General features: G+C 61.1%; 54 protein-coding genes and 1 pseudogene (1 of these 55 running past the window's edge). 32 read left to right on the top strand and 23 right to left on the bottom strand.

Going from position 1 to position 56,465, the window contains the following annotated elements; genetic code table 11:
• Positions 1-29: 29 nt before the first annotated feature.
• Together BFP95_RS00835 and BFP95_RS00840 are read right to left on the bottom strand one after the other, a co-directional pair.
• Positions 30-728 (bottom strand): PspA/IM30 family protein, encoded by a 699-nt coding sequence (locus BFP95_RS00835; RefSeq protein WP_065881133.1) that lies wholly within the window; start codon positions 726-728, stop codon positions 30-32.
• Positions 729-745: 17 nt separating this feature from the next.
• A complete protein-coding gene (locus BFP95_RS00840; protein ID WP_082224410.1) occupies positions 746-1,435 on the bottom strand; it encodes a YjfI family protein in 690 nt (229 codons plus the stop codon).
• Between the two features lie 507 nt (positions 1,436-1,942).
• On the opposite strand from BFP95_RS00840, the gene BFP95_RS00845 reads away from it, so the two are divergent.
• The 9 genes from BFP95_RS00845 to BFP95_RS00885 all read left to right on the top strand — a co-directional run bounded on the left by BFP95_RS00845 (position 1,943) and on the right by BFP95_RS00885 (position 10,935).
• Positions 1,943-3,274, top strand: a complete 1,332-nt coding sequence (locus tag BFP95_RS00845) for an amino acid permease (protein WP_256534074.1) — start codon at positions 1,943-1,945, stop codon at positions 3,272-3,274.
• A complete protein-coding gene (locus tag BFP95_RS00850) occupies positions 3,258-4,529 on the top strand; it encodes an aspartate aminotransferase family protein (protein WP_065881132.1) in 1,272 nt (423 codons plus the stop codon). Before BFP95_RS00845 ends, BFP95_RS00850 begins: the two co-directional genes overlap by 17 nt.
• 75 nt (positions 4,530-4,604) lie before the next feature.
• Positions 4,605-5,336 carry a TetR/AcrR family transcriptional regulator C-terminal domain-containing protein gene (locus BFP95_RS00855; protein WP_065873705.1) on the top strand — a complete coding sequence of 244 codons (732 nt, stop codon included), beginning with the start codon at positions 4,605-4,607 and terminating at the stop codon, positions 5,334-5,336.
• Between the two features lie 119 nt (positions 5,337-5,455).
• Positions 5,456-7,447 carry an acetoacetate--CoA ligase gene (locus BFP95_RS00860; protein WP_065881130.1) on the top strand — a complete coding sequence of 664 codons (1,992 nt, stop codon included), beginning with the start codon at positions 5,456-5,458 and terminating at the stop codon, positions 7,445-7,447.
• Between the two features lie 2 nt (positions 7,448-7,449).
• Positions 7,450-8,628, top strand: a complete 1,179-nt coding sequence (locus tag BFP95_RS00865; RefSeq protein ID WP_065908976.1) for a thiolase domain-containing protein — start codon at positions 7,450-7,452, stop codon at positions 8,626-8,628.
• A 1-nt stretch (position 8,629) separates the two neighbouring features.
• A complete protein-coding gene (locus BFP95_RS00870) occupies positions 8,630-9,016 on the top strand; it encodes a Zn-ribbon domain-containing OB-fold protein (RefSeq protein WP_065908978.1) in 387 nt (128 codons plus the stop codon).
• Between the two features lie 104 nt (positions 9,017-9,120).
• The gene (ycaC, locus tag BFP95_RS00875; RefSeq protein WP_049711340.1) at positions 9,121-9,753 is read left to right on the top strand and encodes an isochorismate family cysteine hydrolase YcaC; all 633 of its coding nucleotides are present in this window, start codon (positions 9,121-9,123) and stop codon (positions 9,751-9,753) included.
• 151 nt (positions 9,754-9,904) lie between these two features.
• Entirely contained in the window at positions 9,905-10,471 is a 567-nt protein-coding gene (locus BFP95_RS00880) for a hypothetical protein (protein ID WP_065873709.1), read from the top strand.
• A gap of 29 nt (positions 10,472-10,500) precedes the next feature.
• Positions 10,501-10,935 (top strand): hypothetical protein, encoded by a 435-nt coding sequence (locus BFP95_RS00885; protein WP_065873710.1) that lies wholly within the window; start codon positions 10,501-10,503, stop codon positions 10,933-10,935.
• Between the two features lie 21 nt (positions 10,936-10,956).
• Here BFP95_RS00885 and BFP95_RS00890 read toward each other — a convergent pair whose 3' ends face one another.
• Positions 10,957-11,988, bottom strand: a complete 1,032-nt coding sequence (locus BFP95_RS00890; RefSeq protein ID WP_065908980.1) for a PDDEXK nuclease domain-containing protein — start codon at positions 11,986-11,988, stop codon at positions 10,957-10,959.
• A 202-nt stretch (positions 11,989-12,190) separates the two neighbouring features.
• Here BFP95_RS00890 and BFP95_RS00895 point away from each other — a divergent pair, with 202 nt between their 5' ends.
• The 7 genes and pseudogenes from BFP95_RS00895 to BFP95_RS00925 all read left to right on the top strand — a co-directional run bounded on the left by BFP95_RS00895 (position 12,191) and on the right by BFP95_RS00925 (position 19,622).
• A complete protein-coding gene (locus tag BFP95_RS00895) occupies positions 12,191-12,835 on the top strand; it encodes an NAD(P)H-dependent oxidoreductase (protein ID WP_065908983.1) in 645 nt (214 codons plus the stop codon).
• The gene (locus BFP95_RS00900; RefSeq protein WP_065908986.1) at positions 12,774-13,154 is read left to right on the top strand and encodes a MerR family transcriptional regulator; all 381 of its coding nucleotides are present in this window, start codon (positions 12,774-12,776) and stop codon (positions 13,152-13,154) included. Before BFP95_RS00895 ends, BFP95_RS00900 begins: the two co-directional genes overlap by 62 nt.
• 90 nt (positions 13,155-13,244) lie before the next feature.
• Positions 13,245-14,380, top strand: a pseudogene (locus BFP95_RS00905) (Fic family protein).
• Positions 14,381-14,455: 75 nt separating this feature from the next.
• Entirely contained in the window at positions 14,456-14,698 is a 243-nt protein-coding gene (locus BFP95_RS00910; protein WP_003176346.1) for an exodeoxyribonuclease VII small subunit, read from the top strand.
• Positions 14,695-15,582: a (2E,6E)-farnesyl diphosphate synthase gene (gene ispA, locus BFP95_RS00915; protein ID WP_065908988.1), complete on the top strand. Its 888-nt coding sequence runs from the start codon at positions 14,695-14,697 to the stop codon at positions 15,580-15,582. Before BFP95_RS00910 ends, ispA begins: the two co-directional genes overlap by 4 nt.
• A 110-nt stretch (positions 15,583-15,692) precedes the next feature.
• Complete coding sequence (gene dxs, locus BFP95_RS00920; RefSeq protein ID WP_065908990.1) at positions 15,693-17,591, top strand: 1-deoxy-D-xylulose-5-phosphate synthase; 1,899 nt, start codon at positions 15,693-15,695, stop codon at positions 17,589-17,591.
• Positions 17,592-17,726: 135 nt separating this feature from the next.
• The gene (locus BFP95_RS00925) at positions 17,727-19,622 is read left to right on the top strand and encodes a TonB-dependent receptor domain-containing protein (RefSeq protein WP_065908993.1); all 1,896 of its coding nucleotides are present in this window, start codon (positions 17,727-17,729) and stop codon (positions 19,620-19,622) included.
• Between the two features lie 90 nt (positions 19,623-19,712).
• Here the strand turns inward: BFP95_RS00925 and BFP95_RS00930 are convergent, their stop codons facing one another.
• The 10 genes from BFP95_RS00930 to nrdR form a co-directional block, all read right to left on the bottom strand.
• The gene (locus BFP95_RS00930) at positions 19,713-20,501 is read right to left on the bottom strand and encodes a cobalamin-binding protein (protein WP_065873717.1); all 789 of its coding nucleotides are present in this window, start codon (positions 20,499-20,501) and stop codon (positions 19,713-19,715) included.
• Positions 20,498-20,917, bottom strand: a complete 420-nt coding sequence (locus BFP95_RS00935; protein WP_065891191.1) for an MFS transporter — start codon at positions 20,915-20,917, stop codon at positions 20,498-20,500. The genes BFP95_RS00930 and BFP95_RS00935 overlap by 4 nt, the downstream gene beginning before the upstream one ends.
• Positions 20,914-21,531: a GTP cyclohydrolase II gene (gene ribA, locus BFP95_RS00940; protein WP_065873737.1), complete on the bottom strand. Its 618-nt coding sequence runs from the start codon at positions 21,529-21,531 to the stop codon at positions 20,914-20,916. Before ribA ends, BFP95_RS00935 begins: the two co-directional genes overlap by 4 nt.
• A 133-nt stretch (positions 21,532-21,664) precedes the next feature.
• The gene (gene thiL, locus BFP95_RS00945) at positions 21,665-22,633 is read right to left on the bottom strand and encodes a thiamine-phosphate kinase (RefSeq protein WP_065873719.1); all 969 of its coding nucleotides are present in this window, start codon (positions 22,631-22,633) and stop codon (positions 21,665-21,667) included.
• A 16-nt stretch (positions 22,634-22,649) separates the two neighbouring features.
• Entirely contained in the window at positions 22,650-23,150 is a 501-nt protein-coding gene (gene nusB / locus BFP95_RS00950) for a transcription antitermination factor NusB (RefSeq protein WP_065908995.1), read from the bottom strand.
• Positions 23,147-23,623 carry a 6,7-dimethyl-8-ribityllumazine synthase gene (gene ribE, locus BFP95_RS00955; protein WP_003194576.1) on the bottom strand — a complete coding sequence of 159 codons (477 nt, stop codon included), beginning with the start codon at positions 23,621-23,623 and terminating at the stop codon, positions 23,147-23,149. The genes nusB and ribE overlap by 4 nt, the downstream gene beginning before the upstream one ends.
• A 90-nt stretch (positions 23,624-23,713) precedes the next feature.
• Complete coding sequence (gene ribBA / locus BFP95_RS00960; RefSeq protein ID WP_065873721.1) at positions 23,714-24,805, bottom strand: bifunctional 3,4-dihydroxy-2-butanone-4-phosphate synthase/GTP cyclohydrolase II; 1,092 nt, start codon at positions 24,803-24,805, stop codon at positions 23,714-23,716.
• Positions 24,806-24,820: 15 nt separating this feature from the next.
• On the bottom strand, positions 24,821-25,483 hold the full coding sequence (locus tag BFP95_RS00965; RefSeq protein WP_065908997.1) for a riboflavin synthase: 663 nt from the start codon (positions 25,481-25,483) through the stop codon (positions 24,821-24,823).
• Positions 25,484-25,531: 48 nt separating this feature from the next.
• Positions 25,532-26,668, bottom strand: a complete 1,137-nt coding sequence (gene ribD / locus BFP95_RS00970; RefSeq protein WP_065873723.1) for a bifunctional diaminohydroxyphosphoribosylaminopyrimidine deaminase/5-amino-6-(5-phosphoribosylamino)uracil reductase RibD — start codon at positions 26,666-26,668, stop codon at positions 25,532-25,534.
• Complete coding sequence (gene nrdR / locus BFP95_RS00975; protein WP_049713467.1) at positions 26,665-27,135, bottom strand: transcriptional regulator NrdR; 471 nt, start codon at positions 27,133-27,135, stop codon at positions 26,665-26,667. The genes ribD and nrdR overlap by 4 nt, the downstream gene beginning before the upstream one ends.
• 140 nt (positions 27,136-27,275) lie before the next feature.
• On the opposite strand from nrdR, the gene BFP95_RS00980 reads away from it, so the two are divergent.
• Genes BFP95_RS00980 through trxA form a run of 3 tightly spaced genes read left to right on the top strand, consistent with a single transcriptional unit; the run spans position 27,276 to position 29,313 of the window.
• Positions 27,276-27,731, top strand: a complete 456-nt coding sequence (locus BFP95_RS00980; RefSeq protein WP_065873724.1) for a YbaY family lipoprotein — start codon at positions 27,276-27,278, stop codon at positions 27,729-27,731.
• On the top strand, positions 27,728-28,408 hold the full coding sequence (locus BFP95_RS00985) for a class I SAM-dependent methyltransferase (protein ID WP_065881119.1): 681 nt from the start codon (positions 27,728-27,730) through the stop codon (positions 28,406-28,408). Before BFP95_RS00980 ends, BFP95_RS00985 begins: the two co-directional genes overlap by 4 nt.
• A 32-nt stretch (positions 28,409-28,440) precedes the next feature.
• Positions 28,441-29,313, top strand: a complete 873-nt coding sequence (trxA, locus tag BFP95_RS00990) for a thioredoxin (protein ID WP_065873726.1) — start codon at positions 28,441-28,443, stop codon at positions 29,311-29,313.
• On the opposite strand, the gene BFP95_RS00995 is transcribed toward trxA, so the two are convergent.
• Positions 29,310-29,651 carry a hypothetical protein gene (locus tag BFP95_RS00995; RefSeq protein ID WP_065891194.1) on the bottom strand — a complete coding sequence of 114 codons (342 nt, stop codon included), beginning with the start codon at positions 29,649-29,651 and terminating at the stop codon, positions 29,310-29,312. The two genes, trxA and BFP95_RS00995, sit on opposite strands and share 4 nt — an antisense overlap.
• Positions 29,652-29,787: 136 nt before the next feature.
• Here BFP95_RS00995 and BFP95_RS01000 point away from each other — a divergent pair, with 136 nt between their 5' ends.
• From BFP95_RS01000 to BFP95_RS01020, 5 genes are all read left to right on the top strand, one after another.
• A complete protein-coding gene (locus BFP95_RS01000) occupies positions 29,788-30,375 on the top strand; it encodes a DUF2796 domain-containing protein (RefSeq protein WP_065873728.1) in 588 nt (195 codons plus the stop codon).
• Positions 30,376-30,524: 149 nt separating this feature from the next.
• A complete protein-coding gene (locus BFP95_RS01005; protein WP_065873729.1) occupies positions 30,525-31,235 on the top strand; it encodes an ABC transporter ATP-binding protein in 711 nt (236 codons plus the stop codon).
• A 1-nt stretch (position 31,236) separates the two neighbouring features.
• Positions 31,237-32,502: an ABC transporter permease gene (locus tag BFP95_RS01010; RefSeq protein WP_027605183.1), complete on the top strand. Its 1,266-nt coding sequence runs from the start codon at positions 31,237-31,239 to the stop codon at positions 32,500-32,502.
• An 11-nt stretch (positions 32,503-32,513) separates the two neighbouring features.
• On the top strand, positions 32,514-33,026 hold the full coding sequence (locus BFP95_RS01015) for a DUF3299 domain-containing protein (RefSeq protein ID WP_065873730.1): 513 nt from the start codon (positions 32,514-32,516) through the stop codon (positions 33,024-33,026).
• A gap of 94 nt (positions 33,027-33,120) precedes the next feature.
• Positions 33,121-33,819 carry an OmpW/AlkL family protein gene (locus BFP95_RS01020; protein ID WP_065873731.1) on the top strand — a complete coding sequence of 233 codons (699 nt, stop codon included), beginning with the start codon at positions 33,121-33,123 and terminating at the stop codon, positions 33,817-33,819.
• Positions 33,820-33,986: 167 nt separating this feature from the next.
• On the opposite strand, the gene BFP95_RS01025 is transcribed toward BFP95_RS01020, so the two are convergent.
• Entirely contained in the window at positions 33,987-34,871 is an 885-nt protein-coding gene (locus BFP95_RS01025; protein ID WP_083207053.1) for a sugar nucleotide-binding protein, read from the bottom strand.
• A 142-nt stretch (positions 34,872-35,013) separates the two neighbouring features.
• Between BFP95_RS01025 and BFP95_RS01030 the strand changes: the two genes are divergently transcribed.
• Complete coding sequence (locus BFP95_RS01030; RefSeq protein ID WP_065908999.1) at positions 35,014-39,264, top strand: DEAD/DEAH box helicase; 4,251 nt, start codon at positions 35,014-35,016, stop codon at positions 39,262-39,264.
• Between the two features lie 109 nt (positions 39,265-39,373).
• On the opposite strand, the gene BFP95_RS01035 is transcribed toward BFP95_RS01030, so the two are convergent.
• Positions 39,374-41,494 carry a mechanosensitive ion channel family protein gene (locus tag BFP95_RS01035; RefSeq protein ID WP_065909001.1) on the bottom strand — a complete coding sequence of 707 codons (2,121 nt, stop codon included), beginning with the start codon at positions 41,492-41,494 and terminating at the stop codon, positions 39,374-39,376.
• 177 nt (positions 41,495-41,671) lie between these two features.
• Between BFP95_RS01035 and BFP95_RS01040 the strand changes: the two genes are divergently transcribed.
• The 4 genes from BFP95_RS01040 to BFP95_RS01055 are packed head-to-tail and all read left to right on the top strand — an operon-like array spanning position 41,672 to position 45,576.
• Positions 41,672-42,598: a DUF72 domain-containing protein gene (locus BFP95_RS01040; RefSeq protein ID WP_065909003.1), complete on the top strand. Its 927-nt coding sequence runs from the start codon at positions 41,672-41,674 to the stop codon at positions 42,596-42,598.
• Positions 42,595-43,371 carry an endonuclease/exonuclease/phosphatase family protein gene (locus BFP95_RS01045; RefSeq protein ID WP_065909005.1) on the top strand — a complete coding sequence of 259 codons (777 nt, stop codon included), beginning with the start codon at positions 42,595-42,597 and terminating at the stop codon, positions 43,369-43,371. Before BFP95_RS01040 ends, BFP95_RS01045 begins: the two co-directional genes overlap by 4 nt.
• Complete coding sequence (gene clsB / locus BFP95_RS01050; protein ID WP_065891197.1) at positions 43,368-44,630, top strand: cardiolipin synthase ClsB; 1,263 nt, start codon at positions 43,368-43,370, stop codon at positions 44,628-44,630. Before BFP95_RS01045 ends, clsB begins: the two co-directional genes overlap by 4 nt.
• The gene (locus BFP95_RS01055; protein ID WP_065872580.1) at positions 44,620-45,576 is read left to right on the top strand and encodes a lysylphosphatidylglycerol synthase domain-containing protein; all 957 of its coding nucleotides are present in this window, start codon (positions 44,620-44,622) and stop codon (positions 45,574-45,576) included. Before clsB ends, BFP95_RS01055 begins: the two co-directional genes overlap by 11 nt.
• 127 nt (positions 45,577-45,703) lie before the next feature.
• Here BFP95_RS01055 and BFP95_RS01060 read toward each other — a convergent pair whose 3' ends face one another.
• The 3 genes from BFP95_RS01060 to BFP95_RS01070 all read right to left on the bottom strand — a co-directional run bounded on the left by BFP95_RS01060 (position 45,704) and on the right by BFP95_RS01070 (position 48,689).
• A complete protein-coding gene (locus BFP95_RS01060) occupies positions 45,704-46,459 on the bottom strand; it encodes an alpha/beta hydrolase family protein (protein WP_065891198.1) in 756 nt (251 codons plus the stop codon).
• Positions 46,449-47,558, bottom strand: a complete 1,110-nt coding sequence (locus BFP95_RS01065; protein ID WP_065872582.1) for a DUF3182 family protein — start codon at positions 47,556-47,558, stop codon at positions 46,449-46,451. The genes BFP95_RS01060 and BFP95_RS01065 overlap by 11 nt, the downstream gene beginning before the upstream one ends.
• Before the next feature lie 171 nt (positions 47,559-47,729).
• The gene (locus BFP95_RS01070; protein ID WP_065872583.1) at positions 47,730-48,689 is read right to left on the bottom strand and encodes a GlxA family transcriptional regulator; all 960 of its coding nucleotides are present in this window, start codon (positions 48,687-48,689) and stop codon (positions 47,730-47,732) included.
• A 96-nt stretch (positions 48,690-48,785) separates the two neighbouring features.
• On the opposite strand from BFP95_RS01070, the gene BFP95_RS01075 reads away from it, so the two are divergent.
• A complete protein-coding gene (locus BFP95_RS01075) occupies positions 48,786-49,349 on the top strand; it encodes a cysteine hydrolase family protein (RefSeq protein ID WP_065872584.1) in 564 nt (187 codons plus the stop codon).
• A 21-nt stretch (positions 49,350-49,370) separates the two neighbouring features.
• Here BFP95_RS01075 and tam read toward each other — a convergent pair whose 3' ends face one another.
• Entirely contained in the window at positions 49,371-50,132 is a 762-nt protein-coding gene (gene tam, locus BFP95_RS01080; protein WP_065872592.1) for a trans-aconitate 2-methyltransferase, read from the bottom strand.
• A gap of 100 nt (positions 50,133-50,232) precedes the next feature.
• On the opposite strand from tam, the gene BFP95_RS01085 reads away from it, so the two are divergent.
• A complete protein-coding gene (locus BFP95_RS01085) occupies positions 50,233-51,141 on the top strand; it encodes a LysR family transcriptional regulator (protein WP_065909007.1) in 909 nt (302 codons plus the stop codon).
• 148 nt (positions 51,142-51,289) lie between these two features.
• Here BFP95_RS01085 and BFP95_RS01090 read toward each other — a convergent pair whose 3' ends face one another.
• Both BFP95_RS01090 and BFP95_RS01095 read right to left on the bottom strand, forming a co-directional pair.
• On the bottom strand, positions 51,290-51,817 hold the full coding sequence (locus tag BFP95_RS01090; RefSeq protein ID WP_010467282.1) for a single-stranded DNA-binding protein: 528 nt from the start codon (positions 51,815-51,817) through the stop codon (positions 51,290-51,292).
• A 9-nt stretch (positions 51,818-51,826) separates the two neighbouring features.
• Positions 51,827-53,221, bottom strand: a complete 1,395-nt coding sequence (locus BFP95_RS01095) for an MFS transporter (protein WP_065909012.1) — start codon at positions 53,219-53,221, stop codon at positions 51,827-51,829.
• Between the two features lie 178 nt (positions 53,222-53,399).
• On the opposite strand from BFP95_RS01095, the gene uvrA reads away from it, so the two are divergent.
• Positions 53,400-56,234 carry an excinuclease ABC subunit UvrA gene (gene uvrA, locus BFP95_RS01100; RefSeq protein ID WP_065909015.1) on the top strand — a complete coding sequence of 945 codons (2,835 nt, stop codon included), beginning with the start codon at positions 53,400-53,402 and terminating at the stop codon, positions 56,232-56,234.
• 66 nt (positions 56,235-56,300) lie between these two features.
• Here the strand turns inward: uvrA and bfr are convergent, their stop codons facing one another.
• On the bottom strand, positions 56,301-56,465 hold the 3' end of the coding sequence (gene bfr / locus BFP95_RS01105) for a bacterioferritin (RefSeq protein ID WP_015886133.1). 300 nt of this gene lie beyond the right edge of the window; only the last 165 of its 465 coding nucleotides appear in the window; its start codon lies off the right edge, out of view; it ends in the stop codon at positions 56,301-56,303.

A 56,465-nucleotide genomic window follows, 5' to 3' on the forward strand; every position in this document is an offset into this window, starting at 1 on the left:
TCGCCACAGGTACAGTGTTCGCCCTTCGCTTACTCGGCCGACTTTTGCTTCAGACGTTCCAGAATCGCATTGGCGCTGCCTTCGTTCGGCGTGATGCCGGCGTCGCGCAACTTGCGCTCCAGGTCGGTACCCGTCGAGGCGTCAGCCAGTTCGTCCTGGGCTTGCAGTTCAGCGGCGCGTTGCTGCTGTTTGGCTTGCAAGCGATTCAACGTACCGACGGCGGTTTCCAGCTTGCCGTTGGCACCGCCACTGGCGATGGACGCGCTGACCTGGGCCTTCTGTACGCTGTCGCGCGCCTTGGCCATGTCCACTTGCTGACGCAGGCTTTTAATCCGGCTTTCGGCCTTGGTGATGTCCTTGCGCATGCTTTCAGCGTACCCACCGAACTCGGCGGCCTGCTTTTGCTCGACGTCCAATTCGTTGGTCAGGGTCGAAATGGCCTCGGCCACTTCCAGCGCCAGGTCTTCACGGTTGGCCTGGATAGCGGCCATCGCCTTGGACTCCAGGTCCTTGATCTTGGCGTTGTACTCGCCGACGCGATCATTCGCCAGTTTGTGCTTGGCCATGATGCTGACCAGCTCACGCTTGGCGTTGGCCAGCGCGCTGTCGGCATCGCGAATTTCCTGGTCGAGGATGCGCAGGGCTTGTTGGTCGACGATGGATTCGCCGACTTCGTTGGCACCGCCACGCAGCGCGGTGAACAATTTGCTCCAGATGGACTGAGTCATTGGATATTCCCTACTGATTAGTTGAAGAAGCGTTCAAAGGCTTCGCTGGCGCGCTGCACGTTATCGACGAGGGTTTTTACCTCGGTCACGATGTTCGTCAGGCTGGAGTCGGAGCTCAACGCGCCGAACATGTTGTAAACAACTTGCCCGTTCGGCATGGACTCGATGCCGATCGAAGACAGCGGGAACATTTCCCGGCTGCGCAACACGGCGTCATTGAAGGCAGGTACATCGTTGATGGACTCGACGTCGACCAGAACGGTGTCGACGATGATCTGCTCGCCGACCACCGCGATGTAAATCGGCAGGCCACCGAAGTCGTTCATTTCCAGCTTGATGCTGGACTCGGAGCCTTGAACCAGAGAAAGCGTAATGTCGTTGGAGACCACGTCGTCCAGGGCCTGAAGCGCACTGAAGAGGCGATCGATGTTCCAGTTGGTACCTGCGCTCATGTAATTCTCCGACATGAATGAGCCAGCCAGAATCGGCTGGCGAAGCTGTTTCTCCATCTGCTTGAGCAGGCTTCGGTTTTCGGGAAGCACCCAAGTCTCGTGTTTCACATAACCGGCGGCCGCCAGACCCGCGCGCATCTGCTTCATATAAAAGCTCGATGGCTTCTTTGCGGGCGATTTCAAGCGCTCTCCCTTGCGGCTTGCTGAATCTGTATCGGGCCCTGCTGGCGGGCTCGATGGAGAGCTGCTTTTCATGGTACTGACCTCGTTGTGAAAAACTCACGCGTGAGAAACACTACAGGCAATTTCGATCGTGCTCAATAGCTCACGCGTGAGATTTTTTCGGTGCGTTTTTCGGCCATCAAAAATAGCTGGGCAAGCGATAGGCGCTCCCTGGGAAACGCCCTGCAAGCAAAAAGGATCAGTCCTGCTGGCCTTTGAAAATCACACCCCACTCACTCCCGTGTTCCCCCCACCCACCTGTGTTCCCAGGTGACACCCCCCGACCTTACCCCCATCGCATAAACATCAAATGAAACGTCCTACACACATATCTAAACAAACCGTTTAAGCGCCAATTCCCCGACTCCCCTCTCCGCTGGCCCAAAACCTGCTTATTGCACACCGTACAATAAAACCGGCTCAAGCCGGGCTCACCCTCAACCACTGCTGCGTAATGCAGCCAGGGGAATGCTGATGTCTACAACACCGCTTCACTCTTCCAACCATGGCTTGGCGCGATCGCTCAAGGAGCGCCACGTCATGTTGATCGCTATCGGCGGCATTATCGGGGCCGGATTGTTTTTGGGGTCGGGCAAGGCGATTGCCACGGCGGGGCCGGCGCTGTTGCTGGCGTATGCATTGTGTGGAGGGATGGTTTATTTGATTGCGCGGGCGCTGGGAGAGTTGTCGTTGTATCGGCCCAGCAGTGGGTCGTTTGCGACGTATGCGGAGGAGTTTTTGGGGCCGCGGGTGGCATTTATCACGGGGTGGTCGTATTGGATGATCTGGATTCTGGTCGGGGTGCTGGAGGTGACCGGGATTGGCTTGCTAATGAAGTATTGGTACCCGGAGTTGCCGCAGTGGATTCCCGCGTTGGTCACTGTCGGCGTGTTGATGGTGATCAATCTGTTTGCGGTGAAGACGTTTGGTGAGGTGGAGTTCTGGCTGGCGTTGATCAAGGTGTTGACGATTGTCGGGCTGATTGGGGCGGGGTTGGTGATTTTGTTGTTTGGGCTGGAGACGTCTGCGCAGACGACACCCTCAGTCGCGAATCTCTGGCAGCACGGTGGTTTTTTTCCGAATGGCTGGAAGGGCTTCTGGTTCGCGGTGCCTGTCGCCGCGTTTACCTTTGCCGGGGTGGAGGTGATTGGTTTGGTGGCGGCGGAAACGGCCGAGCCGCAGCGCACCTTGCCACGAGCGATCAATAGCATCCTGTGGCGCATGGCGATTTTTTACCTGGGGTCGACCGCTGTGATCATGGCGCTGTACCCGTGGAACCAGATCGACACCGCGCAAAGCCCGTTTGTGATGGTGTTCGACAGTATTGGGCTGGGTGTGGCGGCCGGATTTATCAATTTCGTGGTGATCAGCGCGCTGGCGTCCTCGTGCAATACCGGACTGTTTGCCACCAGCCGCATGTTGTTTGCGCTGTCGCATATCCGGCAGGCGCCGCGTCAGCTGCAGGTGTTGAGCCCGCAACAGGTGCCGGCCCGTTGCTTGATGGTGTCGACCGCCATTTTGCTAGTGGGGGTGCTGCTGAATTATTTGATCCCGGAGAGCATTTTCAGCCTGTTGATCACGGGAATCCTGGGCCTGTTGATTTGGGTGTGGATGGTGATCATCACCGCGCATATGGCCTATCGCCGTAAGGTGCAGCGCAGCGAGCTGGCAGAAGTGGATTACCGCCTGCCCTGGCCCAAGGTCAGCAGTGTGCTCGTGCTGGGTTACCTGGGCGTGCTGACGGTGTTGGTGATCCGCGACCCGGAAACGCGCGCGGCGTTTTACGTGGCGGCGGCGTGGTTTGGCTTATTGATGCTGGTGTATCCGAAACGTGCTGCGTCGAAGGGGGTGAGTGATGCCTGGCAAGCTTGAGTTGGAGCGTTGCATTCAACGGTACATCCGGGCCAATCCCAAGAGTGCGCGCCAGTTGGAGTGGGCCGCGCAGGTGATGCCCGGCGGCAACACGCGCTCGGTGCTGTTTTATGAGCCGTTTCCGTTGGTGATGACAGGCGGCAGCGGGTGTTTTCTCGATGATCTGGATGGGCACCGCTACGTCGACTTCCTCGCGGAATACACGGCAGCGCTGTATGGACACTCCCATCCGGCGATTACCCATGCGCTGACAAAGGCGATGGCGAATGGGCTGAACCTGAGCGCCCATACGGAATGGGAGGCGCGGCTGGCAACACTGATTGTGGAGCGCTTCGGCTGTATCGAGCAGGTGCGGTTTACCAACTCCGGCACCGAGGCGAATCTGCTCGCGCTGGCGGCGGCGAAGGCCTACACCGGGCGCAGCGGAGTCATCGCGTTCAACGGCGGTTATCACGGCGGTGTGTTGAGTTTTGCCGGGGCAAGCACGGCGATGAATGTGCCGCATCGGGTCTACTTGGCCGACTACAACGACCTGGACAGCGTCGAGCGTTTGCTGCATGAGCATGTCGACATTGCGGCCATCCTGGTGGAGCCGATGCTGGGTGCGGGCGGGTGTATCTGTGCCGAGCCGGGTTTTCTCGAAGGGTTGCGCGAAAGGAGCCACGCCCATGGCACGCTGCTGATCTTCGATGAAGTAATGACCTCGCGCCTAGCCCCCGGCGGCCTGCAGGAAAAGCTCGGCATCACCCCGGACCTGATCACCCTGGGCAAATACCTCGGCGGTGGCATGCCGTGCGGCGTGCTCGGTGGGCGGCGGGACATCCTGGCGCAGTTTGACCCGCGCCATGGATGCCTGTCCCATGCGGGCACGTTCAATAACAATGTGCTGACCATGGCGGCGGGCATCGCCGGACTGGAGCAGGTGTACACCCGCGAAGCAGCGTTGGAACTCAATGCCCGTGGCGACAGGTTGCGCGGCCAGCTCAATGAGGTGCTGGCGCCCATGTCGATGCAATTTACCGGGCAAGGATCGGTGATGAATCTGCATCCCACGGGCTTACCGATTCGTCGTCCGTCAGATATCCCAACGGACCGAAACGACCTGCGCGACCTGTTCTTCTTTCACCTGCTCGAATGTGGGATCTACAGCGCGCGGCGCGGGTTGTTTGCGCTGAGTTTGCCGCTGACTGACCGCGAGCTGAGCCGACTGGTCACGGCCACGCAAGCGTTCGTCGAGCGCTACGGAGGGGGTTGACGGCTATTGCGCAAGAGCGACAGCGAATCGGTGAACCGCTATCCTTTCGCCGTCGCTCAACCGGAACCCACAATAATGACCAGCAAAACCGCAAACCCACGAGGCAGGCGTAAAAAAACCGCTGGCGAAGATGCAAAGAGCCCACTGAACAAAGACGCCATCATCACCGCCGCCCTGGCGTTGATCGATCGCGAAGGCCTGGACAAATGCAGCCTGCGCAACCTGGCCAGCAGCCTGGGTGTGTACCCGACGGCCATCTATTGGTACGTCTCATCACGCGAGTTGTTGTTGAGTGAAGTGCTGGCCAAAGTCCTGGAACACGTTGCGCCAGAGCCTCAGGAGCGGCGCTGGCAGGACTACCTGCGTGCGGCGATGGTCAACTGCCATGATGCCGTGCACCAGCATCCGAACATCGCGCCGTTGTTGGGTTCGCAATTGGTGTCCAACGCCAGCACCGACTTCACGTTGGTCGAGGGTGTGTTGGCAGCACTGCAACAAGCGGGTTTCAGCGGCCCTTCCCTGGCCGCCGCCTACAATACGTTTATCGCTGCTCTTACCGGTTTCACGACGCTGGAGTACGCGCCATTGCCGGATAATACCGAGGCATGGCAATGCCAAGTGCAGGAGAAGCTGCGGGCCATCGATGCAGAACAGCACCCCACGCTCGCGCAGAATATGGACCAACTGAGCAATCGCGGTTTCAGCCTGCGCTGGCAAAATGGCGTGCACGCGGCGCTGGATGAGAGCTTCACGTTCTACGTCGACACCCTCCTCTGCGGCCTGGAAACCCTGGCTGCCCGCCGCTGAAAATTCGCACAGCAAAACCAGACACACCACCAATTGTACGTCGTACAATTTGTCGCTACAGTCCGCCACGCAAGAGCACCCCATGACCCGAATAACAACAACGTCAGAGGTCTTTTATCGTGGCGACTGCATTCAACGACGTGGCCCAGGGGCAACTGCTCTGGCAGCCCTCCCCTGAGCTTCTTCAACACGCTTGCCTCACTCACTACCTGAGTTGGCTGAGGCACGAACGCAAGCTCAGATTCGCCGATTACCACCCGCTATGGCAGTGGTCCGTCGATGAGCCGGAAGCGTTCTGGCAATCGATCTGGGATCATTTTCACATTCAGGCCAGTAGCCCTCACCAAGCGGTGCTGGGTGACCGTGCGATGCCCGGTGCGCAGTGGTTTCCCGGTGCGCGACTGAATTTTGCCGAACACATTCTGCGCAATGAACGCGAAGGCGACGCACTGCTCTACCAGAGTGAAACGGTTGCCTTGCAAGGCCTGCCGTGGAGTGACTTCGCCCGTCAGGTTCGCACCCTGGCGACCTACCTACGGGAAGTGGGCGTGATGCCGGGTGATCGAGTGGTGGCTTATTTGCCAAATGTTCCCGAGGCGATGATCGCGCTGTGTGCCTGTGCGGCCATCGGTGCGGTCTGGGCCAGTTGCTCGCCGGATTTCGGTGCGGAGGGCGTGCTGGACCGGGTGCGGCAATTGTCGCCGAAGGTGCTGTTGGCGGTGGACGGTTATCGCTATGGCGGCAAGGCGTTTGATCGACGCGAACAGGTCCGGCACATTGCCCGCGAGCTGGGCAGTATCGAACACGTCATCGTGCTGCCAGCGCTGTTTCCCGATGAACCGCTGACGGTTGCCAACGCCATCGATTGGCGCGCCTTGCTCCGGCGGCCTACGGTGCCCGCTGCCGATTTCCACTGCGAACAATTGCCCTTCGATCATCCGTTATGGGTGCTGTTTTCTTCCGGCACGACTGGCTTGCCCAAAGCCATCGTACACAGCCATGGCGGGATACTTCTGGAGCAACTGAAGGCACTGCATCTACACCTGGATTTTCGCCCCGGTGATACAGCATTCATCTTCACCACCACCGGCTGGATGATGTGGAACACCTTGTTCAGCGCCCTGCTCTGCGGAGTACGGCCGGTGCTCTATGACGGCCATCCGACCTGGCCGAACATCGATACGCTGTGGCAGATCGTGCAGGACAGCCGCGCCAGCTTTTTCGGCACCAGCCCGACTTATATCGAGTTGATGAAACGCTACGACGTAGTGCCCCGTGAGCGCTTTGACCTGGGCGCGCTGCGCACCGTGATGCCGGTTGGCTCGCCGGTTTCGCCGCAGTGCAATGCCTGGTTTTACCGCAACCTCAAAACGGATATCTGGGTGACCACGGGCAGCGGGGGCACGGACATTTGCACGGGCCTGGTAAGCGGCGTGCCGACGCTGCCGGTGTATGCCGGTGAAATCCAGGCGCGCGCCCTGGGTGTGGCGGTTCATGCGCTTGATGAAAATGGTCGGCCGGTGGTTGAACAGGTTGGCGAGTTGGTGGTGACGTCGCCCATGCCGTCGATGCCGGTGTACTTTTGGGATGACACTGGGGGCGAGCGCTACCGCGAAAGCTATTTCCAACCCTGGCCAGGGGTGTGGCGCCATGGGGATTTTTTCTTGCTCAATGCCCGTGGCGGTTGCCAGGTGCTGGGGCGTTCGGACGCCACGCTGAACCGCTTTGGGGTGCGGATCGGTACAGCAGAAATCTACCGGGCATTGGAGCCCATCGCAGAAATCGACGATGCGCTGATCGTGAATCTGGACCTGCCCGAAGGCGGTTTTTTCATGCCGCTGTTTGTCCAACTGCGTCACGGCGCGGTGCTGGACGATGCCTTGCAGCAGCGCGTGCGTGAATGCCTGCGCCAGGCGTGTACGCCCCGGCATGTACCGGACCAGATCCTCGCGGTGCCGCTGATTCCCCTGACGCTGACCGGTAAAAAAATGGAAGTGCCGGTGCGCCGAATCCTGATGGGGCACGAGCCGCAAAACGTCGCCAACCTCAGCGCCATGCGCGATCCGCAGGCGCTGGCGTTTTTCATCGAATACGCCCGCCGGAGTCGTTAACCATGAAGGGCAACGCATTTATCGTCGGCGCCTACGAACATCCCACACGGCATGCGGTGGACCGCTCCCTCGCGCAATTGCACGCGGACGTGGCCCGCGGCGCCCTGGCGGATGCGGGGCTGAGCCTCAGCGACGTGGACGGCTACTTTTGCGCCGGCGACGTACCCGGTTGGGATGCTCCGGGTGTAGGGCCTTTTTCCATGGTCGAGTACCTGGGCATTCATCCTCGGCACTTGGAGACCACAGAAAGCTGGGGTTCGTCCTACCTGCATCACGTCGCCCAAGCTACACGCGCGATTGCCGACGGGCGCTGCACCGTCGCCCTGATCACCCAAGCCGGACGCCCGCGTGCCAGGCGCCAACGGCCGGACGCCAGCCACCTCGATCAGCCCCAAACCACCTGCGGAGGCCCCTTTGAAATGCCCTACGGCGCCGCCGTGACCAACCTGTACGCGATGTGCGCGATGCGCCATCAGTACGAGCACGGCACCACCGCCGAGCAACTGGCCTGGATCAAAGTCGCAGCGTCGCACCATGCACAGCACAACCCCCTGGCGATGTTGCGCAACATAGTGACGGTGGACGATGTGCTGAACTCACCGCTGATCGCCGCCCCGTTGCGACGCTTGGATTGTTGTGTGATCAGCGACGGCGGTGGCGCGTTGGTGGTGGTTCATCCGTCCATTGCGCAGGCACTCAAGCGGCCGCTGATTACACCCATCGGTGCAGGTTATTCACTCAGTCATCTGAACGGCGGCTACTTCGACCTGCTGGCTTCGGGCGCGGTGAAGTCTGGCGCCGATGCCTTCGCCGAGGCACGGCTCAAACCCAGCGACATCCGCTACGCCTCGCTGTACGACAGCTTCACCATCACCGTATTGATCCAGCTGGAAAACCTAGGCTTCTGCCCCCCCGGCGAGGGCGGTGCTTTCGTTGCCGACGGTAAATTGATCAGCGGCGTGGGCCCGTTGGCGATCAATACCGACGGTGGCGGGCTGTGCAACAACCACCCCGGCAATCGCGGCGGCATGGCCAGGCTGATAGAGGCTGTGCGTCAGTTACGTGGCGAGGCACACCCAGCGGTGCAAAGGCCTGACTGCGCGCTGGCCCTGGCCCACGGCACCGGTGGATTGCTGGGCTCACGGCATGGCAGCGCTACTCTCATTCTGGAGCGACTCTGATATGCACCTGACCTCACCGCACATCACCCCCGAAAGCGCGCCGTTCTGGGAAGCGGCCAACCGGGAGCAACTGCTGCTGCGCCGCTGCCTCGACACTGGCAAGGCCTTTTTCTACCCCCGCGACCACAGCCCTTTTACTGGCAGTGCAGCCACCGACTGGATCGTCGCCAGCGGCAACGCCACGTTGTACAGCTTCAGCTACAGCGGGCGAGACGATGAAGCGTATTGCATCGCCTACGTAACGCTCGACGAGGGACCGACAATGTTGTCCGTCATCGAGTGCGAGGACAGGCAACAGCTGCAGATCGGGCAACGGCTTGAGGTGACCTTCGCGCCGACGCCCAATGGGCAAAAAATACCTGCCTTTCGATTGTCTCTTACAGGTTGACGGTAAGACACGCCACAGCCGATTTATCACCCGCCAACCACCCATTAATCTGTGCCCATGTTGAACGCAACGCCAAACCCACTTAAACAAAAAAGGATTCAACCATGAGCACGCCAACCTACAACCGCTTGAACAAAGACGACGCCGTAGTTCTACTGGTCGACCACCAGACCGGCCTGATCTCCCTGGTGCAAGACTTCTCCCCTAACGAGTTCAAGAACAACGTGCTCGCCCTGGCGGACCTGGCCAAGTTCTTCAACCTGCCGACCATCCTCACCACCAGCTTCGAACAAGGTCCCAACGGCCCGCTGGTGCCGGAGCTGAAAGAAATGTTCCCGGACGCGCCGTACATCGCTCGCCCTGGCCAGATCAATGCGTGGGACAACGAAGACTTCGTCAAGGCGATCAAGGCTACCGGCCGCAAGCAGATCATCATTGCCGGTGTGGTCACGGATGTGTGCGTCGCGTTCCCTACGTTGTCGGCACTGGCGGAAGGCTTTGATGTGTTTGTGGTAACCGATGCCTCGGGCACGTTCAACACCACCGTGCAGCAGGCGGCGTGGAGCCGGATGACCCAAGCCGGTGCGCAAATGATGAACTGGTTCTCGGTGGCCTGTGAGCTGCATCGCGACTGGCGCAACGATATCGAAGGCCTGGGCAATCTGTTGTCCCAGCGTATTCCGAACTACCGCAACTTGATGAATGGTTACTCGGCGCTGACGGCACGTAAGGACTAAGCCAACCGTTTCATTCAATCAGCCTGCCCTGAAAAAGCAGGCTTTTTTCGTGGAGCTAGCAGTACGCCATTAGCACACTTGCCCTAATTGTTACTGTGCAGGCGCAACACTAAAGTCCTTCAGGTGTTTGAAGCCTCAAGGAAGAACTCAGTTGAATACGCTAACCAAGGCCGGACACTACCTGGCACTCCTGACAGCCTTACTGGCCAGTGCCACGTGGGCGCTCGCCGACGAGCAAGAACCTGTCGGCGACTGGTGGATCATCTACGGCAACGGCCGGGCGCATCAAAACGTGATGTATGTGGCCGACCGTACTTCCGTGGTGCGTTCGAACCATACCAAGGGCGCCCAGTTGGTGGCCGTCACTCTGGTGTATGAGGACCCGGGCAAGCCGATGATCGATGTGTACAACATCGAGGTGCAGTGCCCCACGCGCAAAGTGCGCTTCCTCAACGGGCAGTCGGTCGCGCAATTTTCCTACACGCTCAAGCACTTGAAGGTCTCCAAAACCTGGCAAACGCCCAAGGAGTTCTGGCTCGATCGCACGCTCGCGTTTGTCTGTGAACCGGGCAAGAGCAAAGACACGATCGCCATGGGCAAGATGACCCACCTGCAGATGATCCAGACCACCAAGGCCATGTTCCAGCAGTTGGGGCCGACTCAGGAGAAGAGTCAGATGATCGATGACCTCGACGATATGTTGGGCAACAAGCCCTGAACAGCACGCACCTACACGAAGGATTCACTATGCCTACATGGACAAGGCTGTTGCTGGCAGGACTCTTGTTACCTGCCACGCTTTTTATTAACGGCTGCCACCTGATTGCACAATCGCGCTGGGAAGGCAGGGATGCTCAGGAAGCGCTGAATTTATTCGGCAAACCCGACTCGATGAAAAAGCAGAACGGGCCCAGTGGCGAAACGCAGGTGGTGATGACTTGGTACAAGTCGTCTTCCTGGAACACCACCGAAGCCGCGGGAACTTCAATGAACCACACCGGAAACGGCATGGTTTATACGGAGTATTACCAGAGCGTTGGACACAGTTCGGATTGCAAGCTTGAGGCCACCGTAAACAAGGCCAAGAAGATCGTGCTGTTCAGGATTGAGGATGGCCGCATCCTCCATGGCAAGTGCATCAACATACCGTATGTGCCGGGGTATATTCCGCCAGGGTTCTAGGGCTCGCAGCCCTCTCGCACTCTAATCCGCCAGCTCCCGCTCGATCTGCTCAATGCTAGGCAAAACCGTTTGCAGCTCAGCGGGCAGCGACTCAACCAGTTGATATTCAGCCACACCCATCGGTCGGTTGTTGTCGCGCAATGCATATTCGGCGACGACTTCGTTTTTGCTCTTGCACAGCAGCAGGCCAATCGTTGGCCCATCTTGCGGGTGTTTGAGCTGGGCATCGACGGCCGCGAGATAAAAACTCAACTGCCCCAGGTGCTCGGGCTTGAACTTGCCCGCCTTCAGTTCGATCACCACGTAGCAGCGCAGCTTCAGGTGATAGAACAACAGGTCGACAAAGAATTCATCACCCCCAACGTCGATCAGCACTTGCTGGCCGACGAAGGCAAAACCCGCGCCCAGCTCCAACAGAAAGTCAGTCACGTGTTTGATCAAGGCGTTTTCTATGTCGCGCTCCTGCGCGTCCAAGCCCAGGCTGAGGAAATCAAAACGGTAAGGGTCTTTCAGCGATTCACGCGCTAAATCGGATTGAGGTTTGGGCAGATGGCTGTCGAAATTGCTGACGGCCTTGCCACTGCGCTCCAGCAATCGATTTTCGATTTGCATGACTAACGTATTGCGCGACCAGTTGTGTTCTATCGCCTGGGCGATGTACCAGCGGCGGGTTTCGGGGCCAGGGAGTTTGTCCAGCAACACCACATTGTGTCCCCAGGGCAATTGTGCAGCAGCCTGTTGCACAAATTCCGAGTCTGGCCATGCCTGCGCAAAAGCACGCATGTACTTAAGATTACGTGGTGAAAAACCCTTCATTTTGGGAAAGGCCGCCCGCAAATCCTGGGCAAGACGATCAATGACTTTACTGCCCCAGCCCTGCTCAGCCTGGCGGGTCAAAATGTCGTGGCCGATCTGCCAGTAAAGCAGCACCAGCTCTCGGTTTACCGCCAGCGTTGCGCGCTGTTGCGCCGAATGGATGCGGCCTTTCAGGTCAGTCAGCCAGTCGCTGTAGCCCGCGGGCGGTTGGGTCAAGCCGGTAACGGTTTCGCTCATGCCGTTGCACTCTTGTGTTTGAAGGGAGGCTAGTCAGGGGCATGTGCTGTCACAAGGGGCCTGAAACGGTTCAGGAAAGTCCTTTCAACGGTTACAGAAACGTCCTGCTGGCAATTGCAGATTGGCGTATTGCAGGCCCCAGGCTTGACTCTCCCCTATACGGCAACCCTTACCCTGAAACGCCCTGTTCAGGATCTTTCCCATGACCCCACGCACCCTGGTTATCCTCGGCCACCCCTCCGCTACCAGCTTTTGTTCAGCCCTGGCCGAAACGTACGTCCACGCCGCAAAAGACGCCGGCCATGAGGTGCGCGTCCTACGCTTGGGTGATCTGGCTTTCGACCCCGTCTTGCACACCGGCTACTCCGAGGTCCAAGCCCTGGAACCCGACCTGCTCCGCGCACAATCCGACATCTTATGGGCCACCCATCTGACGTTCATTTTCCCGATCTGGTGGGGCGGCATCCCTGCCTTGATGAAAGGTTTCATCGATCGAACGTTCCTACCCGGCTTTGCCTTCAAATACCGTGCTGGCAAGGCATTCCCTGACAAACTGTTGAAAGGCCGGACCGCGCACCTGTTGGTGACCCTGGACACCCCTCCGTGGTACTACCGCTGGTTCTATCGCATGCCAGGCATCCATCAGATGCGCAAGACCACGCTGGGGTTGTGTGGCATCAAGCCGATCAAGACGTTGCTGTTCGGGCCGGTACTGGGCTCTACTGCGGCGCAGCGGGCCAGGTGGCTGAAACAAACCGGCGCTTTATTGGGAAAAGGGAATTTTCATGTACATCGGCAAAGCCGCGCAGTTGTCGGGCACGACCATCAAGGCAATTCGTCACTATGAGGCGATCGGGCTATTACCTGCGCCGCAGCGTCAGGGCCAGTACCGGGTCTATTCGGAGCAAAGCGTTGAGTTGCTGATGTTTATCAAGTGCGCGCAGCAACTGGGCTTCAAGCTCAAGGAGTTGCAGGACATTCTCCGAGGCCATCAAGGCGACGCGCTGCCTTGGGACCGGGCGGACCAGGCTATCGCTGGAAAGAAACACCAATTAGCCACACAGATCGCTGCGCTGCAGACGATGCAAACAGGGTTACTTGAGTTCGAAGCCCAGTTAAAGGACGCGCAGGGGCGATGCTTTTTACCGACAACAGCGCCCACCTGAATGGAAGGTGAGCCGAATAGGACACATAATCGGCTCACTAAATGAGCCGAATAGCTTTTCTATTCGGCTCACCTTCTCAGGTACTCCTCCATGGATCGCCCGTTCTGGATCTGGCAACACATCGACTGGCCGCACTTTCATTGGCAACCTGGGCGCCTTGCGGTGTTGTTGCGCGAGTGCGGGCAAGCCCAAGGCAAGCTGCTGGGCAAGCTCGGTGCCGTCAGCCAGCCAGTCAGTGCGCAGAATGAGCTGGATGCGTTGCTGCAAAATGTCCTGACCTCTTCGGCAATCGAGGGGAACAACTGAACGTTGGCTCAGTGCGCTCGTCACTGGCGCGCCGTTTGGGTTTGGAACCCTTGAACGGCCAGGTAAGCCGCCGCAGCGAAGGCCTTGCCGAGCTGATGATGGATGCCACACAACCATTCGACCAACCCTTCACCCTTGCCCGCTTACTGAATTGGCACCATTTATTGTTCCCGGATGCGGAAACTGGCCTTGCCGCGCGTGCGCTGAATGTCGGGACGTTGAGGGGGGATGAGCCGATGCAAGTGATGTCGGGTCGACTTGATCGACCAACGGTTCATTTCGAAGCACCGCCGCGCCTGGGCCTGGAGCAAGCGCTGGATGACTTCCTGGCGTCGTTCGAAACCAGCCGCCATCAACCAGAGCTGGACCCTTTGGTACGCGCCGGCGTGGCGCACTTCTGGTTTGTCACGCTGCACCCGTTCGATGACGGCAATGGTCGCCTGACCCGCGCAATCACTGACCTGGCGCTGGCCCAAGGCGAGCATCAGGCCATCCGTTTTTATGCAATGTCGGCCAGCATCCTCGAAGACCGCGCCGGTTACTACAACGCGCTAGCGTCCAGTCAGAAAGCCACGCTGGATATCACCGACTGGTTGGCGTGGTTCCTCAAGACACTGCTCCGCAGCGTGCAACAAGCCATGGCGCGGATTGACCGGGTATTGGACAAGAGCCGGTTTTGGCAGCAGCACCGTGACCTCGCCTTGTCTGCCGAACAGATCAAGGTGCTCAACCGTCTGCTCGACGGTGGCGAGAAAGGTTTTGAGCACGGCATCAGCGCCGCGCAGTACCAGGCGGTGGCTAAGGTTTCCAAGGCCACGGCCACGAGGCATCTGGCTGACCTGCTGGAAAAGAACTGCCTGGTCCGACTCCCCGGAGGCGGCCGCAGCACGCGGTATCAGGTCAGTACAGCGGGAGAATGACACCCCCGCTCATTTGCCCAGAATCCCCATGTCTGCTAGTGTCGCGCCGGTTTACCGTCTACCGGAATAGCCGCCATGGCCCGCAAAAAAGTTGCACTCGATTTCGAACAATCCCTCGCCGACCTGCAAACCCTGGTCGAGCGTCTGGAGAACGGCGAGTTGTCGCTGGAAGACTCGTTGACAGCGTTTGAGCAAGGTATCGGCCTGACCCGCGACTGCCAGAGCGCTTTGGCGCAGGCGGAACAGAAGGTCCAGGTATTGCTGGAACGTGACGGGGAGTTGGCCGAAGAGCCTTTCGATGCGGAACAGCCCGAATGATCGACGCGTATCAGGCCAGTAGCCAAGCCCGGGTCAATGCGGCGTTGGAACCTTTGTTTGTTGCGCCAAGCCCCGAACTCAAGCGTCTTTACGAAGCCATGCGCTACAGCGTGATGAATGGCGGCAAGCGCGTGCGCCCGTTGCTGGCCTATGCGGCCTGTGAAGCCTTGGGCGCGCCGGCCGAACAGGCGAATGGCGCGGCGTGTGCGGTGGAGTTGATTCACGCCTATTCGTTGGTGCATGACGATTTGCCGGCGATGGACGACGATGATTTGCGTCGCGGCCAGCCGACCACCCACAAAGCGTTTGATGAAGCGTGCGCGATCCTCGCCGGTGACGGCCTGCAAAGCCTGGCGTTCAGCGCACTGCTGGACCCGGCGCTGAGCAGCGTCAACGCCGACATCCGTCTGCGTATGGTTACCGCCCTGGCCGTGGCTGCAGGCCCCGCCGGTATGGTCGGTGGCCAAGCCATCGACCTCGGTTCGGTGGGCCAGAAGCTTGATCAACACGCCCTGGAATACATGCACCGGCACAAGACCGGCGCCTTGATCGAAGCCGCCGTGCACTTGGGCGCCCTCGCCAGTGGGCGGGCCGAAGCCCCTCAATTGGCGGCGCTGAAGACCTACGCGCTGGCCGTTGGCCTGGCGTTCCAGGTGCAGGACGACATTCTCGACGTAGAAAGTGACACCGCCACCCTGGGCAAGCGCCAAGGCGCCGATATCGCACGGGACAAACCGACTTATCCTGCGCTGCTAGGGCTGGAATCGGCCAAGGCTTATGCCCTGGAACTGCGCGACCAGGCCCTGGACGCCCTGCGACCTTTCGACGCGGCGGCCGGGCCACTGCGTGACTTGGCGCGGTATATCGTCGAACGCCGGCACTGATTACAGCGGCCATTTCAGCCGCATATCGGCCAAGTTCGGCGCTCTGCGTGGGCAGTTTGCGATGCTTGAGGTAAACTGCCGCCTCTTCTATACCTATAACGATTCGCCTGATGCCCACGACGTTTCAAGAGATTCCCCGCAAGCGCCCGTCCACGCCCCTGCTCGACCGTGCTGCCACGCCGGACGGCCTGCGTCGGTTGGGTGAAGCCGAGCTGGAAACCCTGGCCGATGAGTTGCGCCTGGAATTGCTCTACACGGTCGGCCAGACCGGTGGGCATTTTGGTGCTGGCCTGGGCGTCATCGAGCTGACCATCGCCCTGCACTACGTGTTCGACACCCCGGACGACCGGCTGGTGTGGGACGTGGGCCATCAGGCGTATCCGCATAAAATCCTTACGGGTCGCCGCGAGCAAATGGGCACCCTGCGCCAGAAGGACGGCGTTGCTGCCTTCCCGCGTCGCTCCGAGAGCGAGTACGACACCTTTGGCGTCGGCCATTCCAGCACCTCCATCAGTGCAGCGCTGGGCATGGCGATTGCCGCCCGTCTGCAAGGCAGCGATCGCAAGGCGATTGCCGTGATTGGTGATGGCGCGCTGACTGCCGGCATGGCCTTCGAAGCGCTGAACCATGCGCCGGAAGTGGACGCCAACATGCTGGTGATCCTCAACGACAACGACATGTCGATCTCGCGCAATGTCGGTGGCCTGTCCAACTACCTGGCAAAAATCCTCTCCAGCCGCACTTACGCCAGCATGCGCGAAGGCAGCAAGAAGGTGCTCTCGCGCCTGCCCGGCGCGTGGGAAATTGCCCGGCGCACCGAAGAATACGCCAAGGGCATGCTGGTGCCTGGCACCCTGTTTGAAGAGCTGGGCTGGAACTACATCGGCCCTATCGACGGCCACGACCTGCCGACCCTGATTGCCACCCTGCGCAACATGCGTGACCTCAAGGGCCCGCAGTTCCTGCACATCGTCACCAAGAAAGGCAAAGGCTTTGCCCCGGCAGAAGTCGACCCGATCGGCTATCACGCAATTACCAAGCTGGAACCGCTGGACGCCCCCGCCGCTGCGCCGAAAAAAGCCAGCGGGCCTAAGTATTCCGGTGTGTTTGGCGAATGGCTGTGCGACATGGCCGCCGCCGACCCGCGCCTGGTGGGCATTACTCCGGCGATGAAGGAAGGCTCCGACCTGGTGGCGTTCAGCGAACGTTTCCCGCTGCGCTACTTTGACGTGGCGATTGCCGAGCAGCACGCAGTTACATTCGCCGCCGGCATGGCCTGTGAAGGCGCCAAGCCGGTAGTAGCGATCTACTCGACGTTCCTGCAACGCGGTTACGACCAGTTGGTGCATGACGTAGCGGTGCAAAACCTAGACGTGCTGTTTGCCATCGACCGCGCCGGTTTGGTCGGCGAAGACGGCCCGACCCACGCGGGCAGCTTCGACTTGTCCTACTTGCGCTGCATCCCCGGCATGCTGGTGATGACGCCGAGCGACGAAAACGAATTGCGCAAGATGCTCAGCACCGGCCATCTGTACAACGGCCCGGCGGCCGTGCGCTACCCTCGCGGCAATGGCCCGAATGCCGTGATCGAAAAAGACCTGGAGCCGATCGAGATCGGCAAAGGCATCGTGCGTCGCCAGGGCAGCAAGACCGCATTCCTGGTGTTCGGCGTGCAACTGGCCGAAGCCCTGAAAGTCGCCGAGAAGATCGACGCGACCGTGGTCGACATGCGTTTCGTCAAACCACTGGATGAAGCCTTGGTGCGCGAGATCGCCGGTAGCCACGAGCTGCTGGTGACCGTCGAAGAAAACGCCATCATGGGTGGCGCTGGTGCGGCGGTCAGCGAGTTCCTGGCACGGGAGAATATCCTCAAGTCAGTGCTCCACCTGGGCTTGCCGGATGTGTACGTCGAACACGCCAAGCCGGCGCAGATGCTGGCGGAGTGCGGGTTGGATGAGGCCGGGATTGAGGCTTCGGTGCGCGAGCGCATGGCACTCTTGAACCTGTAAACAACATTCAAATGTGGGAGCTGGCGTGCCTGCGATAGCATCACCTCGGTTACGCTGACAGACCGAGGTGCCTGCATCGCAGGCAAGCCAGCTCCCACATTGGTTTGCATTGTTTTTAAATGCCATGGACAGCCAATGAAACGCCTTCGCTATGCCTTGCCCCTTTTCCTTCTGCCTGCCACCGACCTGCTCGCAGACAGCCGCGACGACGCCCTGAAACTCCCCAACGTCGTCATCAGCGCCAACCGCCAGGTGCAGGCGCGCAACGACAGCAGCGCCGCCAACAGCGTGTTTACCCGCGATGACATCGATCGCCTGCAACCCACCAGCCTCACCGACCTGCTCAGCCGCGTTCCTGGCGTGCAAATAGCACCGACTGGCGGCCGCGGCAGCCTGCCCGGCATCTATATGCGTGGCACCAAATCCGCCCAGAGCCTGGTGCTGGTGGACGGTCAGCGCATCGCCAATACCACCTCCGGTGACAGCGGCTTGCAGTACCTGAACGTCGACCAGATTGAACGGGTGGAAGTGCTGCGCGGTTCACGCTCAGTGATCTACGGCAGCGATGCCATTGGCGGGGTGATCCAGGTGTTTACCCGGCGTAATACCGAGCAAGGCCTGCAACCACGCCTCAAGCTCGGTTTCGGCAGCAACCAGACCTGGGAGCGTAGCCTTGGCCTGTCCGGCGGTGATGAGCACACGCGTTTCAACCTCGGCGCGAGCCTGGATGAAACCGCGGGCATCAACTCGACGCACACGTCATTCCCAAGCGATGGCGACCACGACGCCTACCGCAACCAGTCACTCAGCCTGAACCTGAGCCATTCCTTCAGCGATGAGCTAGAGGCCGGTTTCAACCTGTTGGATAACCGTGGCAAATCGGAGTACGACAACAGCTTCGGCCGCTACGACGTCGCCACCGGGCAAACGCTTGGGCAAAAGCCCTACACCGACTACGCGGTGAGCAGCGCCAGCGGCTATGTCGATGCCAGGCTCAACGAGCGCTGGCAATCGCGCCTGGAGCTGGGCCATAGCGAGAACCGCGACACCAAGCGCGACACCCTCAGCGATGACTTCAGCGTGTTCAACACGTACCGCGACTCGGTCAACTGGCAGAACGACCTGACGCTGAATGACCAGAACAGCCTGATTCTCGGCGGCGACTGGTACGAAGACCGCTTCCACGGCTCCACCACCTTTACCGAAAACAGCCGCTGGAACCGTGCAGCTTTTGTGCAACATCGGTTCCACGGCCAATGGTTTTCCACCGAGTTGGGGATACGGCGCGACCAGAACCAGCAATTTGGCGGGCAGAACAGCTGGAGCGGCACCGTCACCGTGCCGGTCAACCCCGACAACGACGTGCTGCTGAGCTACAGCGAAGGCTTTCGTGCGCCGACCTTCAACGACCTGTATTACCCGGATACGAATTACAGCAACCCCAACCTGCAGCCCGAAACCTCGAAAAGCTACGAGCTGCAATGGCGCAGCCAGTTGAGCGACAGCACGCGCCTGGAGGCCTCGCTGTACCGCACCGACTTGAGCGACGCGATCATTCTCGACAGTAACAGCAAGCCCCAAAACGTGGCGTCGGCGCGCATCGATGGCGTTGAGGCCGCGCTGAAGCAAGAGCTGTTTGGGTGGCAGGGCAACCTGGGGCTTGCGGTCATCGACCCGCGCGACCGTGACAGCGGCCACACCCTGGCCCGACGGGCGCGGCGTAAGTTGAGCCTGGATCTGGATCGGCAGTTCGACAAACTGGGGGTAGGTGCCAGTTGGCAGGCCATCAGCAGCAGCTATGACGATGAAGACAACACACACCGCCTTGGCGGGTATGCCTTGCTGGGATTGCGCAGCAGTTGGGCGTTGAATCGGGAAGTGGCGTTGTCGCTGAAGGTCGATAATCTGTTGGACAAGTCGTATGCACGGGCGCGTTACAGCTATAACGACCCGGGGTTCTTGAACAATCAGGATTACCGTGAAGAAGGCCGGGTGTGGATGGTTGGGGTTACCTGGACACCTGAGATCTGAGTGGGCCGTACAGGCCTCATCGCAGGCAAGCCAGCTCCCACATTTGGAATGCGTTTCCCTGTGGGAGCTGGCTTGCCTGCGATAGCGGTGTCACAGGTCAGGTGCAATCACCTGACACAACCTCGCCACCGCCTCCAACATCTGCCCACTGGGCCGCTCCAGGCCTTTGTCCGGAACCACCCGCACCCGCGTCGCCATCGACGGCCAGACCTTCCAGGCCTCCTTCTGCGCCTGATCCCCCACCAGAATCAACTCGGGATCACGCTGCAACACCGACTCGATATTCACCTGCGGCGCGGGCAGCGTGAGGTCGTCAAACACATTGCGCGTGCCGCACACACTCAAGGCATCACTGATGATCTGCCCGCCGCCCACGGTGTACAGCGGCTGGTTCCACACTTGGTAGAACACCCGCAACGGTTCGGCCCGCTGATAACGCTGACGCAGTTCGGCCAGGCGCTGGCGCAACTGTGCAGCCAACTGCCGACCGGCTTCAGGCCGACCTAATTGTTCGGCGATGGCCTGCACTTGGGTGGTGAGTTGTTCAAGGCTGTGGGGTTCGGCGACGTACACCGGAATGTTCAGGCGCTGCAACTGCTCACGCTGGGCCGGGCCGACACTGCCGGGCCACAGCAGGATCAGGTCGGGCTTGAGACTGAGCAGGCGCTCCATGTCCAGTTGGCCGTAACGCCCCACCGACGGTACTTGCGCCAAGGCTGCCGGGCGATCGCCGCCGTCGAGCACGCCCACCAGCAGGTCGGCAGCGCCCAGTTCAGCGACGATTTCAGACAGCGATGGCGCCAGGCTGATCACGCGTTCGGCAGCCAACGCCTGGGCACTCAATGCCAGCAGCAGGAACGCCAGCCAGTGACACCTCATCCCAATTGACGGGGGATGCGGTAGAGGTAAAACAGCACGAGTGTCGATAGCACCAGCAGGAACAGCGGCACGGCTTCAAGGCCGACAAACACCGCCAACGCACCGATCCAGGCTGGCACGGCGGCAACCAGCAACGCCGCGCGCCGACGCGCCGCCAAGGTAATCCAGGCAGCCGGTTCTTCGGGGGTATCGAGGGCTTTGGAGGTCGCGATCAACGCATGTTTATAGCCGTTGAAGTAGCGCAGGCTGAGGAACATCGAGGCCACGCCGGCAATAAAGAACGGCATGGCGAGCACCGGCAGCAAGGACTGGGCCTTGCCAAATACCAGGTTGATCACGAACAAAGGGAGCAGCGCCAGCGCCAGGTACTGCCACCAATTGAAGGACAGTCGCCGTTTCACCTGGCCACGAGTCACGCGCGGTCGACCTCGCCCTGGTGCTCGTTGCCCATCATGTGGTCGAGCTTGCTGGCCTTGGTGGCCAGGTAGAGCTTGTTATGCGGGTTGTGCCCGGTGTGCAACGGCACGCGCTCGGCCACGGTGATGCCCATTTCGGTCAAGGCTTTGACCTTGCGCGGGTTATTGGTCATCAGGCGCAGGGATTTGACGCCCAGATACTCCAACATCGGCAGGCAGATAGCGTAGTCACGCTGATCGGCGGCGAAGCCCAGGCGCTCGTTGGCCTCCACGGTATCGGCACCGCCATCTTGCAGCTCGTAGGCGCGGATCTTGTTCATCAGGCCAATGCCGCGGCCTTCCTGACGCAAGTACAGCAGCACGCCACGGCCTTCGCGCGCGATAGCTCGCATAGCCGCTTCAAGTTGCGAACCGCAGTCGCAACGCTGGCTGAACAGTGCATCGCCGGTCAGGCATTCGGAGTGCACACGCCCAAGCACCGGCGCGCCATCCGCGATATCGCCCAGGCTAAGCACAACGTGCTCGCGCCCGGTGGCTTCTTCAAGAAAGCCGCTCATGGTGAACGTGGCAAAAGGGGTAGGCAGCTTGGAAGCGGCGACGAAAACGATGGGCACCATGTGCTCCTGATTTCAGTTTTTACAGAGGCGGCCATTGTAACAGCACGTTCCTACAGACGCTTAAGCTGAATTATCGCTGATAAAGATCAATCGGTTTGATTGGCCTTTGTTCAGCTTCTATGCAGCGCTGCTATTCACGCGTCTCGCGAAAGTGTTGATAGCCACGGATGGCGGGGGTGATGTCCTGTCCGTTAGCGTCGAGCAGCGTCACGCCCTGTCCCGCCTCGACTCGGCCGATCACATGGATCGGCCAGCCGGCGGCCTGCAGCGGCGCCAATTCGGCGGATGGCAGGGTAAACGCCAGCACGTAGTCGTCGCCCCCGCTCAACGCCGCCACGCGTGCCTGGTCATCGCCGACAAACGCCAGCAGCGCCCCGGACAAGGGCAACTGTTGACGCTCGATCAGCAGGCTGACAGACGAAGCCTTGGCGATATGCCCGCAATCGGCCAGAAGCCCGTCGGAAATATCCATCGCGGACGTCGCCTTGCCGCGCAGTGCCAGGCCCAAGGCCAACTGCGGTTGTGGCGACCAGTAATGCGCCAGCAACGGCTCGGCGATGGCCGCGTCAGCGCTGCGCTGCCCCAACACCAGCGGCAAGGCCCCGGCGGCATTACCCAGCTCGCCGCCGACACACAGCAGGTCACCCGGCCGCGCACCGCTGCGGGTCAAGGCTTGCCCGGCCGGCACACGACCAAACACGGTCAGGGTCAGGCTGAGGGGCCCGCGTGTGGTATCGCCGCCCACCAGGCCCACGCCGCAGCGTTGCGCCATGAGGTTCAAACCCAGGGCATAGCGTTGCAGCCAATCGGCATCAACCGTCGGCGTGGTAAGGGCAAGGGTAAACGCGAGGGGGTTGGCACCCATGGCAGCCAGGTCGCTCACCGCCACCGCCAACGAGCGTTGGCCGAGCAGGAAGGGGTCGCAGGGGTCCGAAAAGTGCACCCCGGCCACCAATGTATCGGTAGAAATTGCCAGTTGCTCCCCGGCAGGGAGCGCCAGCAAAGCGCAGTCGTCGCCGATCCCCAAGGCAATGCCTTCGCCGCCTTGCGCACAAGGCGCGGCGGCGAAGTAGTTGCGGATCAGCTCAAACTCGCCCACAGGACTCAAGCGCCGGTTAGCGCTTGTACGCCTTCACTTCGGCTTCACGCAGGCGCGGGGCCAGCTTGTCGAGCACGCCGTTGACGAACTTGTGGCCGTCGGTCGAACCGTAGACTTTCGCCAGTTCGATGCCTTCGTTGATCACTACGCGGTACGGCACATCGACGCGATACAGCAGTTCCCAGGTGGACAGGCGCATCACGCACAGTTCAACCGGGTCCACTTCTTCGATGGTCAGGTCCAGGCAAGGTGCCAGGGCCGTGTCGATCTCGCTCAGGTGCGCATACACACCGTGCAGGATGTCGTGGAAGTACGGCAGGTCGGCGAAGGTGAAATCGTTGTCGACGCGAAACTGCGCTTCGATTTCGTTCAGCGAGGCGCCCGCCATCTGACGCTGATACAGCGCCTGGGTGGCCAGTTGACGAGCAGCGCGACGCTTCTCGTTCTTGGACGGCTTACCGGCGTCGGCTGGACGCTCGTCGCGTGGGTTGAAACGATCGCTCTCGTCGGAAATCACTTGGCCTCCAACTGCGACAGCAGGCTGACCATTTCCAGGGCGGACAGGGCAGCTTCAGCGCCTTTGTTACCGGCCTTGGTGCCGGAACGCTCGATGGCTTGCTCGATGGAATCAACGGTCAGTACGCCGAAGGCGACCGGCACGCCGAACTCCATGGACACCTGGGCCAGGCCCTTGGTGCATTCGCCAGCCACGTATTCGAAGTGCGGAGTACCGCCACGAATGACCGCGCCCAGGGCGATGATGGCCGCGTATTCACCCTGTTGAGCAACTTTTTGCGCAACCAGTGGAATTTCGAAGGCGCCAGGGGCACGGATAAGGGTGATATCGCTTTCGCTCACACCGTGGCGAACCAGGGCGTCCACGGCACCGCTCACCAGGCTTTCAACCACGAAGCTGTTGAAGCGGCCAACTACCAGGGCGTAGCGGCCTTTGGGGGCGATGAAGGTACCTTCGATGGTCTTCAGGGTCATTCGACAAATCTCTTAAAGAGCCGGGACGCGTGTATGACGCGCCCCTTAGTGATATTTGAACCGCAAACAAGGGGCGACAATCGCCGGCCTTTATTCGGAGGGCACGTATTCTACTACTTCCAGGTCGAAACCGGATATCGCATTAAATTTCATGGGTGCACTCATCAAGCGCATTTTGCGCACGCCCAGATCACGCAGGATCTGCGAACCGGCACCGACGATGCTATAGGTGGTCGGTTTTTTCACCGCCACGTGGTCAGCCGTTTCGCGGATATGCGCCAGCAATACATCGCCGTCGACCGGATTACCCAGCAACAACACCACACCGCTACCCGCCTCGGAGACCGCAGCCATGGCGGCGCGCAGGCTCCAACGGCCCGGTTGCTTGACCATCAGCAGGTCACGCAGCGGGTCCATGTTGTGCACGCGCACCAAGGTTGGTTCGTCTGCACAGATGGTGCCCAGGGTCAGGGCCATGTGCACGTCGCCTTCCACTGAATCACGGTAGGTCACCAAATTGAATTGGCCCAGTTCGCTGTCCAGTGGCTGCTCGGCAATCCGCTGAACGGTACGTTCGTGGATCATCCGGTAGTGAATCAGGTCGGCAATGGTGCCGACCTTGATGTTGTGTTCGGCGGCAAAGGCTTCCAGTTCAGCACGGCGAGCCATGGTGCCGTCGTCGTTCATCACTTCGCAGATCACCCCGCTCGGTTCGAAACCGGCCATGCGCGCCAGGTCGCAGGCGGCTTCAGTATGGCCGGCGCGAGCCAGGGTGCCGCCCGGCTGGGCCATCAGCGGGAAGATGTGGCCTGGGCTGACGATGTCTTCGGCCTTGGCGTCTTTGGCGGCGGCCGCCTGCACGGTGCGCGCACGGTCAGCAGCAGAGATACCGGTGGTGACGCCGGTGGTGGCTTCAATCGATACGGTGAACTTGGTGCCAAAACCCGAGCCATTGCGCGGCGCCATCAATGGCAGCTTGAGCAATTCGCAGCGCTCACGGCTCATAGGCATGCAAATCAGCCCACGGGCATGCTTGGCCATGAAGTTGATGTGCTCAGCCTGGCAGGCCTCGGCGGCCATGATGATGTCGCCTTCGTTCTCGCGGTCTTCGTCATCCATCAGGATGACCATCTTGCCTTGGCGGATGTCTTCAACCAGTTCTTCGATGCTATTGAGCGCCACGTGGCACCCCCTTGGTCAGGATTTCAGGTAGCCATTAGCGGCCAGAAAACTTTCGGTGATGTTACTGGCAGCAGGCTCTGCGGCCTTGTCGCCCAGCAATAGGCGCTCCAGATAACGGGCAAGCAAGTCGACTTCAAGGTTCACCCGGCGACCCGGCTGGTACGACGCCATGATGGTTTCGCTCAGGGTGTGGGGAATAATGGTCAGTTCAAATTCGGCGCCGTTCACGGCGTTCACGGTCAGGCTGGTACCGTCGACGGTGATCGAGCCTTTGTGGGCAATGTATTTGGCCAACTCTTTGGGCGCGCGGATGCGGAATTCCACGGCCCGCGCGTTTTCGCTGCGCGCCACGACTTCGCCGACGCCGTCGACGTGGCCGCTGACCAGGTGGCCGCCGAGGCGGGTGGTCGGCGTCAGGGCTTTTTCCAGGTTGACCGGGCTGCCGGCCTTAAGGTCACTCATCGCGGTGCAGTCCAGGGTTTCCCGGCTGACGTCGGCGGCAAAACCGTTGCCCGGCAGCTCGATGACGGTCAGGCACACGCCACTGACGGCGATACTGTCGCCCAGCTTGACGTCGCCCAGGTCGAGCTTGCCGGTTTCAACCAGCAGGCGTACATCGCCGCCTTTGGGGGTCATTGCACGGATGCTGCCGATGGATTCGATAATGCCGGTGAACATTTCGTTCTCCTGAAAACGGGGGGCTGACGCTCAAGCGCAGGCCGGGAATTATACGCTCGCTGCGGGGAGCGGGATGGCAGTGACTCGCCAGTCGTCGCCAACAGCGCGCATTTCAGTGATCTTGAGTTGGGGGGCGTCGGCGAGTTTCTCAAGCGGCCAGTCCAGCAAAGGCCGGGCGGCGGAGCCAAGGAACTTGCCGGCGACGAATATCACGTATTCATCCACCAGGCCTTGCTGGGCGAACGCGCCCGCCAGGCTTGGGCCGGCTTCTACCAGCACGTCATTGACGCCGCGGGCAGCCAGCGCAACCAGTGCTGAGCGCAGGTCGACCTGGCCCTCGACGCCCGGCACCACCAGGCACTCGGGGCCACGGGGGAACTGGTTTTCCGCGGTCACGCACGTGATGACCAACGCCGGGCCGGCCTTGAAGAACGGCGCATTGAGCGGCACGCGCAAGCGGCCATCGATCAGCACGCGCAACGGCGGGCGCGACATCGCCAGGGCAGTCGTGGCTTCGTCCAGGCCGAGCTCGGCGGCGCGTACGGTCAAGCGCGCACCGTCCGCCAACACTGTGTCGGCGCCCGTCAGCACCACGCTGGCCTCGGCGCGCAGGCGCTGTACCGCGGCGCGGGCGGCGGGGCCGGTGATCCATTGGCTTTCGCCGCTGGCCATCGCGGTGCGACCGTCCAGGCTCATCGCCAATTTGACCCGCACGAAAGGCAGGCCGTGTTCCATGCGCTTGAGGAAACCCTTGTTGAGGGCCCTGGCTTCACCTTCCAACACACCGCTGCGCACCTCGATCCCAGCCTGGGCCAGGCGCTGCATGCCGCGCCCGGCGACTTCCGGGTTAGGGTCCTGCATCGCCGCAACCACCCGCGCCAACCCGGCGCTCACCAACGCATCGGCGCACGGCGGGGTGTGACCATAGTGGCTGCAAGGTTCAAGGGTTACGTAGGCCGTGGCACCGCGAGCCTTGTTACCCGCTGCGCGCAGGGCATGCACTTCGGCATGGGGCTCGCCGGTACGCACATGCCAGCCTTCGCCGACAATCTGCCCATCACGCACAATCACGCAACCTACCCGTGGGTTGGGATGGGTGGTGTACAAGCCATTGCGTGCAAGTTCCAGGGCGCGGGCCATGTAATGGGCGTCGAGCACTGCCTGTTCAGCAGAAGGTGGGTTCATTCTTTGGCAGGCTCACGGGCCAGGCGGTCGATCTCTTCACGGAACTCATTGAGGTCCTGGAAGCGTCGATACACCGAGGCGAAACGGATATAGGCAACTTCGTCGAGCTTTTGCAGCTCGCCCATTACCAGCTCTCCAACTACCAGGCTCTTGACCTCGCGTTCGCCGGTCGCCCGCAGCTTGTGCTTGATGTGCACCAGCGCCGCTTCCAGCCGCTCGACACTCACCGGGCGTTTTTCCAGGGCGCGCTGCATACCGGCGCGTAATTTATCTTCGTCGAAAGGCTGGCGGCTGCCGTCGGACTTGATCAGACGTGGCAATACCAGTTCGGCGGTTTCGAAGGTGGTGAAACGTTCACCGCAGCCAGAGGCCAGGCATTCGCGCCGGCGACGCACTTGATCGCCCTCGGCGACCAGACGCGAGTCAATGACCTTGGTGTCGTTGGCACCGCAGAAGGGACAGTGCATGGTTGGCAGGCAACAAATAAAGGGAGGGCCATGGTAGCGCATCCCCGTGGCAAGACAAGCCATAGCCTTTACGGTATATAGGCTGACTATTATGTTTCATATCTTTTAAGCCACGGATTTTGTCCTTTCTGGAGCCGTACATGCAGTTACGACCACTTGTTTTGCTCACCCTTTTCAGTTTTCTGGTCGCCTGCAGCAGCGAAGCCCCCAAGCCGGCCGCACCTCAACCGACACCAGCGCAAGAGAAAAAAGTCCCAGGGATTGAAGACATGGGCCCCCTGCCTGCCTATCAGCGGGAAATCAGCGGCAGCCTGACCAACGTGCCGGCGGGTGCCGAAGTCGAGATGGCCTTGTTGGTCATCGACGACCGTTCGCGCCCGCAACAACTGCTCGCCAGCAGTGTATTGAGCGGCAACGGCAAGCCCTTGGCCTTCCGCCTGCGCTACAACCCCGAAGCCTTCCCAGCCGGTGCGCGGGTTGAACTGCGTGGCCGCGCCAGCCAGTCCGGCCAGTTGATCCTGCACCTGCCTGCCGTACTGATCACCCAGGCAATCACCCAGACCACCGGCCCCCTGCAACTCGTCAAGGCACCATGACGCCACCGCTGGACCTGCAAGCGGCGCTGAGCGAACTGATCGGCGACGCGCAACTGGTGCCCTGCCCACTGCCGGGTACCGAGCTGTCTTTGTGGCTGCTGGATGCAGACAACATGGATCGCGCCTTCAGCCCCGAGGAAACCCGGCGCATCCTGCATGAACCGCCTTACTGGAGTTTTTGCTGGGCCAGTGGTTTGGCGCTGGCGCGGTATCTGGCGGCGAATCCTGAGTGGGTCGCCGGCAAGCGCGTGCTGGATTTTGGCGCGGGTTCCGGTGTGGCCGGGATTGCGGCGACTAAAGCGGGCGCGCTGGAAGTAGTCGCCTGCGACCTGGACCCGCTGGCCTTGGCATCCTGCCGGGCGAATGCCGAGCTTAATGGCGTGGAACTGGGTTATTCAGCGGACTTTTTCGCGGAAGCGGACCGCTTCGACCTGATCCTGGTGGCTGACGTGCTCTACGACCGGGCGAACCTGCCGCTGCTGGACCAGTTCCTGACCCGTGGCCGCGAAGCGTTGGTGGCGGATTCGCGGGTGCGGGACTTTCAGCACCCGGATTATCAACGGCTGGAGACTCTGGATGCGCTGACGTTGCCGGACTTGGCGGAGCCTTGGGAGTTTCGCAAGGTGAGCCTGTACCATTCGCGGCGCACTTTCAGCCAGGCTCGCCAGCCCTTATAGTTGCCCCATTCCCGCTTTATTCGAGACGCCCCATGAGTGAGCCCACGCCGTACATCTTCGACGTTACTACTGCCACCTTCGACCAGGCGGTGATCCAGAACTCCTTCGAAAAACCCGTGCTGGTGGATTTCTGGGCCGAGTGGTGCGCGCCGTGCAAGGCGTTGATGCCGATGCTCGCGAAAGTTGCCGAGAGTTATCAGGGCGAGCTGCTGCTGGCCAAGGTTGATTGCGAGGCCGAGCAGGACATCGTCGCGCGTTTTGGCATTCAAAGCCTGCCGACGGTGGTGCTGTTCAAGGATGGCCAGCCGGTGGACGGGTTTGCCGGTGCGCAGCCGGAGTCGGCGGTGCGGGCGCTGTTGGAGCCGCATGTGCAGATGCCGCCGCCAGCGGCGGCGGATCCGTTGGAGCAGGCCCAGGCGCTGTTTGCCGAAGGTCGCATCAGCGATGCCGAAGCGGTGCTGGTCGCGCTGTTGGGCGAGGACAACACCAACGCCGCCGCACTGATCCTATATGCACGCTGCCTGGCCGAGCGCGGTGAGTTGGGCGAAGCCCAGGCCGTGCTGGACGCCGTGAAAAGCGACGACCACAAAGCCGCCCTCGCCGGGGCCAAGGCGCAGATCACTTTCCTGCGCCAGGCTGCCGACCTGCCGGATGCCGCCGACTTGAAAAGCCGCCTGGCGCAAAATCCGCAGGACGATGAAGCGGCTTACCAGCTGGCGATCCAGCAACTGGCGCGCCAGCAGTACGACGCGGCGCTGGAAGGTTTGCTCAAGCTGTTCATCCGCAACCGCAGCTACAGCGAAGGCCTGCCGCACAAGACCTTGCTGCAGGTGTTCGAACTGCTGGGCAATGATCACCCGCTGGTGACCGTGTACCGCCGCAAGCTGTTTGCCGCGCTGTATTAATCGCCGACCCAACTGTACAGCGGCGTATCACCGCCGCTGGCCACTTTCACCTTGGCGCTATGGCGCAGGCGCACCAACAGGCGCTTGCCCGCCGAGGCGTCCCCCGCCAAGCCTTCCAACTGGTCGAGCAGTTCGAGGCCACTGAGTTGCCCGGCCTCGCGCAACAGATCCTGAGCGTTCTGCCACAGGTCATCATTCTGCTTTATCGGCGCAACTGTGGGCGTACTCGGTGCTGGGGCGGCCTGCAATTGCGCGCCCAGGCGTGCCCAATCAGCGTCGTCCAGCTCCAGGGTCAAGTCCACCGGCAGGTCGCCGACCGTTCCACGAATTCGCAACATCGTCGTTACTCCTGCACATTTTCCGACAGGCATGCTCCCATGCGGCTTGCGCAACGCCAAGCAGACGGTCAAACTCCCGGCACTATTGTTATAAGATCACATAACAAAACTTTCCTCTTCGCTCGGGAGTTTCACCATGCGCCGTCTGTTGCTTGCTTTGCCGTTTGCCCTGCTGCCACTGGCGGTCGCCCATGCTCACGACGATCACGACCATGAACACGGCAGCCTCGGCGCCCATGAACACGGCGTTGGTCGCCTCAATGCGGTGCTCGACGGCCAAGCCCTTGAACTAGAGTTGGACAGCCCGGCGATGAACCTGGTGGGTTTCGAACACGTGGCCACCAGCGCGGCGGACAAAGCCAAAGTCGCCGCTGCACGTAAACAGCTGGAAAGCCCTGTCGCCCTGTTCAATTTGCCCAAGGCCGCCGGCTGCGTCGTCAGCACCCAGGAACTCAACAGCCCGTTGTTCGGCGACAAGCCCGAAGCCGACCATGACGATGACGATGACGCCAAAGACGGCGCCCACGAGCACCATCACGACCACAGCGAGATCCACGCCCATTACCAGTTCACCTGCGCCACGCCGACAGCCTTGAGCAATCTCGACCTGAGCCAAGTGTTCAAGACCTTCCCCGCCACCCAGAAAATTCAGGTACAACTGATCGGCCCGAGCGGTCAGCAAGGTGTTGAAGCGACGGCCACAGCAGCCACCGTTAAATTCTGATTTGAAAATGCGGTCACTGTGGGAGCTGGCTTGCCTGCGAACGGATCGCCTCGGTATGTCTGGAAAAACCGAGTCGCCCGCATCGCAGGCAAGCCAGCTCCCACAACGGATCGGCGCCATTTTCTACAACCAGGCACTACTGATTTAACATGACCCAAGCATTGATCGAACTGTCTGACCTGGGCTTTAACTGGCCCGGGCACCCACAGTTGCTGGACATCCCCGCTTTCCGCCTGGAAGCAGGTGAAACCCTGTTTCTGAAGGGCCCGAGCGGCAGTGGCAAAACCACGCTACTGGGCCTGCTCGGCGGCGTACAGAAACCCAGCCAGGGCAGCATCCGATTGCTCGGCCAGGAGCTGACCGAACTGTCGGCCGGCGCCCGCGACCGCTTCCGTGTCGACCACACCGGCTACATCTTCCAGCAGTTCAACCTGCTGCCGTTCCTGTCGGTGCGCGAGAACGTCGAGTTGCCCTGCCACTTTTCCACGCTGCGCGCGCAGCGGGCGAAACAACGTCACGGCAGTGTCGACCGCGCCGCCGCGACCTTGCTGGCGCACCTGGGTTTGAAAGACAAAGACCTGCTGGAACGCCGCGCCGACTCGCTGTCCATCGGCCAGCAACAACGGGTGGCCGCCGCTCGCGCGCTGATCGGTCAACCCGAGTTGGTGATCGCCGACGAGCCCACCTCGGCCCTGGACTACGACGCCCGCGAAGCGTTCCTTCAGCTGTTGTTCGCTGAATGCCGCGAAGCCGGCGCCAGCCTGTTGTTTGTCAGCCATGACCAAAGCCTGGCCGCGCTGTTCGACCGCCACCTGTCGCTGGCCGAACTCAATCGCGCCGCCACGCCCGCAGAGGTTTGAGATGTATCTGTTCCGACTAGCCATGGCCAGCCTGGCTAACCGCCGCTTTACCGCGATCCTCACCGCATTCGCCATCGCCCTGTCTGTGTGCCTGCTGCTGGCCGTGGAACGCGTGCGTGTCGAGGCGCGCAACAGTTTCGCCAGCACCATCAGCGGCACCGACCTGATCGTCGGCGCCCGCTCCGGCTCGGTGAACCTGCTGCTGTATTCGGTGTTTCGCATCGGCAATGCCACCAACAATATCCGCTGGGACAGCTACGAGCACTTCGCCGCCAGCCCCCAGGTGAAATGGGCGATCCCGATTTCCTTGGGTGATTCCCACCGCGGCTACCGCGTGATGGGCACCAACGAGTCCTACTTCGAGCACTACCAATACGGTCGCAAGCAAAACCTTGAACTGGCCAGCGGCCGCGCCTTCGCCACCGACCCGTTCGAAGTGGTGCTCGGCGCCGAAGTGGCTGACGCACTGCACTACAAACTCGGCGACAAACTGGTGCTGGCCCATGGCGTGGCGGTGGTCAGCCTGGTCAAGCACGATGACAAACCCTTCACCGTGGTCGGCATCCTCAAGCGCACCGGCACGCCGGTGGACCGTACCTTGCACATCAGCCTCGGCGGCATGGAGGCGATCCATATCGACTGGCACAACGGCGTGCCGGCTCAAGGCAAAGGCCGCATCAGCGCCGATCAAGCGCGCAACATGGACCTCACGCCGCAGGCCATTACCGCGTTCATGCTTGGGCTGAACAACAAGATTTCCACCTTCGCCCTGCAACGGGAGATCAACGAATTCCGTGGTGAGCCGATGCTGGCGATCCTGCCGGGCGTGGCGCTGCAAGAACTGTGGAGCATGATGGGCACCGCTGAAAAAGCGCTGTTTGTGATCTCACTGTTCGTGGTGCTCACGGGCCTGATCGGCATGCTCACGGCGATCCTCACCAGCCTCAACGAGCGCCGTCGCGAAATGGCGATCCTGCGCTCGGTGGGCGCACGGCCATGGCATATTGCGACCTTGCTGATCTTTGAAGCCTTTGCCCTGGCGCTGTCCGGCGTGATCGCGGGCGTGGGCCTGCTGTACGTGTGCATCGCCGCCTCGCGCGGTTACCTGCAGGCCAATTACGGCCTGGACCTGCCCATGTCGTGGCCCAGCGAATATGAATGGACGCTGCTCGCCGGTATCCTGGCCGCCGCGCTGTTGATGGGCAGCGTGCCCGCGTGGCGCGCCTATCGACAATCCCTGGCCGACGGCCTGTCCATACGTTTATGAGGAAGGCCTTGATGCGTCGCGCCCTCGCTGCACTGTTTTTGCTGGTGGCCCTGCCCGCCTGGGCCGCCGAGCCCAAGGAACTGACCTGGTCGGAGCTGATCCCGCCGGATGCCATGCCCGAAGTGCCCAATATGCAGCCGCTGCACAACCTGTCCGGCATGGCGGATGCACTGGAGTCGGCGCCGGCGGCCAAGCAGGAAATGCCCCACGCGCCTGTGGTGCAAAGCCTTGATGGCAAGCGCATCCGCCTGCCCGGTTATATCGTGCCGTTGGAAGTCGGCGAAAACGGCCGCACCACTGAATTCTTGCTGGTGCCGTATTTCGGCGCGTGCATCCACGTTCCGCCACCGCCATCGAACCAGATCGTGCACGTTAAAAGTGAAGTCGGCGTGAAGCTCGATGAGCTGTATCAACCGTACTGGATCGAAGGCGCGATGCGGGTCAAACCGTCCACCAGCGAACTGGCCGACGCCGGTTACCAGATGGATGCCGAGAAGATTTACATCTACGAGCTGCCGGAATAGCGCTGATCGCCCTTTCATTGAGCTGAGTCAAAAGATCGAGCGGAACGATCTTTACCATTGGACGTACAACTTTTAACGTCCTTTTGGAGCTCCCATGAACAAGTCTCTGCTCGGCGCGTCCCTCTTCGCGCTCGCCCTCGCTGCCCCTGTCGCACACGCTCACGAAGCGGGCGACATTCTGGTTCGCGCCGGTGCAATCACCGTGAATCCGAAGGCTGATAGCAGCACCGTCAAAGTTGACCAAGGCCCATTGGCCGGCGCCAACCTGGGCGGCAAGGCGACCATGAGCAGCGACACCCAACTGGGCCTGAACTTCGCCTACATGCTGACCAACCACGTCGGTATCGAACTGCTGGCCGCCACGCCGTTCGAGCACGACGTGAAGATCAAAGGCACCGCCCTAGGCGCCGCCAACGGCAAGCTCGGCACCCTGAAACACCTGCCGCCAACACTGAGCGTCGTGTACTACCCGTTGGATAACAAATCGGCCTTCCAACCTTACGTAGGCGCCGGTATCAACTACACCTGGATCTACGACGAGCACGTCGGCAGCCGTGCCCAAGGCGCAGGTTTCAGCAACTTCAAGGCTGAAAACTCCTGGGGCTGGGCTGCACAGATCGGCGCGGACTACATGATCAACGACAAGTGGATGATCAACGCCCAGGCGCGCTACATCGACATCAGCACCAAGGCCACCGTGGAAAACAACGCCGTAGCACCTGGCACTCGCGCCAAGGTCAATGTGGACGTGGACCCGATGGTTTACATGGTGGGTATTGGTTACAAGTTCTAATCCCGACCTAAGCAACACTGCATAACCAAATGTGGGAGGGGGTTGTGTGGGAGCCGGGCTTGCCCGCGATGCAGACACCTCGGTGTATCAGTGATACCGAGGTGGTGCTATCGCAGGCAAGCCAGCGCCCACACAAGCCCCCTCCCACATTTTGGTTTTGCGTGTAGTCAGCTGTGCCGATAGAACCGATCCAGCAACGCCGGCAACCCCGCCCGCCACGCCCGTGGCTTGATGCCAAAGGTATGGAGGATTTTCTTGCAGGCGAGCACCGCGTGTTGCGGTTCTTCACTTGCATCCGGCCGGGCCGCATGGGCCTGGGCGGTGGGGGATTCGATCGCCAACGGATGAAAGTTGCGCGCTTCTGTGAGGATCGCCTGGCCCAGCGCCAACGGCGTGGTCGCCTCATGGCCCGCGTAGTGGTAAGTGCCCCACAACGGCGCCGCGCAATCGAGTTGCTTGAGCACCGAAATGATCACCCGCGCCGCATCGTCCACTGGCGTCGGGTTGCCGCGCCGGTCGTCAGCCATCAGTAATTCATCGGGTTTTTCGGCCCGGGCCAGGAAGCGCCCGAGGGTGCCGTCGACGCTGTCATCCAGCAGCCAGCCAAACCGCAGCAACACATGTTGCGGGCAAGTGGCGCGCACACTTTGTTCGATACGCCACAACGCCTGGCCGCGCAGGCCCAGGGGCACCGGCTCGTCTTTTTCGCTGTAGGCGGTGGCGCGAGAGCCATCGAACACGCGGTAGCTGGACGGTTGCAGCAAAGTGATGTTGTGGTGCTGGCACAGCTCGGCCAGACGCTCAATGGCGAACTCCTGGGAGGCCAGGCGCGTTTCGCTGACCGCTTCGGCCTGGAACCAGTCGAAATAGTAGGCGAGGTTGATCAACGCATCGGGACGGGTGTCGTCGAGCAATTGGGTGAGGCTCGCGGCATCCCAGCCGTCTTGGGGCGGTTTGGGTGCGAGGAAACCAATGTCTTCCTCTGCACCGAGGCGAATCAGCGCCTGCCCGAGGGCATTCCCGCCGCCCAGTAACATAAGGCGCATTCGCATAGAGTGTGCAGGCCCGGTCTGTTTAGAACGATGGTTATTCAGGTATTTGTCAGAATCGTTGCATTTTGCGGGTTTGTAGCGCAACCGTCACGGACAAACTGCGCGATTGCAACTTGTTGGAGCGGGCGGTATCAATCACTCCATGAACCTTCCTGAATCCACCGACAGCGCATTGAACGGCTTCCACCCCGCCGTCAGTGCCTGGTTCCGCAGCACCTTCCCTTCGGTGACAAGCGCCCAGGCCCAGGCATGGCCGCTGATCCGCCAACGCCAATCGACGCTGATCGCCGCGCCCACCGGCTCCGGCAAGACACTCACAGCCTTTTTGGCGGTGCTGGATGACTTGGTCCAGCAAGGATTGGCGAACGGCGGGCAACTGCCGGATGAAACCCTGGTGGTCTACGTGTCGCCGCTGAAGGCGCTGTCCAACGACATCCAGATCAACCTGCAGAATCCGCTTGCCGGGATCACTCAACACTTACAGAACCAGGGCCTGCCGCCGCTGGTGATCCGCACCGCCGTGCGCACGGGCGACACCCCGCAAAAAGACCGCGTGCAAATGCGCAAGCGCCCGCCGCACATTCTGGTGACCACCCCGGAATCGCTCTACGTGCTGCTGGGCTCGGACTCCGGTCGGCAAATGCTCGCCAGCACGCGCACGGTGATCGTCGATGAAATCCACGCCATCGCGGCCGGCAAACGTGGCAGCCATTTGGCGTTGAGCCTGGAGCGCCTACAAGCGCTGTGTGCCGAGCCGCTGACGCGCATTGGCTTGTCGGCCACGCAAAAGCCCATCGATGCGGTGTCACGTTTCCTGGTGGGTACGGGTCGCCCCTGCGCGATTGTGGACATTGGCCACGCGCGCCCGCGCGACCTGAATATCGAGGTGCCGCCGGTCCCGCTCTCGGCAGTAATGGCCAACGATGTGTGGGAGTTGGTCTACGACCGTCTCGCCGAATTGGCCCGCGAGCACCGCACCACGCTGGTGTTCGTCAACACCCGCCGCCTGGCCGAACGCCTGGCCCGGCATTTGAGCGAACGCCTGGGCAAAACCGCCGTGGCCGCTCACCACGGCAGCCTGGCCAAGGAAATGCGCCTGGACGCCGAACAACGGCTCAAGGCCGGTGAGCTGCAAGTGCTGATCGCCACCGCGTCCCTGGAGCTGGGGATTGATATCGGCGACGTGGATTTGGTCTGTCAGATCGGCTCGCCCGGCTCCATCAACGGTTTTCTGCAAAGAGTGGGACGCTCCGGCCACCAGGTCGGCGGCACACCCAAAGGTCGCTTGTTCGCCACCACGCGCGACGACTTGATCGAATGCGCCGCGCTGCTCGATTGCGTACGTCGGGGTGAGCTGGACACCTTGCACATACCGGTCGCGCCGTTGGACGTGCTGGCCCAACAGATCATCGCCGAGGTCAGCGCCCAGGAATGGTCGGAGCAGGCCTTGCTCGACCTGATCCGCCGCGCCGCGCCCTACGCCGAGCTGGATGAACGCCATTACCAAGCGCTGCTGCAGATGCTCAGCGACGGCTACAACGGCCGCCAGGGCATCCGCAGCGCCTACCTGCACCGCGACGCCCTGACCCGCACCCTGCGCGGTCGGCGCGGCGCCAAACTCACTGCCGTGACCAGCGGCGGCACCATTCCCGATAATGCCGACTACAGCGTGTTGCTCGAACCCCAGAGCCTGAACATCGGCAGCGTCAACGAAGACTTTGCAGTGGAAAGCATCGCTGGGGATATCTTCCAGCTCGGCAATACGTCCTACCGAATCCTGCGGGTCGACGCCGGCAAGGTGCGCGTCGAGGATGCCCATGGCCAGCCGCCGACCATTCCGTTCTGGCTCGGCGAAGCGCCGGGGCGCAGCAACGAATTGTCGGCGGCGGTGGCGCGCTTGCAGGGCCAATTGGACGCGCTGCTCAGCGCCACGCCCGGCAACCTGCAAGCCGCGCAGGACTGGCTCATCGAAACCCTCGGCCTGAACCGCGCCAGCGCCGAACAAATCCTCGATTACCTGGCGCGCACACGCTTAGCCCTGAGCGCCCTGCCGTCCCAGGACACGTTGATCATGGAGCGTTTCTTCGACGCGTCCGGCGGCACCCAACTGATCATCCACACGCCGTTCGGCAGCCGCGTCAACCGCGCCTGGGGCCTGGCCTTGCGCAAGCGTTTTTGCCGCACCTTCAATTTCGAATTGCAGGCCGCCGCCAGCGAAAATGCGATCGTGCTGTCGCTGTCCACCAGCCACAGTTTCGAGCTGGACGAGGTGTGGCGTTACCTCAACAGCCACAGCGCCGAACATATCCTGATCCAGGCCGTGCTGGAGGCGCCGCTGTTCGGCGTGCGCTGGCGCTGGAATGCCGGTGTGGCCCTGGCATTACCGCGCTTTACCGGCGGGCGCAAGGTGGCGCCGCAGATCCAGCGCATGAAAAGCGAAGACCTGATCGCCAGTGTGTTTCCCGACCAGATCGCCTGCCTGGAAAACCTCGCCGGCGAGCGCGAAGTGCCTGAACACCCGCTGGTCGAGCAAACCCTCGACGACTGCCTGCACGACGCCATGGACAGCGAGGCCTGGCTGGCCCTGCTGCGGCGCATGGAGCGCGGCGACGTGCGCCTGATCAGTCGCGACCTGCCGGCGCCCTCGCCGATGGCCGCCGAAATACTCAGTGCGCGCCCCTATACTTTTCTTGACGATGCGCCGCTAGAAGAGCGCCGCACCCAGGCCGTGCTCAACCGACGCTGGAGCGACCCGCAAAGCACCGACGACCTCGGCGCGCTGGATGCTGACGCTATTGCCGGCGTGCGCGAAGAAGCCTGGCCGGCACCCAACGGGCTGGATGAAATGCATGAGGCGTTGATGAGCCTGGCGTGTATCGCCGCTGCCGAAGTCTCCCCGCCATGGGCGCAATGGCTGCACGCCTTGGCCAAGAGCGGTCGTGCCTTTCAATTGCACAATGGCCTATGGGTTGCCGTTGAACGCTTGAGTTGCTTGCAGGCGATCTACCCCAACGACTTGCCGCTGTTACCTGGTTTCGATGAGCCCTGGACCTTTGATGAGGCCGTGGTAGAAGTGCTGCGCGCACGCCTCGGTGGGTTCGGCCCGCTGAGCCTGAGCGAGATCGCCGCGCCATTGGCCTTGCCAGAAACTGACGTGCTCCAGGCGCTGGCCCGCCTGGAGCAGGAAGGCTATGTGTTACGCGGCCATTTCAGCCCTGCTGCCACTGAGGAGCAATGGTGCGAACGCCACCTGCTGGCGCGTATTCATCGCTATACAGTCAAGCGCCTGCGCCGGGAAATCGAGCCGGTGGCGCTGCAGGACTTCATGCGGTTTCTGTTCGATTGGCAGCACTTGTCCGACGGCACACGCGGTCAGGGCAGCGCGATGTTGCCGCAGATCGTCGCGCAGTTTGAAGGGTATGCCGCCGCCACGTCCGCCTGGGAGAGCGACCTGCTCAGCGCACGGCTCAAGGATTACGCCTCCACCTGGCTCGACGACCTGTGCCGCAGCGGCAAACTGGTGTGGACGCGTTTGAGCAACAAGGCCGGCGCCATGGCATTACGCAGTACGCCTGTGGTGTTACTGCCGCGCAGCCAGGTGGGACTGTGGAGCGGACTGACCGACCTCACCGACGCCACTACACTGTCGCCCAAGGCGCAGAAGGTGCATCAAGCCCTGCGCGACCACGGCGCGCTGTTTTTTGATGAGTTGGTGCACGAGGCCCACTTGCTGCGCAGCGAACTGGAAAGCGCCTTGCAGGAACTGGTCGGCGCCGGGCTGGTAAACGCCGACAGCTTCGCCGGCCTGCGCGCCCTGACCACACCCGCCAGCAAACGCCAGGCGCGCAGCAGTCGGCGTGGGCGCGGCGCGTTTATCGGCGGCATGGACGACGCCGGGCGCTGGGCCTTGGTGCGGCGTTCACCCACCGCCGCTGGCGCGCATTCGGCCGAGACGCTGGAGCATGTGGCAATGACCTTGCTGCGCCGCTATGGCGTGGTGTTCTGGCGGTTGCTCGAGCGTGAGGCGGATTGGCTACCAAGCTGGCGCGAGTTGCTGCGCACTTTTCATCGGCTGGAAGCACGCGGGGAGATTCGCGGGGGGCGGTTTGTCAGTGGGTTGGCGGGAGAACAGTTTGCGTTGCCGGAGGCGATCCCGTTGCTGCGTGAAGTGCGACGTCGGGCCCATGACGGCAGTTTGATTGTTGTGTGTGGGGCTGATCCGTTGAACTTGGTGGGTACGTTGTTGCCGGGTACCAAGGTGCCCGCGGTGAGTGGCAATCGGATCGTATATCGGGACGGGTTGCCGGCGGCGGTGATGGTGGCGGGCAAGCAGCAGGTGTTGATGGAGGTGGATCAGTTGGCGGTGCGGAATAAACTGATTAACCGTCCGTAACGTAGCAGCTGTCGAGCGCCAGCGAGGCTGCGTCGGCAGCACCGCCAAATTCGTGTCAGGCATATTATCGAGTCGCGTCCGACGCAGCCTCGCTGGCGCTCGACAGCTGCTACGGGTTGTGAAGGTTACTGAGTCCGGGCTGCTCCGTCAGCACCACCGAAGCCGGCACCTCTGCATCCGGTTCATCCCTCTGCGGCGCACGCTTGGGCAACAACACCTGCTGTGGATAAGTCTGCGCGAAGTGAACCTCGTCACAATTATCCACAAGCTTTTTCAGCCGCTGGTTAAACGCGCGACTCACCGCGTATTGCCCGCCCGAGACCGTACGGAACTGCGCCGTCAGCACCACGCCGTTGAGGTCCATCTTGTCGACGCCAAACACCTCCAGCGGGCCTTGCAGGTTGTACTTGAGGAACACATCGTCGCGAATCGATTGCCCGGCCTCTCGGATCAATTCCACCGCCTTGTCCACGTCCGTGTCGTAGGTGAACTGCACTGAGAAGAATGCATAGGCAAACTGCCGCGACTGGTTGGTAACCGCCTTGATCTGCCCGAACGGCACCGAATGCACAAACCCCTTGCCGTCGCGCAGGCGCAGGGTACGGATAGTCAGGCCTTCGACCGTGCCGGCGTGGCCAGAGTCGAGCACCACCCAGTCGCCGATGGACAGGGTGTCTTCAATTATGATGAACAGCCCGGTGATCACATCCTGCACCAACTGCTGGGAACCAAAACCGATAGCCAGGCCGACCACGCCGGCACCGGCCAGCAGCGGTGCAACGTTGATGCCGAGGTTGGCCATGGTGGTGATTGCGCAAATCACCACCAGGATGATTTTCACCGCATTGCGCACCAGCGGCAGGATGGTTTTCACCCGGGTGCTGGGCTGGCGGCTCGAGCGTTTGTTGACCGGCGGTTTCAGCGCTTCCTGAATCGCCGTATCCAGGACCACCCAGAACAGCCAGGTCATCAGCAGGATCAAGCCAATGCTGCTGAGGGAATCGCTGATCGCTCGACCGATCGAGTTGCGCTCGGCGAATTCAAACAGCGAGACGCCCCAGATACGCCCGAGGACTTCAATAAACCCGATCGCCATCGCGATACGCAAGATCGCGTGCAGCAAGCTGAGGAAACGCTCCTTGTAAGCACTGCTGCGCTGGATCGCCACTTGGCTGCGCGACTTGAACAGGTGTTGCAGCACAGTGCTCAGGAACACCGTGCCGATCAGCAAAATGGTGGTGAGCAGCGCGCAGCGCAGGGCTTTCTGATTATCGTCCCCGGCGCCGATCAGGTTGATCGCCGAAACCAGCACCATCAGCAGGATCGGCCAATACCAGAGCCCGGAAAATATCCGCAGCGATTGTTGCAACGCCGGGTGTTTAAGGCGCTGGGACAGCGCCCGATTACGAATCAGGTGCGCGACCGGGCGACGCAGGCGAATCACCAGCATGCCGAAAATCACCGCCGCAAACAGGCCGGTAAACACCGCAATGCCGCTGGTGATATTGCCGCCGAACTGGCGGGCGATCTGCGGGCTGGTCAGCGCATCGCTGAGGGCGGCGAGGAACCCGATCATGAACAGTGGCTTTGGGCAGTAATCGCGGATGATCTGCACGGCCGGGCGTTTATGCCCGACGTTAAACATCACGATCACGCACAGCAGGATGGACGTGGAGAAGATGCCGCTACTGGTCGCATAGGCAAAACACAACGCCAGCGCCCGGCCGATGGAGGTCGGCAAAAAATGACTGACGTAAAGCGTCAGCGGTAGACAGATCACGGCCGGGATCGTGTAGGGCATCAGATAGCCGAGTACGCCTTGCAAGCGTCCACGCCGTTCAACAAAGGGACGTTGACTGATACGCCTGACCAACATGCGCCCCAGGAAGGTCAAAAGCGCGAAGGCGCCGATCCAAACGCCGGACAACAGCAGGAAGTCCCCGGCCACGCTCCATGGCGAGCGGTCCGAGGGACGGTTGACCAGGCGCCCCACCTCATTGGCCGCACGGTCGGCGCGCAGGCGCCAGGCGTCAAGGAGGTTCTGGTTGAGATCAAGCTTGTCCTGCACATCATCGATGCTGGAGCTGATGGCCCCGAGCAGGCCGCCCTCGACCAGGATTTCCGGCTTGGCCGGCGTTTCGGCTTCAGGCGCGGCCGCCGCGGCGTGCACTGCGCCGCTGCCGCAAAACAGCAGCGCGCCGAGCAGTAATGCAGTCTTTGAATTCAGCAAAACACCGGGCTCCTTGAGGTAGGTCTGTAAGGAACTGACGGGTTTTGGCGCTGATCGTTCCCGTCTAGAACGCAATGCGCTGGGGCGTGCCGTCCGTAAGGCGCTGGAAACTTTCTCGCAAATCCCACAGTCATCCCTCCATGGAGGTCATTCGACCCATTAACCACGGGAGCAACCATGTCCGCGATTCATATCGGCATTTCCGGCTGGCGCTACACGCCTTGGCGGGGGGATTTCTACCCCGAGGGCCTGACCCAGAAACGTGAGTTGCAGTTTGCGTCACGGGCGGTCAACAGCATCGAGATCAATGGTTCGTTCTACGCGCTGCAAACGCCGCAGCGCTATGCCGAGTGGTACGCCGATACGCCGGAGCAGTTCGTGTTCAGCGTCAAGGCACCGCGCTACATCACGCATATCCTGCGGTTATACGATGTGCACAAGCCCATGGCCAACTTTTTTGCCTCCGGCGTGCTGGAGCTCAAGGAGAAGCTGGGGCCGTTTCTTTGGCAATTCCCACCCAGTTTCACATTCGACCCACCGCTGTTTGAGGCTTTTCTCGCGCAGTTGCCCACCGATACCCGACAAGCCGCCGCCCTCGCCCGCCAGCATGAATCGCGGGTCAATGGCAAAGCCAGCATGAACGCCCATGGCAAAAAACCGCTGCGCCACGCGGTCGAGATTCGCCATAAGAGCTTTGCCGTTCCGGAATTTGTGCAGATGCTCGACAAATACGGCGTGGCGTTGGTGGTCGCCGACACCGCCGGCAAGTGGCCGTATCTGGAAGACGTGACCGCTGACTTCCTCTACCTGCGGCTGCACGGCGATAAAAAGCTCTACGCCAGCGGCTACACCGACGCAGCGCTTGAGCGCTGGGGCGACCGGATCGAATGCTGGCGTCACGGCAAACAACCCTCAGACGCCCATCTGATCGACCCGAAACGCAAGCCGCGCGCGCGCAAGCAGCGCGACGTGTTCTGCTTCTTCGACAACGACATCAAGGTGCGCGCGCCCTTCGATGCGCGCCAATTGCTACAACGCTTCGAGCTGGATAAAGCATTGACCACTGAGCCCGGCAAACTACCAGAATCGGGGGTGCTGCCATGACTCATCCGGAATTGATTCCCGTGACGCCCAACGTCGCCATCAGGCGCTTCACGGTGCTGACGGTCAATATCCACAAGGGTTTCACTGCCTTGAATCGACGCTTCATCCTGCCTGAGCTGCGTGAAGCGGTGCGCAGCGTGGGCGCCGACATGGTGTTCCTGCAAGAAATTCACGGCACCCATGAGCGCCACCCCCAGCGCTTCAGCGACTGGCCAAACATGCCGCAGTACGAGTTCCTCGCTGACAGCATCTGGCCGCAGTTCGCTTACGGGCGCAATGCGGTCTACCCACACGGCGACCATGGCAATGCGCTGCTGTCGAAATTCCAGATCGTGCGCTACGACAACCTCGACATTTCCCAAAGCGGCCATGAAAACCGTGGCCTTTTGCATTGCGTGATGCGCCTGCCGGGCACCGGCCAAGAGGTGCATGCGATCTGCATTCACTTGGGGCTGCGCGAAGTGCACCGCCAGCAGCAATTGCGCTTGATCGAACAGCGCATCAGCGAAATTCCTGCCGACGCGCCGCTGGTGGTTGCCGGTGATTTCAACGATTGGCGCCAAAAGGCCGACCTGAGCCAGAGCGGCCTGAAGGAAGTATTCATCGAAACCCAGGGCAAACCCGCGCGCACCTTCCCGGCGCGCTTGCCTTTGCTGCCGCTGGACCGGATTTATGTACGCAATTTGAAGGTGCATAACCCCCGAGTACTGACGACACGGCCCTGGTCCCATCTATCAGACCATGTCCCCCTGTCGGTGGAGATCGAGCTATGAACGTCGCTGTAGAACATATTTCCACCGACCAGCCGCCGGACCAAACCAAGGCACGTGACCTGGATTACGGCTGGCAGAGTGGCAACCAAGTCCAATTGCTGGAGAACGGCGAAGCGTACTTCCCTGAGGTGTTCACCGCACTGCGTGAAGCCCGGCGCGAGATCCTGCTGGAGACCTTCATTCTCTTCGAGGACAAAGTGGGTAATGAGCTGCATGGCATCCTGATCGAGGCGGCGCGCCGTGGGGTCAACGTGGTGGTCAGCCTGGATGGCTTTGGCTGCGGCGAACTGAACCCGTCGTTTCTCGGCGAGCTGGCCGAGGCCGGCGTTGCGGTGCAGATGTTCGACCCCGCGCCAAAGACCCTGGGCATTCGCACCAATTGGTTTCGCCGCCTGCACCGCAAGATCGTCGTAGTGGACGCGGAGGTGGCGTTCATCGGCGGAATCAATTTCTCCGCCGACCACCTGGGCGATTACGGTCCCGAGGCCAAGCAAGATTACGCGGTGAAGGTGATCGGCCCGGCGGTAGCGGACTTGCATCATTTCGCCTTGGCCCAAAGCGGCCGCCAAGTACGCACGCGGCGCGGTTGGCGACGACGCCAGCAGCGGCCGGAGATCTGGTCGACCGATAAAGGCGACGGCCAGGTGCGCCTGATTTACCGCGACAACGCGCAGCATCGCGATGACATCGAAGAAGCGTATATCCACGCCTTGAGCAAAACCCAGACACGCGCGGTGATCGCCAACGCCTACTTCTTCCCCGGTTACCGCCTGCTGCGGGAAATCCGCAATGCCGCGCGCCGTGGCGTGCACGTGCAATTGATCATGCAGGGCCAGCCCGATGTACTGCTGGCCAAGCTGGCGGCGCGCATGCTGTACGACTATTTGCTCAAGGACGGCGTGGTGATCCACGAGTATTGCCAGCGCCCACTGCACGGCAAAGTCGCACTGGTGGATGACGAATGGAGCACGGTGGGGTCGAGCAATCTGGACCCATTGAGCTTGTCGCTGAACCTGGAAGCCAACGTGTTGATTCGCGACCGTGCGTTCAATCAACAGCTGTATGAACGACTGGAAGCCCTGGCCAAAAACCACTGCCAGACCATGCCGGAAAACCGCAAGCCGCGCCTGTGGCTCTGGCGTTTGACCGTGGGTTTCCTGGTGTTCCATGTGATGCGCCACTTTCCTGCGCTCACCGGCTGGTTGCCCGCGCACAAGCCGCGCTTGAAACCTTTTGAGGCTCAGCGCCATGACGTCTGAAACCAAAGGCTCGCGGTTCAAGCGCTGGAAGAAGCCGCTGACCATCGCCTTCTTCTTGCTGCTGATCGTGCTGTTCACCCTGCTCGCGCGGCGCATCGATTGGAGCGAAGTGGTGCAGACCCTGGGCGACTTCAAGGTGCGCACGTTGTTGATTGCAGGCGCACTGACGCTGTGCAGTTTCCTGGTCTACGCCAGCTTCGATCTGATTGGCCGCACCTACATTCGCCAGAATCTGGTGTGGAAGCAGATCTTGCCGGTGGGCATCATCAGCTACGCCTTCAACCTCAATTTGAGCGCCTGGGTCGGCGGCATCGCCATGCGTTATCGGCTGTATTCGCGGCTGGGAGTGAGCACAGGCAATATCGCCAAGATCCTCGGTCTGAGCCTGGCCACCAATTGGTTTGGCTACATGGCGATCGCCGGGGTGGTTTTCAGCAGCGGCCTGGTCACGATGCCACCGGGCTGGAAGGTCAGCACCACGGCGTTGCAAGGCATTGGCGCGTTGTTGGTACTGGCCAGCCTGGGTTATCTGGTGGCCTGCCAGTTTTCGAAAAAGCGTGCGTGGACGATTCGCGGCATGGAAATCAACCTGCCGTCGCTACGCATGGCGTGCCTGCAGCTGATGTTGGGCGCGTTGAACTGGTCGCTCATGGCCGCGGTGATCTTCACCCTGCTGCCAGCCAAACTGGATTATCCGCTGGTGTTAGGGGTGTTGCTGATCAGCGCGATTGCCGGGGTGCTCACCCATATTCCGGCAGGGCTGGGCGTGCTGGAGGCGGTGTTCATTGCGTTGTTGCAGCATGAAGCGTCGCGGGGCAGTTTGCTCGCCGGGTTGATCGCGTATCGGGCGATCTACTTCATCTTGCCGCTGCTGATTGCGCTGGTGATGTACCTTGGCGTAGAGGCCAAGGCCAAGGCGTTGCGGGTGAAGAAAACACCGGCTTAAGACGGTGGTGACTGGTCGACCGCCTTCGCGAGCAAGCCCGCTCCCACATTTAATCGTGTACATCCTTTGGAATGCTGTCGAATGTGGGAGCGGGCTTGCTCGCGAAGGCGGTCTAAAGAGCATCCAATTATTGAGACTGGATAATGCTCAACCGCTCACCCACCACCATTTCGGTAATCCAGTCCACCAGGATCGAGGTGTACGCCTGCTGGGACACCGGGTCGCTGAGGGAGTGATCGGCGCCATCGATGATGCGATGGGTCAGGGAATGGGTCTGCTGGCACGCCGCGCGGTAACTCATGATGGTGGCGTGGGGCACGTGGGCATCGGTTTCCGACTCAACGATCAGCACATCACCGGTAAACGCAGAACACGCGTGCAAGGCGCGATTGGTTTCGGCGTGGACCAGCGTGCTGCGGTAATCCATCAGGTCGGCCTTATCCAGATCACGCTTGGGTTTGAGCCATTCCTGGTCGCGGTACAGCGCCGGCACGCGCAGCGCCAGCCAGCGCACCGGGCGCAGTGAGGTGAGAATGGCCGCGAGGTAGCCGCCGTAACTGGTGCCCACCACCGCCACCGCCGAGGTGTCGATGGCCGGGTGGGACAGCAATCGATCATAGGCCGCCAGCAGGTCGCGCAGGTTGTCTTCGCGGGTGACGCGAGACAGCGGAATCCCAGTGCCGGCATGGCCGCGCAGGTCGAAGGTGAGGCACACGCAGCCCAAGCCGGCGATGCCTTTGGCGCGTTCAAGATCACGCTCCTGGCTACCGCCCCAGCCGTGCACAAATAACACGCCGGGTACTTTGGATTTGGGACTCAGGAAGGTGCCGCTCATCTGTTCGTCATCGATGTCGATCGCAATGCTTTCGCTTCTAGCCGTCATAAGATTTAACCGTCACGTACTTAAGAAGAAACTCGCTGTTTTCCGCCGGCCCGCGATACACCTCAATGGCATCAGCCGGCAAGGGTTGGTCCGCGTAGGTTTCCACAGAGGACACACGGATCGCACGCAGGCCGGGGTTGTTGATAAAACTTTGCAACGCTGCGACTTCCGCGCTGCTGGCTCCGCCCATGCGCCAGGATTGTTCGAGCACGCCGCTGCGGCGTTGGCCGTCGCTGTCCAAGCCCTGGGCGATGTCGTAGTTGCGCCGCGATGCGTAGAAGCCGGGATAGGCTTCATCGGCGGCCGCGTCGAACACCTGCGCTTGTTCGATGGCTTCGCGTACGTCGTCGGGCAGTTCGAGTTGCAACAGAGCTTCGTAGCCACCCGGCACCGCCAATAGGTCGGAGCCGCCGTAGACGTCTTCGCCCTGCCCGTCTTTCGTCAGGTATTGCTCGCCGCAGTAGCTGAGCACGTGATTGCCGATGAAGCTTTGGCCGACGCTGTGGGTGATTACGTCCTGCAGGTCTTGCTCCAACACCACACCATCGCTGAAGAGCTTCGCGGCCTCAGGTCGAGCCAGCACGGCTTCGAACTCATCGAGACTGTGGATAACTTCCTGACCTCGGCCGGCGCAGGCGTGCACCGGTTTCAGGCGAATGGGTCCGCTGTAGAGCAGGCGCGTGGCTGCGGGCCGGGCGTCTTCCAGCGCGAAGACGCTCAAACCATCCAGCACGACGTTTCGCACACGTTCGCAGAATAGCGCTGACCAACCTTCGGGCGCTTTGGCTTCAGGCCCGAGCAGACCATGGCTGATGGCTTTGGTGCAGATGAAGTCGTGGTCGACGTAACCGCCCCACACATCCTCCGGCCCCTTGATATGGAGCGCACGCGCCTGGGCTGCACCGACCAGGGTTTGCGTGGGCAGCAGGTAAAGTGATCGTCCCGCATGTAGAGCCGGGTCGTAGCTGCCACCGAATTTTAGCCCGAGAATCTGTGCCAGCCAGCGCGCCAGGGCGCGGTTGGTTTCGATCTCATGCAGAGGGGCGCTTTCACGTGTGGAGTGAGCGACCACCAGCTTCTTGCGTTGAGTCGGGGTCATGCGTCCCCCTTGGCCTTCCCGCCATGTGTGTGCAAGAGAGGTTGCAGGGATCAGGCCAACGCGCTTTCGAGGCGGATGGTTGTGAAATCAAGCAGTTGCCGAAAAACCGGTGGCAGTTGGCCTGCTCCATTTTGCACGACAGCGCGTCGGCGTCGCGGCGTTCTGCACGATTCAGACGCCAAACCGTTTGCGGTAATCGCTGGGCGCCAGGCCGGTGATCTTCTTGAAGATGGCGCGGAAGGCGCTGGGGTCCTGATAGCCCACGGTCCACGCGATGTGATCAATGGTGCCGTTGGTAAACTCGAGCATTTGCCGAGCCTTGCCCACGCGCAGATGCTGACAGTATTCGGTGGGTTTCAACCCGGTGGCGTTGCGAAAGCGCCGTAGGAATGTGCGCTCCTCCAAGCCTGCCTCCAGTGCCATCGCCGTGAGGGAAACATCCACCGCACCGGTGGCCTGCAACCAGTGCTGAACCTTGAGGATGGCGGCGTCGCCGTGGCCGAGAATCGGCGCAAAGTTGCTGCCGCATTGGCTGGCGCTGTCACTGTGCTCGATCACCAGGAAACGCGCGGTATCCGCCGCAATGCTAGGGCCCATCAGGCGATCGACCAGGCGCAGGCCGAGTTCGGACCAGGCCATCAAGCCAGCGGTGGTAATAAGGTCGCCGTCATCAACGATGGGTTTATCCGCTTCAAGGCGCACGGCCGGGTAACGCGCGGCGAAGGATTTGGCGGAAGACCAATGAGTGGTGGCGCTGCGCCCATCGAGCAATCCGCTGCGCGCCAGCATGATCGAACCCATGCAGACGCCGCCCAATACGGTACCTGCGGCGTGTTGCCGGCGAAGCCATTCCAGTAGCGCAGGCGGCGCTTGTTCTTCGGTGAACTCACCAATCGACGGGGGCACCAGTACGGCCATCATGGGTTGATCAGGGCCGGGATGGCTATCGAATACGCGCACCGTTTCACCGGTAGCCTCCACCTGCCAATGGCTGATCCGCAAGAGCGGCAACTGTGCGCACTGGTGCTCGGCGGCGATGCGGTTGGCGACGCCGAACAGGTCAGTCAGGCCGTGCACGGCCGCCATCTGCGCCCCCTGGTAGATCAACACGCCCAGCTCAACCACGACCATTGTCAGTTTTCCCCCTTTTATTGTCGGTACAGCCAATCCCAAGTGCAGGCGCCAGCTAAGATACTGGGCCCATCAACCCATCACGAGGCAACACACATGGCCAAGCAAGCGCTCATCCTAATCGATATCCAGAACGACTACTTCCCTCAAGGCAAGTGGCCACTCGACGGCGTAGAAGCCGCGGCGGACAAGGCCGTGCAGGTGTTGCAGGCGTTTCGCCAGGCGGGCGATGCGGTGATTCATGTGCGGCATGAGTTCACGTCTGAGGACGCGCCGTTCTTCACACCGGGCTCCGAGGGTGCGCATCTGCATCCCAAAGTGATGAATGAACGCAATGAGCCGGTGGTGCTTAAACATTTTGTGAATTCGTTTCGCGAGACCAACCTGCGCGCACTGCTGGAACAACGCAGCATCACCGAACTGGTGGTGGTCGGCAGCATGAGCCATATGTGCATCGATGCGGTGGTCCGGGCGGCGGCGGACCTGGGCTACAAGGTCACGGTCATTCATGACGCGTGTGCGACCCGGGACCTGGAGTTCAATGGCCAGGTGATCCCGGCTGCGCAGGTGCATGGGGCGTATATGGCGTCGCTGGCATTCGGCTATGCGGGCGTGGTGTCGGCAGATGAATATTTCAAGGCGCAAGCGGCGGCGGCATAACCGCCACGGGTCTTGGCGACGTTAGCGGGTAGCGATAATGAACAGGCGCGGAAAAGGCAGCAGCACGGTGCCATCGGCCAGGGCTGGGTAAGCCTGGGCAATCCGCGCCTGGTACTCCTGCAGGAAGGCAGCCTTCTCGCTATCGGTCAACGGCGCCAGGAAGGGTCTTAGGGCCGAGGCCTTGAACCACTCCACCACCGTAGCGTAATCCGCCAGCGGGTGCTGATAGGTGGTGCGCCACACATCGACGGTGCTGCAATGTTTGCTCAGCAGCTCGTAGTAGTAGCTCGCGGTGTGGCGTTCATTGTGTTTGACCGCGCCGATCCTGGCAGACCACGGGCCATCAGCGGCAACTTCACGGGCAAGTCGGTGGGCAGGCTCATCGAGGTTGTCCGGCGTTTGCACCGCCAGCGTGCCAGCGGGTGTCAGTTGGTGGACCAAGTGCGGGTAAAGCGTGGCGTGGTCAGGCAGCCATTGCAGCGACGCGTTGGCCAGGATCACATCGAAAGTCTGTGCGGGGTTCCAGGCGCCGATGTCCGCCAGTTCGAAGTTCAGCGCCGGTAGCCGTTGGCGTGCATCGACCAGCATGTCGTCGGAGCTGTCCATGCCGGTAACGTGCGCATGCGGGAAGCGCTCGGCCAGCACCTCGGTGGAATTGCCGGGACCGCAGCCCAGGTCGACAGCCGTGCGCACCTCGGTATTCGGAATGGCCGCGACCAGGTCGCGGACGGGACGGGTGCGTTGCTGTTCAAACATCGTGTATTGCTTGGCAGACCAGGTCATCACGGCTTCCTTCTGTTTGAGGTTGGCCACAGCCTAAATCTTGTGAGCCATGAGAACAAATGCCAGGATTGGCACTCTCCCATACCTGAAAAGTATTCCTATGCTGGAGCTTCGCCAACTCAAGGCCTTCGTAGCCATCGCCGAAGAAGGTTATATCACCCGCGCTGCCGAACGCCTGGGCATGCAGCAGCCGCCGTTGACACGGATGCTGCAAAGCCTCGAAGCCGAGTTGGGCGTGGTGCTGATGGAGCGTTTGCCCCGAGGCGTGCGACCCACTACCGCCGGGCTCGCTTTACTGGACGAGGCCCGTGAACTACTCGCGCAGGCTGAAGGCATTGCGGACGTAGTGCGCCTTGCCGCACGGGGTGAGCGCGGACGGCTGGCGATCGGATTCACTAGCTCGGCTGCACTGCATCCCTTTGTGCCGAGTGTGTTGCGGTTATTTCGCGAAACCTATGTCGGCGTCACGGTGGTGTTGGAAGAAGCTGGCACCGGCGAACTGCTGGACGCGTTGGCGCATGAAAAACTGGACGCGGCGTTTATCCGCTCCCCCCTCAGCGGGACTCAATTGCTGCAGGACGACCCGATCCTGGTGGAGCCGATGTTGCTGGCGCTGCCCACTGATCATCCGCTGGCACTCAATGCGGGCTCTCCCCTGCCCTTGAAGGCATTGGCGAGCGAGTCCTTCGTGCTCTATCGCCGCCGCGTGGGGTTGGGCCTGTATGACGCGATTCTGGTGGCGTGCCGTGAAGCGGGGTTCAGCCCTCAGGTGGTCCAGGAAGCCCCGCGCATGACCGCGACACTCAGCCTGGTAGCGGCGGGACTGGGGGTGTCCATCGTGCCGGCGTCGATGCAACGGTTGCGCGGGGACGGCATCGTGTATCGGGAACTGACGGAGTGTCAGAGCCTGGTGGCGCCACTGCATTTGGCGACGCGGATTGATGACGGATCCGCAGTGTTACGCCGGTTCAAAGAGATGGTGGTGACGGCGGCCGAGGCGGACGCCTGATCGCCGATTAAACGCTGCGCTATTTCATCCGTGTCAACGTGCTCATGTAGGGGTCGCCATTGAGGATGAAGTCCTCACTTAGAAATGCAAAGCCCCCGCAGTGCGGGGGCTTCAGGTCTAAACCTTACAAAAAGGTCTAAGGTGACCGCTAGAACGGGATATCGTCATCAAAGCTGTCGAAATCCGGAGCCGGTTGTGGAGCAGCCTGTTGTGGAGGCGGCGCCTGGCGCGACTGTTGCGGTGCCGACTGCTGCGGACGCGGAGCCTGCTGGCGTGGGGCCGGTGCGGACTGCTGGTAGTTATTGCCCCCGCCTTGTTGGTCGCCCTGCTGTGGACGGCCGCCCAGCAGTTGCATGGTGCCTTGCATGTCGACCACGATTTCAGTGGTGTAACGCTTGATGCCGTCTTTTTCCCACTCACGGGTTTGCAGCTTGCCTTCGATGTACACCTGCGAACCTTTGCGCAGGTACTCACCAGCAATCTCTGCAACCTTGCCGAACATCGACACGCGGTGCCATTCGGTTTTTTCGACCTTCTGGCCAGTCTGCTTGTCGGTCCACTGTTCGCTGGTCGCCAGACTCAGGTTGGTCACGGCGTTACCGTTAGGCAAGTAGCGAACCTCGGGATCCTGGCCGCATGTACCGACCAATATGACTTTGTTAACCCCACGGGCCATAACGTTCTCCTAAGCTGGGCGCGCTGTCGGCACTGGGTTGACCAGTTGCTCAAGCGTCGCGCGATCCAATAATTCGGTGTCCAATTTGATGTAAATGGCCGCCTCTTCAGCGACCACGACTGCATCTGTTACTCCAACAACGGCCTTAAGGCGCTCTACCAGGCCAGCTTCACGAATGGCTTCGGGCGACAACGGCAGGCGCAGGCTTGTGACGTATGGAGGTTCGCGCATGGTAACAGCAAAGACCAGCCAAAGTGCAGCCAGCCCGGCGCATCCCAGGAAGACAACCGACAAACCGCCATGCTGGAACATCCAGCCACCCATGATGCCGCCCAGTGCAGAACCCAGGAACTGGCTGGTGGAATACACCCCCATGGCCGTCCCTTTGCCGCCGGCCGGTGAAACCTTACTGATCAGCGAAGGCAATGAAGCCTCCAGCAGGTTGAACGCGGTGAAAAATACCACCGTGCCGATTACCAGCGCCCGCAGGCTGTCGCCGAACTGCCAGAAGAATAGCTCAGTGAGCATCAACGTCGCGACGGCGCCCAAGAGAACTCGTTTCATTTTGCGTTTCTTCTCGCCATAGATGATGAACGGGATCATGGCGAAGAACGAAATCAACAGCGCGGTGAGGTAGACCCACCAGTGCTGTTCCTTGGGCAGCCCGGCTTTTTCCACCAGCGCCAGGGGCAAGGCGACGAAGCTGCACATGAGCATGGCGTGTAATACGAAGATACCTAAATCCAGGCGCAGCAGGTCGGGATGCTTGAGCGTCGGCAATAACGCCTTGCGCGCGACGCCCGACTCGCGATGCTGCAACGTACCCGTGGAGCGCGGCACCATAAAGGCAACGATCACGATACCGAACAGCGCCATGCCGCCGGTGGCCAGGAACAGCCCGTGCAAGCCGAACGCGCGTGTCAGCAGGGGGCCGACGACCATGGCCACGGCGAACGACAGGCCGATGGTCATGCCGATCATGGCCATGGCCTTGGTGCGGTGTTGTTCACGGGTCAGGTCTGACAGCAGCGCCATGACCGCGGCGGAAATCGCACCGGCCCCTTGCAGGATGCGTCCGGCAATCACGCCCCATATCGAATCCGATTGCGCCGCGAGCACACTGCCGAGAGCGAACACGATCAGACCCAGATAGATCACCGGACGGCGGCCGATGCGGTCAGAAATGATCCCGAACGGAATCTGAAAAATCGCCTGGGTCAGGCCATACGCGCCAATGGCCAGGCCGATCAATGCCGGGGTCGCGCCTGCGAGGTCCATCCCATAGGTCGCCAGCACTGGCAACACCATAAACATGCCCAGCATACGGAAGGCGAACACCAGGGCCAGACCGCTTGCTGCTCGGGTCTCGCCGCTACTCATGCGTTCGCTGTGGGGATCGTGCATGGAAAAACCTCGTGTGAACCGGCGGCGATTCTACCAGTCCCATCGATTGAGAGGGTATATGCGGCGCTTTGCCGCGCAGCTTTCATCTAAGGCTGCAAGCGGCCTTTTGACAGTGTATATTCATCCAGTCTTTAGCCGTATACTCCGGCATTATTTACGCCCGCCGTGCGAGGCCATCTTGGACAAGATCCTGATTCGTGGGGCTAGAACCCACAACCTGAAGAACATCGACCTGACCCTGCCACGGGACAAACTGATTGTCATCACCGGCTTGTCCGGGTCCGGCAAATCGTCGCTGGCGTTTGACACGCTGTATGCCGAAGGCCAGCGTCGCTACGTGGAATCGCTGTCGGCCTATGCCCGCCAGTTCCTGTCGATGATGGAAAAGCCCGACGTCGACACCATTGAAGGCCTGTCGCCGGCAATTTCCATCGAGCAAAAATCGACTTCCCATAACCCGCGCTCCACCGTGGGCACCATTACCGAAATCTACGACTACCTGCGCCTGCTGTATGCGCGCGTGGGTATTCCGCGTTGCCCGGACCACGATATTCCCCTGGAAGCCCAGACCGTCAGCCAGATGGTCGACCTGGTGCTCGCCCAGCCGGAAGGCGCCAAGCTGATGCTGCTGGCACCGGTGATTCGTGAGCGCAAGGGTGAACACCTTTCCGTCTTCGAAGAACTGCGGGCGCAAGGTTTTGTGCGGGCGCGAATCAACGGCAAGCTCTACGAGCTGGACGAAGCGCCGAAGCTCGACAAGCAGAAGAAGCACTCGATTGATGTGGTCGTCGACCGTTTCAAAGTGCGGGCAGACCTTCAACAGCGCCTTGCGGAATCCTTCGAAACCGCGTTGAAGCTGGCCGACGGCATTGCCCTGGTGGCTCCGATGGATGACGAGCCGGGCGAAGAGATCATCTTCTCCGCGCGCTTTGCTTGCCCGATCTGCGGGCACGCAATCAGTGAGCTGGAACCCAAGCTGTTCTCCTTCAACAACCCGGCCGGCGCCTGCCCGACCTGTGATGGCCTGGGCGTGAAGCAGTTCTTCGACATCAAGCGTCTGGTCAATGATGACTTGACGCTGGCGGAGGGCGCGATACGTGGCTGGGACAGGCGTAACGTCTACTACTTCCAGATGCTGGGGTCGCTGGCGTCGCACTATAAGTTCAGCCTCGAAGTACCTTTCAACGAACTGCCGGCCGAACAGCAGAAAGTCATCCTGCACGGCAGCGGCTCGCAGAACGTCGACTTCAAGTACCTGAATGACCGGGGCGATATCGTCAAGCGCTCCCACCCGTTCGAAGGCATTGTGCCGAATCTCGAGCGTCGCTACCGCGAAACCGAATCGGCGAGCGTGCGTGAAGAACTGGCTAAATTCCTCAGCACCCAGCCTTGCCCGGATTGCCGTGGCACACGCCTGCGTCGAGAGGCGCGGCATGTGTGGGTGGGCGAGAAGACGTTGCCTGCGGTGACCAACCTGCCAATCGGTGATGCCTGCGAGTACTTTGGTGTGCTCAAGTTGACGGGGCGCCGTGGGGAAATCGCCGACAAGATTCTCAAGGAAATTCGCGAGAGGTTGCAGTTCCTGGTCAACGTTGGCCTGGACTACCTGTCTCTGGACCGAAGTGCCGACACGTTGTCTGGCGGTGAAGCCCAGCGGATTCGCTTGGCCAGCCAGATTGGTGCCGGCCTCGTGGGTGTACTGTACATCCTCGATGAGCCGTCGATTGGCTTGCACCAACGCGACAACGATCGTCTGCTGGGCACGCTGAAACACCTTCGGGATATCGGCAACACGGTGATCGTGGTCGAGCACGATGAAGATGCGATTCGCCTGGCCGACTATGTGGTTGATATCGGCCCGGGCGCGGGTGTGCATGGCGGGCATATTGTTGCCGAAGGTACGCCTGCCGAGGTCATGGCCCATCCGGACTCGCTGACCGGCAAGTACTTGTCTGGCCGTGTGAAAATTGCCGTGCCGGCTAAACGCACACCGCGCAACAAGAAGCAGGCGCTGCACCTCAAGGGCGCGCGTGGCAATAACTTGCGCAATGTCGACCTGGAAATTCCGCTGGGCCTGTTGACCTGCGTGACCGGTGTTTCCGGCTCGGGCAAGTCGACACTGATCAACAACACGCTGTTCCCCTTGAGTGCCACCGCCTTGAACGGCGCGACTACGCTGGAAGCGGCTGCTCACGACAGCATCAAGGGTCTGGAGCTTCTGGACAAAGTCGTCGATATCGACCAGAGCCCAATTGGCCGCACGCCGCGTTCCAACCCGGCGACCTACACCGGGTTGTTTACACCCATTCGTGAGTTGTTTGCTGGCGTTCCGGAGTCCCGCTCACGGGGTTATGGGCCGGGCCGGTTCTCGTTCAACGTCAAGGGCGGTCGCTGTGAAGCGTGCCAGGGCGATGGCTTGATCAAGGTGGAGATGCACTTCCTGCCGGACATTTACGTGCCGTGCGATGTGTGCAAGAGCAAGCGCTATAACCGCGAGACCCTGGAGATCAAATACAAGGGCAAAAGCATCCACGAAACCCTGGAGATGACCATCGAGGAAGCACGGGTGTTCTTTGACGCGGTTCCGGCGTTGGCGCGCAAGCTGCAGACACTGATGGATGTAGGCCTGTCGTATATCAAGCTGGGTCAATCAGCGACCACGCTGTCCGGTGGTGAGGCGCAACGGGTGAAGCTGTCCCGCGAGTTGTCCAAGCGCGACACCGGCAAGACCCTGTACATCCTCGATGAGCCGACCACCGGCCTGCATTTTGCGGATATACAGCAACTGTTGGACGTGTTGCACCGCCTGCGCGACCACGGCAACACCGTGGTAGTGATCGAGCACAACCTGGATGTGATCAAGACCGCCGACTGGTTGGTTGACTTGGGGCCTGAAGGTGGTTCCAAGGGTGGCCAGATCATCGCGGTAGGCACACCGGAGCAAGTTTCCGAAATGCCGCAGTCGCACACGGGCTTCTACTTGAAGCCGTTGCTGGAACGCGACCGGGCCTGAGTTTTTCGGGCCCAATGAAAAGCCCCTGTCACGTTGCGGTGACAGGGGCTTTTTTGTAGCCGGGAATCAGAACTGCGATTGCAGGTAATTCTCCAAGCCAACCAGCTTGATCAGGCCCAACTGCTTTTCAAGCCAATAGGTATGATCTTCTTCGGTGTCATTCAACTGCACCCGCAGGATTTCCCGGGTGACATAGTCATTATGCTGCTCACAGAGCTCGATGCCTTTGCA

The sequence above is a fragment of the Pseudomonas sp. 58 R 12 genome (assembly GCF_900005865.1).
GTDB classification, from domain to species: Bacteria; Pseudomonadota; Gammaproteobacteria; order Pseudomonadales; family Pseudomonadaceae; genus Aquipseudomonas; species Aquipseudomonas tritici.

Coding starts and splice junctions, on each gene's coding strand:
- BFP95_RS00835 (WP_065881133.1), bottom strand. CDS start 728: ATGACTCAGTCCATCTGGAGCAAATTGTTCACCGCGCTGCGTGGCGGT.
- BFP95_RS00840 (WP_082224410.1), bottom strand. CDS start 1,435: ATGAAAAGCAGCTCTCCATCGAGCCCGCCAGCAGGGCCCGATACAGAT.
- BFP95_RS00845 (WP_256534074.1), top strand. CDS start 1,943: ATGTTGATCGCTATCGGCGGCATTATCGGGGCCGGATTGTTTTTGGGG.
- BFP95_RS00850 (WP_065881132.1), top strand. CDS start 3,258: ATGCCTGGCAAGCTTGAGTTGGAGCGTTGCATTCAACGGTACATCCGG.
- BFP95_RS00855 (WP_065873705.1), top strand. CDS start 4,605: ATGACCAGCAAAACCGCAAACCCACGAGGCAGGCGTAAAAAAACCGCT.
- BFP95_RS00865 (WP_065908976.1), top strand. CDS start 7,450: ATGAAGGGCAACGCATTTATCGTCGGCGCCTACGAACATCCCACACGG.
- BFP95_RS00870 (WP_065908978.1), top strand. CDS start 8,630: ATGCACCTGACCTCACCGCACATCACCCCCGAAAGCGCGCCGTTCTGG.
- ycaC (WP_049711340.1), top strand. CDS start 9,121: ATGAGCACGCCAACCTACAACCGCTTGAACAAAGACGACGCCGTAGTT.
- BFP95_RS00885 (WP_065873710.1), top strand. CDS start 10,501: ATGCCTACATGGACAAGGCTGTTGCTGGCAGGACTCTTGTTACCTGCC.
- BFP95_RS00890 (WP_065908980.1), bottom strand. CDS start 11,988: ATGAGCGAAACCGTTACCGGCTTGACCCAACCGCCCGCGGGCTACAGC.
- BFP95_RS00895 (WP_065908983.1), top strand. CDS start 12,191: ATGACCCCACGCACCCTGGTTATCCTCGGCCACCCCTCCGCTACCAGC.
- BFP95_RS00900 (WP_065908986.1), top strand. CDS start 12,774: ATGTACATCGGCAAAGCCGCGCAGTTGTCGGGCACGACCATCAAGGCA.
- BFP95_RS00910 (WP_003176346.1), top strand. CDS start 14,456: ATGGCCCGCAAAAAAGTTGCACTCGATTTCGAACAATCCCTCGCCGAC.
- ispA (WP_065908988.1), top strand. CDS start 14,695: ATGATCGACGCGTATCAGGCCAGTAGCCAAGCCCGGGTCAATGCGGCG.
- dxs (WP_065908990.1), top strand. CDS start 15,693: ATGCCCACGACGTTTCAAGAGATTCCCCGCAAGCGCCCGTCCACGCCC.
- BFP95_RS00925 (WP_065908993.1), top strand. CDS start 17,727: ATGAAACGCCTTCGCTATGCCTTGCCCCTTTTCCTTCTGCCTGCCACC.
- BFP95_RS00930 (WP_065873717.1), bottom strand. CDS start 20,501: ATGAGGTGTCACTGGCTGGCGTTCCTGCTGCTGGCATTGAGTGCCCAG.
- ribE (WP_003194576.1), bottom strand. CDS start 23,623: ATGACCCTGAAGACCATCGAAGGTACCTTCATCGCCCCCAAAGGCCGC.
- BFP95_RS00965 (WP_065908997.1), bottom strand. CDS start 25,483: ATGTTCACCGGCATTATCGAATCCATCGGCAGCATCCGTGCAATGACC.
- ribD (WP_065873723.1), bottom strand. CDS start 26,668: ATGAACCCACCTTCTGCTGAACAGGCAGTGCTCGACGCCCATTACATG.
- nrdR (WP_049713467.1), bottom strand. CDS start 27,135: ATGCACTGTCCCTTCTGCGGTGCCAACGACACCAAGGTCATTGACTCG.
- BFP95_RS00980 (WP_065873724.1), top strand. CDS start 27,276: ATGCAGTTACGACCACTTGTTTTGCTCACCCTTTTCAGTTTTCTGGTC.
- BFP95_RS00985 (WP_065881119.1), top strand. CDS start 27,728: ATGACGCCACCGCTGGACCTGCAAGCGGCGCTGAGCGAACTGATCGGC.
- trxA (WP_065873726.1), top strand. CDS start 28,441: ATGAGTGAGCCCACGCCGTACATCTTCGACGTTACTACTGCCACCTTC.
- BFP95_RS00995 (WP_065891194.1), bottom strand. CDS start 29,651: ATGTTGCGAATTCGTGGAACGGTCGGCGACCTGCCGGTGGACTTGACC.
- BFP95_RS01000 (WP_065873728.1), top strand. CDS start 29,788: ATGCGCCGTCTGTTGCTTGCTTTGCCGTTTGCCCTGCTGCCACTGGCG.
- BFP95_RS01005 (WP_065873729.1), top strand. CDS start 30,525: ATGACCCAAGCATTGATCGAACTGTCTGACCTGGGCTTTAACTGGCCC.
- BFP95_RS01010 (WP_027605183.1), top strand. CDS start 31,237: ATGTATCTGTTCCGACTAGCCATGGCCAGCCTGGCTAACCGCCGCTTT.
- BFP95_RS01015 (WP_065873730.1), top strand. CDS start 32,514: ATGCGTCGCGCCCTCGCTGCACTGTTTTTGCTGGTGGCCCTGCCCGCC.
- BFP95_RS01020 (WP_065873731.1), top strand. CDS start 33,121: ATGAACAAGTCTCTGCTCGGCGCGTCCCTCTTCGCGCTCGCCCTCGCT.
- BFP95_RS01025 (WP_083207053.1), bottom strand. CDS start 34,871: ATGCGAATGCGCCTTATGTTACTGGGCGGCGGGAATGCCCTCGGGCAG.
- BFP95_RS01030 (WP_065908999.1), top strand. CDS start 35,014: ATGAACCTTCCTGAATCCACCGACAGCGCATTGAACGGCTTCCACCCC.
- BFP95_RS01040 (WP_065909003.1), top strand. CDS start 41,672: ATGTCCGCGATTCATATCGGCATTTCCGGCTGGCGCTACACGCCTTGG.
- BFP95_RS01045 (WP_065909005.1), top strand. CDS start 42,595: ATGACTCATCCGGAATTGATTCCCGTGACGCCCAACGTCGCCATCAGG.
- clsB (WP_065891197.1), top strand. CDS start 43,368: ATGAACGTCGCTGTAGAACATATTTCCACCGACCAGCCGCCGGACCAA.
- BFP95_RS01055 (WP_065872580.1), top strand. CDS start 44,620: ATGACGTCTGAAACCAAAGGCTCGCGGTTCAAGCGCTGGAAGAAGCCG.
- BFP95_RS01060 (WP_065891198.1), bottom strand. CDS start 46,459: ATGACGGCTAGAAGCGAAAGCATTGCGATCGACATCGATGACGAACAG.
- BFP95_RS01065 (WP_065872582.1), bottom strand. CDS start 47,558: ATGACCCCGACTCAACGCAAGAAGCTGGTGGTCGCTCACTCCACACGT.
- BFP95_RS01070 (WP_065872583.1), bottom strand. CDS start 48,689: ATGGTCGTGGTTGAGCTGGGCGTGTTGATCTACCAGGGGGCGCAGATG.
- BFP95_RS01075 (WP_065872584.1), top strand. CDS start 48,786: ATGGCCAAGCAAGCGCTCATCCTAATCGATATCCAGAACGACTACTTC.
- tam (WP_065872592.1), bottom strand. CDS start 50,132: ATGACCTGGTCTGCCAAGCAATACACGATGTTTGAACAGCAACGCACC.
- BFP95_RS01085 (WP_065909007.1), top strand. CDS start 50,233: ATGCTGGAGCTTCGCCAACTCAAGGCCTTCGTAGCCATCGCCGAAGAA.
- BFP95_RS01090 (WP_010467282.1), bottom strand. CDS start 51,817: ATGGCCCGTGGGGTTAACAAAGTCATATTGGTCGGTACATGCGGCCAG.
- BFP95_RS01095 (WP_065909012.1), bottom strand. CDS start 53,221: ATGCACGATCCCCACAGCGAACGCATGAGTAGCGGCGAGACCCGAGCA.